This is a genomic window from Pseudomonas sp. LD120 (assembly GCF_009861525.1).
Classification (GTDB): Bacteria; Pseudomonadota; Gammaproteobacteria; order Pseudomonadales; family Pseudomonadaceae; genus Aquipseudomonas.
Genome location: NZ_WVHL01000001.1, coordinates 339,175 through 396,393, shown reverse-complemented (window position 1 = coordinate 396,393; position 57,219 = coordinate 339,175). Strand labels below are relative to the sequence as shown.

The following is a 57,219-nucleotide window of genomic DNA, read 5'->3' as shown; positions in this document are numbered from 1 at the left end:
CACGATTTATATTTTGCCCTGCGCGCCCTCGTAGCCGGATTGCCGGCGAATGGGCCTTGCGGGCACTTTCGCTGGCAAGCCAGCGCCTACACAAGCTGCTGCGATATGGGCTGGAAGGCGCGGGGGATGAGGCTGCCTATAATTGCTCTTTCATCAAGCAAAGAGGGCTGCGCCATGGACCATCTCGTTCTCACGGTTTTCGCCCCGGACAAGGCCGGACAGGTCGAGCGCATTGCCCAGTGCATCGCCGAGCATGGCGGCAACTGGCTGGAAAGCCGTCTGTCGCGGATGGCCGGGCAGTTCGCCGGCATCTTGCGGGTCGGGGTTGCGGCCGAGTCCTACGATGAGCTGGTGGATGCTTTACACGGTCTGTCGGCCCAGGGCATTCGGGTATTGATCGCCGAAAGCGGCATTGAGCAGTCCTGCACCTGGAAACCCATCGCCATGGAGCTGGTGGGCAATGATCGTCCGGGAATCGTCAGGGATATCACGCGCTTGTTGGCGGAGCAGGGGGTCAACCTTGAACGGCTGGTGACCGAGGTGCGCCCAGCGCCCATGAGCAGTGAGCCGTTGTTTCATGCCGAGGCGATTCTGGCGGTGCCCCTGACTTTGTCCCTGGAGGTCTTGCAGTCGCGCCTGGAAACCCTGGCCGACGATCTGATGGTGGAGTTGGTGCTGCGCAGCGAGGTCTGAACCCCGTCCCGCAGGTTATCCCAGTAATCCGTGCATGCGCCTGTGGATAACCTGTAGAGACCCGTCGCCAGCCCAGTACAGCCGCGGCTTAGCGCGCTCTGATCAAAAAACCAGCAGTTTCAAGGGCTTGTGCACAAATGGCGGGGATCAGGTTGTGGATAACCTTGGGAAGAACCGCTGCAGGCCACGAATGGCCTGGCCTGCAGGGCGTTGCACGTTTATTGATCAGCGACGACCGCGCAGGCTGATCCAGGCATCGACGCTGTACACCGCCAGGCCGGCCCAGATGAACATGAACGCCAGCAGGGTGCTGGAGGACAGGTGTTCGCCAAACAGCAGCACGGCTTGGAGCAGTACCAGGGTTGGCGCCAGGTACTGCAGGAAGCCCAGGGTGGTGTAAGGCAGATCACGGGCGGCGGCGTTGAAACACACCAGGGGAACCAGTGTGACGGGGCCGGCGGCCACCAGCCACCAGGCTTCGGAACTGGTCCAGAAGGCCGCATGGGCACTGCTGGCATCCGGGTGCAGGAGCAGCCAGGCCAAAGCGATCGGTACCAGCATCCAGGTTTCCACCACCAGGCCGGGCAGGGCTTTGACTGGAGCCTGCTTACGGATCAGGCCGTAGAAACCGAAGCTCAGTGCCAGGATCAGCGAGACCCAGGGCAGGCTGCCCACTTGCCACACTTGCTGAGCCACCCCCACCGCTGCGAGGATCACCGCCAGCCATTGCAGCCGCCGCAGGCGTTCGCCAAGCAGCAGCATGCCCAGCAATACGTTGATCAAGGGATTGATGTAGTAGCCCAGGCTGGCTTCGAGCATGCGTCCGTTGTTCACCGCCCAGACATAGGTCAGCCAGTTGGCCGCAATCAGTGTGCCGCTCAGGGCCAGGATGGCCAGGCGCTTGGGGTTGTCGCGCAGCTCGCGCCACCAGCCGGGATGCTTCCACACCATCAGCAGCAGGGCGCCGAACAGCGCTGACCAGAGCACCCGGTGGATGATGATTTCCACAGCGGGCACGCTGGCGATGGCTTTGAAGTAGATCGGAAACAGACCCCAGATGATGTAGGCGGTCAGGCCCAGGATGTAACCGCGGCGCGGGTTGGCGGCTTGCATGCAGAGTCCTTGCTTAGGCAACTAACAAAAGCGCGATTGTAAGGAGAATTGTCTAGACCTGTCCTGACTTTTACGTCGCCCGTTTCTGTGAGGGGGTGCTGGTGGGCGAAGGCGAAGGTAAGGGCCGCTTGGCTGGCAAGCCCGCTCCTGCAAGCTGCTGCCATATCGAGGCGGACTCCGGTAGCAACGGGGTTGCCGGCGAAGGCCAGTGCCTGGCCTCTTCGTCGGTCAGTCGGTACCTGCAGGACGGATTCAGAACAGTTTGAGAGGTTCTTCGTTGAGGGCTGCCAACTGCTCGCGCAGCGCCAGTACCTGGTCGCCCCAGTAGCGCTCGCTGCCAAACCAAGGGAAGCTGCGGGGAAACGCCGGATCGTCCCAGCGCCGCGCGAGCCAGGCGCTGTAGTGCATCAGGCGCAGGGCGCGCAGTGGCTCGATCAGGGCCAGTTCCCGCGGGTCGAAATCATGAAATTCGCTGTAACCGTCCATCAGCTCCGATAACTGGCTCAGGCATTCCTGGCGGTCGCCGGCCAGCATCATCCACAGGTCCTGCACCGCAGGGCCCATGCGGCAGTCATCCAGGTCGACGATATGGAACGTCTCGTCACGGCACATCATGTTGCCGGGGTGGCAGTCGCCGTGCATGCGGATGTTCTGGTGCGGCGTGGCCTGGTAGACCTCTTCCACTCGTTTGAGCAGGTCTCGGGCCACGGACTCATAGGCCGGCAGCAGGCTCTTGGGCACGAAATTGCCTTGCAGCAGGGTCGCCAGGGAGTCGTGGCCGAAGTTCTTCACCCCCAGGGCTTCGCGGTGCTCGAAGGGGCGGGTAGCGCCCACGGCATGCAGGCGACCGAGCAATTGCCCGAGGCGATAGAGTTGATCCAGGTTGCCTGGCTCCGGGGCGCGGCCACCGCGTCGGGGAAACAGGGCGAAGCGAAAGCCTGCGTGTTCGAACAGGCTGGCACCGTCGTGGATGATCGGGGCCACCACCGGCACCTCGCATTCGGCGAGTTCGAAGGTGAACCGGTGTTCTTCCAGGATCGCGTCGTTGGTCCAGCGTTGCGGTCGGTAGAACTTGGCAATCAGCGGTTCGCCTTCGTCGATGCCCACTTGATAGACGCGGTTTTCGTAGCTGTTGAGTGCCAGAACTCGAGCGTCGCTGAGAAAGCCGATGCTTTCAACGGCGTCGAGAACCAGGTCGGGGGTCAGTGTTTCAAACGGGTGCGACATGCTTACTCCTGCGCGCAGCAGGCTGCCGCGTCCGGCCACGCATGGTAGCGCAGACGGCGGGCCAGCGGGGGAGGGTTTGCCAGCGGTTTTTACAGGGCAGCGGGTCCGCCGGCAAGCCGGCTCTACGGGTGCAGGGGCCGGCGTGGCGGGGGAGGGTCAGGCGCCGATGATGCCGCCATCTTCCCGGGTGATGGCCATCACCGAGGAGCGCGGTTTGCCATTGGGCCGGTGCTCGGGGAAGGTTGAGCCGCCATGTTCGCCCGGGTGCTGGATGCCCACGAACAGGGTCTTGTGGTCCGGGGCGAAGGCGATGCCGGTGACTTCGCAGCCCACCGGTCCGACCATGAAGCGGCGGATTTCGCCAGTGCCCGGATCGGCACACAGCATCTGGTTGTTGCCCATGCCGGCGAAGTCTCCGGCGTTGCTGACGTCGCCATCCGTCAGGATCCACAGGCGTCCGGCCTCGTCGAAACCCAGGCCGTCTGGGCTGTTGAACATGTTCTGCGGGGTGATGTTGGACGAGCCGCCCTTGGGCTGGCCGCCATGCACGCCGGGGTTGCCAGCCACCACGAACAGGTCCCAGGAGAAACTCATGGCGCCATGATCGTCGCCAGCGCTGCGCCAGCGCAGGATCTGCCCGTAGACGTTCTTCTCCCGCGGGTTGGGGCCGCCCACCGGCTGGCCGTCGTCACCGCGTTTGGCGTTGTTGGTGAGGGTGCAATAGACCTGGCCGTCCTTGGGGCTGACGACAATCCATTCCGGACGGTCCATGCGCGTGGCCTGGACCACGCTGGCGGCCAGTCGCGCCTGGATCAGCACCTGGGCCTGATCGGCGAAACCACTGCTGGCGTCGATGCCATGCTTGCCATGGCTCAGCTCGATCCACTGGCCCTGGCCCTTGGGTCGGTCCGGGTTGCCGTCGCCGGCGTCGAAACGCGCCACATACAAGGTGCCGTGATCCAGCAAGTCGCGGTTGGCCTTTGGGTTGCGGTGGTCGATCGTGTCGCGACTGATGAATTTGTAGATGAACTCACCGCGTTCATCGTCGCCCATGTAGACCACGGCGCGGCCGTCACGGGTTTCGGCCAGGGCGGCGTTTTCATGCTTGAAGCGGCCCAGCGCGGTGCGCTTGACCGGCGTCGACTGCGGGTCGAACGGGTCGATTTCCACCACCCAGCCATGGCGGTTGAATTCATTGGGGTTCTTCGCCAGCTCAAAGCGCGGGTCGTGAAGGTGCCAGTCGATTTCCTTGCTGGCCACCACGGCGCCGTAGCGTTTTTGCGTGGCATCGAAGGTCTGTGCGGCATCGCTGCTGCCAAAACAGTCGGTGAAGTTTTCTTCGCAGGTCAGGTAGGTGCCCCAAGGCGTCTTGCCGTTGGCGCAATTCTGGAAGGTGCCGAGGACGTCCTTACCCTTGGGGTCGGCGGCGGTTTGCAGCAGGGCGTGGCCGGCGGCGGGGCCGCTCAGGCGGATTGGCGTATTGCCGTGAATGCGCCGGTTGTAGCGCGACCCCTGGACAAACTGCCATTGGCCGTTCTGGTGTTGCACCTCGATCACCGACACACCCTCGCTGGCTTGAGCTTTGCGCACCTCTTCGGCCGATTGCGGCTGGCCACCGTGGGGATAGAGGTAACGGTAGTTGGTGTATTCGTTGTTGATTGCCATCAGCGCCCGCTGCTGGTCGTCCGGGAAGGCGAACAGGCTCATGCCGTCGTTGTTATCGCCGAACTGCACTTCCTGGGCCTGGGCGCTGCCGTTGCCGCTGGGGTCGAAGGCCGGCCCGTTCTTGGCCAGCGCCTGGCCCCAACTGATCAGCACCGAGGACTTGTAGCCCGGTGGCAGGGTGATGGTGTCGCTGGTGGCGGCGGCAATTGCGCTAAAGCCCAGCAATTGGCTATGGCCCGCACTGATACCGGTGGCCAGAGCGCTGCGGCTCAGCAGGCTGCCACCGAGAAACAGCGCCGCGCCACACAGGGCGCCGGCACCGATGAAACCCCGACGGCTGAGGCCGACGATCTGTTCCAGGTCGGTGGGTTGATCTTCTTCTAACAGGCTCATATCAGGCTCCCCGCGGATTTTTGCAGCCACCTTAATGAGCGCTTATGACGAACAGGTTGCAGCCAGAAGTCGTCCGGCCGTGATCAGAGCGGGGTGCCAAGCAGGACGAGAGACGGAGAGAACTGCACCTGGAGCGGTTTGCCGTCTGTCAGCTCAAGCGCCTTGAGCTGTAGGGGCTCGGCCAAGGCACATAAGGTCTGGCCGTTGGGCAGGGTGATTCTGACTTCGCAGGGGCCCTGTTCGGCGTCGAGAATCTGTTCGATCACCCCGTTCAGGCAATTGTATCCAGTTGTTACCGGGGTGTCGGCGGCGTGCAATTCCAACCAGCCGGCCTTGATCAAGGCCACCACTTCAGTACCAGGCCGCAGATCCAGGCGCTGGGTGCTGTCGTGGGTGATCTGCGCCTTGATGATCAGGCCTTCGGCCAGCGCCAGGCTGATCAGGTCGTTACAGCCGTGGGCGTCGATCCTCTGGACCTTGCCATGCAGTTGGTTACGGGCACTGGTGCGCAGCATCAGGCGCCCTAGCAGATCGAGGTCGCTGGTGTCTTCCGCAGCTTCCAGCACTTGGGCTTGCAGCGTTTGCAGGCGTTGATAGAGGCGCAATACGCGTTCGCCCTCGGCGGACAGTTTGGCGCCACCACCGCCCTTGCCGCCGACGCTGCGCTCCACCAGCGGGTTTTGCGCCAGGTTGTTCAGCTCGTCGATGGCGTCCCAGGCCGCCTTGTAGCTCAGGCCGGCGCTTTTCGCGGCACGGGTGATGGAGCCCTGTTCGGCAATGTGCTGCAACAGGGCAATGCGTTGTGGACGGCGGGCGATGTGCTGGGTCAGCAGAGTGGGCAGGGACATGGCTGGGACGCTTTGAACACCGGAGATGGAGGGGAGTTTGCCGCTTGAGCGATGAGAGTCAAGTCAGCCTGGGGTGTCCGCTTTTGCGGTTCTGGCCAGGCAATAGACATCAACCTGACGCGCCCCAGCATCGAGTAACAGGCGCGCCAGGGCCTGGGCGGTGGCGCCAGTGGTCAAGACATCGTCCACTAGGGCCAGATGCCGGCCTGCGACGGGAGCATCGGCGGCGAGGGCAAAGGCCTGGCGCAGGTTGCGCTGACGCGCCTTGGCGTCCAGACCTTGTTGCGCGGGAGTGTCTTGAATGCGCTGGAGCCAGTGAGGTTCCACCTGCAATTGCAGGTGTTCCCCCAGCCACCGGGCAAGCATGACGGCCTGGTTGAAGCCGCGTTGGCGCAGGCGTTGATGTGACAGTGGTACGGGCAGCAGGCCGTCCGGCCGGTCTAGCCCCTCATCGAAGCGAAATTGCAGGAATTGGCCGGTAAGTTCGGCCATCAATCGGCCAAAGGGCCATTGTTCATGGTGTTTGAAACGACTGATCAGGCTGTCCAGCGGAAACTCGTAGCACCAGGGGGCGACCACCCGATGAAACGCCGGAGGGTGTTGTTGGCACTGGCCACAGACCTGTCCGGCGGCAGGCAAGGGCAAGGCGCAGACGCCGCATTGGGTGCCGAGCCAGGGCAGTTCGTCCAGGCAGGGGGCACACAGGGCCAGGGCTGTTTCGCTGGGCTCATCACAAAGCAAACAGTTTTGGTTATTATTTAACCAGATGTAAACCTGGCCTTTGTATTCGGGTTGACAGTGCATGGCGCTTCCTTAAATATGCCGAACATCCGTGTCGCGGCTGTGGGCTTTCCCTGTTCAGCGCCGCTTGCCAAGCATAATCAAGGAATCGCCCATGAGCGCCAGCACCACCGTCAACCTGCGTCATGATTGGACTTTGGCTGAAGTCAAAGCCCTGTTCGTTCAGCCCTTCAACGATTTGCTGTTCCAGGCGCAGACGGTGCACCGCGCGCATTTCGATGCCAATCGGGTCCAGGTTTCCACGCTGCTGTCGATCAAGACCGGTGCCTGCCCGGAAGATTGCAAATATTGTCCGCAGTCCGGCCACTACAACACTGGCCTGGAAAAGGAAAAACTCCTTGAAGTTCAAAAGGTGCTGGAGGAGGCCGCCCGGGCCAAGGCGATCGGTTCCACACGTTTTTGCATGGGCGCCGCCTGGAAGCACCCGTCGGCCAAGGACATGCCTTATGTGTTGGAAATGGTCAAAGGCGTGAAAGCCATGGGCCTGGAAACCTGCATGACCCTGGGGCGTCTTGATCAGGAGCAGACCGAGGCCCTGGCCACCGCGGGCCTGGACTACTACAACCACAACCTCGACACCTCGCCGGAGTTCTACGGCAGCATCATCACCACCCGCACCTACAGCGAGCGCCTGCAGACCCTGGCCTATGTGCGCGACGCGGGGATGAAGATCTGTTCTGGCGGCATTCTTGGCATGGGCGAATCCCTGGATGACCGTGCCGGTTTGCTGATCCAGTTGGCCAACCTGCCGGAGCACCCGGAATCGGTGCCGATCAACATGTTGGTAAAGGTGGCTGGCACGCCGCTGGAAAACGCTGAGGACGTGGACCCGTTCGACTTCATCCGTATGCTCGCCGTGGCACGGATCCTCATGCCCAAATCCCATGTGCGCCTGTCCGCCGGTCGCGAAGCGATGAACGAGCAGATGCAGGCCCTGGCGTTCTTCGCCGGCGCCAACTCGATTTTCTATGGCGATAAACTGCTGACTACCGCCAACCCCCAGGCCGACAAGGACATGCAACTGTTTGCCCGCCTGGGCATCCAGCCCGAAGCCCGTGAAGAGCACGCCGACGAAGTACACCAGGCGGCGATCGAGCAGGCCCTGGTTGAGCAAAAAAGCAGCGAGCAGTTCTACAACGCCGCCGTCTGACCCCTGTAGCCGCTAGCGCGGGCTGCGATCGCCCGGAGGGGGCATGAGGATCTTGCACACGTCGAGGTCCCGCGCAGCCATCACGGCCTCCGGTAGCGGCTACAGATCACTTTCTGATCATCGAGGCCTGCATGTCTTTTGATCTCGCCGCGCGCCTCGCCGCTCGTCGCGCCGAACACCTGTATCGCCAGCGCCCGCTGCTTGAAAGCCCGCAGGGGCCGCAAGTGGTGGTGGACGGTCAACCGTTGCTGGCCTTCTGCAACAACGACTACCTGGGGCTGGCCAATCATCCGCAGGTGATCGAAGCCTGGCGCGCCGGCGCCAGCCGCTGGGGCGTGGGCGGCGGCGCCTCGCATCTGGTGATCGGTCACAGCGCCCCTCATCACGCATTGGAACAAGCCCTGGCCGAATTCACCGGGCGTCCTCGCGCCTTGCTGTTTACCACGGGCTACATGGCCAACCTCGGCGCGGTCACGGCCCTGGTCGGACAGGGCGACACGGTGCTGGAGGACCGTCTCAACCACGCTTCCCTACTGGATGCCGGGCTGCTCAGCGGTGCGCGCTTCAATCGCTATCTGCACAACGATGCTGTGAGCCTGGTCAAGCGCCTGGAAAAGGCCACCGGCAATACCCTGGTGGTCACCGATGGGGTGTTCAGCATGGACGGTGACGTTGCCGACTTGCCGGCCCTGGCCCGGGAAACCAAAGCCCGGGGCGCCTGGTTGATGGTGGACGACGCCCATGGTTTCGGGCCGCTGGGGGCCAATGGGGCGGGGCTGGTGGAACACTTTGGCCTGGGTCTGGATGACGTGCCGGTGCTGGTGGGCACGCTGGGCAAGGCGTTCGGTACCGCCGGGGCTTTTGTCGCCGGCAGCGAGGACCTGATCGAAAGCCTGATCCAGTTCGCCCGGCCATACATCTACACCACCAGCCAGCCGCCGGCCCTGGCCTGCGCCACGCTCAAGAGCCTGGAGCTGCTGCGCCACGAGCACTGGCGGCGTGAACACTTGGCGGCCTTGATCCGGCAATTCCGCCAAGGCGCCGAGCAGATCGGCCTGGAGCTGATGGACAGCTTCACGCCGATCCAGCCGATCATGGTCGGCGACAGCGCCAGGGCCGTGCGTCTTTCGCAGGGGTTGCGCGCGCGCGGGATCATGGTCACGGCGATCCGTCCGCCGACTGTGCCGGCGGGGAGTGCCCGCCTGCGAGTGACCTTGTCCGCCGCCCACAGTGAGGCCCAGGTCCAGCTATTGTTAAGCGCGCTGGCCGATTGTTTCAGCGAACTGCAAGTGGAGTCGAGCCATGCGTGATCGATTGATTTTGTTGCCGGGCTGGGGCTTGGGCGTGTCGCCGCTGGAGCCTCTGGCGGCGGCGTTGCAGGGATTGGACGAGCATCTACGGGTGCAGATCGAGCCTTTGCCGCCGCTCACGTCCAGTGATCCGGGGGTGTGGCTGGATGAACTCGACGATGCCCTTCCAGACAACGCCTGGTTGGGCGGCTGGTCCTTGGGCGGGATGCTCGCCTCGGAGCTGGCGGCGCGGCGTGGTGAGCGTTGCTGCGGCCTACTGACCTTGGCCAGCAATCCCAGTTTTGTGGCCCATGAGCAATGGTCCAGTGCCATGGCCGGAGAAACCTTCGACAGCTTCCTGGCCGGTTGCGCCGCCGATCCGCGAGCCACCCTCAAGCGTTTCTCGCTGCTCTGTGCCCAGGGCGCTGGCGACTCGCGCGGCTTGTCGCGGCTGCTGCAACGTGGCGCGCCGACGACGTCGGCGACGGTGCTGATGGCGGGCTTGGAGCTGCTGGCGCAGATGGACACACGCGAGGCCTTGCAAGGTTTCGCCGGGCCGCAGCTGCACTTGTTTGCCGGGCTGGATGGCCTGGTGCCCGCCGAAGCGGCGGCTGAGTTGCTGGCCTTGCTACCGGATGTAGAGGTTGGCGTGATTGAACAGGCCAGCCACGGCTTTCTTCTGGAGGACCCCCACGGAGTGGCCGGGGCGATTCAGGCTTTTTTGCATGAGTCCGGTGATGACTGATCTGTCTGTTCCTGTCCTGCCTGGGGGCTTGCCTGACAAGCGCCAGGTGGCTGCTTCGTTCTCCCGCGCCGCCGCCAGCTACGACAGTGTCGCCGAGTTGCAGCGCGCGGTTGGTCAACAGTTGCTCAAGTGTTTGCCCGAGGGCTGGACGCCGGCTCGCTGGCTGGATCTGGGCTGTGGCACCGGGCATTTCAGTCGAGTGTTGGGGGCGCGTTTTTCCAGCAGCCAGGGGCTGGCCCTGGATATTGCCGAGGGCATGCTCACGCACGCGCGGCCTTTGGGTGGCGCCGAGTATTTCATGGCTGGTGATGCTGAACGCCTGCCGCTGCAACCTGACAGTTGCGAGCTGATTTTCTCCAGCCTGGCGGTGCAATGGTGCGCCGATTTGGCCGCGGTGCTCAGCGAAGCCCGGCGGGTGCTTAAACCGGGCGGAGTGCTGGCGTTTGCCAGTCTGTGTGTCGGCACTTTGCAGGAGCTGCGTGAAAGCTGGGGGCGTGTCGATGGACAGGTTCATGTCAATCGCTTCCGTGAGTTTGAGCACTATCGACAGTTATGTGAGGCCAGCGGTTTGCAGGTGCGCAGTCTGGAGCAACGGCCCCATGTCTTGCATTACCCGGACGTGCGCAGCCTGACCCATGAACTGAAATCTCTGGGCGCGCATAATCTGAATCCCGGTCGTCCGGGAGGGCTGACCGGGCGCGCGCGGATTGCCGGGCTGATCGAAGCCTATGAAGGGTTTCGTCAGGTCAAAGGGCTGCCAGCGACGTACCAGGTGGTCTATGCCGTGTTGGAGAAACCGCTATGAGTCCTGCTTATTTCATCACCGGCACCGACACCGATGTGGGTAAAACCACTGTTGCTACAGGGTTGCTGCAGGCGGCGCGTTTGGCCGGCTTGAGTACCGCCGCGGGCAAACCGGTGGCTTCCGGTTGTGAGCCCAGCGCGCAAGGCTTGCGCAACGCCGATGCATTGGCATTGTTGGCGCAGTCGTCGTTGCCATTGAGCTATGCCGAGGTCAATCCGTTCGCCTTCGAGCCGGCCATCGCCCCCCATCTGGCCGCGCGGGAAGCCGGGGTGGCCCTGACGGTGCAATCGCTGTTGATGCCCATGCGCCATCTTTTGGCCAAGGGGGCGGACTTCACCTTGATCGAAGGGGCGGGCGGCTGGCGCGTGCCGCTGGCGGGGCAGGACAATCTGTCGGACTTGGCGATGGCGCTGGGGCTGCCGGTCATTTTGGTGGTGGGTGTGCGCCTGGGCTGCATCAATCATGCATTGCTCACGGCCGAGGCCATTGCGCAGGACGGCCTGCAACTGGCTGGTTGGGTGGCCAATATTATCGACCCGAAGACCTCTCGTCTGGAGGAAAACCTGGCGACGCTGGCCGAGCGACTACCGGCTCCGTGCCTGGGTCGGGTGCCGCGACTCAAGCCGGCCAGCGCCGAGACGGTGGCCGAGTACTTGCAGCTGGATCTGCTGGACTAGATTTTGCCTATGGCAGGGCATATTGCCATTAGTGTTTTTGACGGGTGTTTTTTTGACGGGTCTGTTTCAATGGCCCCCGTCAGTCATTTTCAAGGTCGAGTCCTCCCATGGAAATCTCCGGGAATACCGCTCTCTACGCCGGAATGAACGCAATTCAGACCGGTCAGAATCGAGTCGATCAAGCCGCAGGCCAAATCGCCAGTAGCGCGGTTGAGCGCTCCGCCAGTAGCCAGTCGTCGGAGGCTCAGGTCAATCGCCTGCGTGGCGTTGATCGCAGCCAGGAGTCGGATCTGGCCGCCAGCATGGTCGAAATGTCCATGGGCAAGATCCAGGCAGAACTCGGGGTCAAGGTCGCCAAGGCTTCTGATGCCGTTCTGGGCACGCTGATCGATACCTACGCTTGATAGTGCACTGCTAAAGCCCGGTCTCCTGCGCGGAGGCCGGCTTTCTCTTACGCTTTTCCTTCCTCTAGTTCCTGTTCTGCTTCAGTCCTTTTCATAGCGGATCGCCGGCCATTCGGCGTCTACCCTTTCATGGTCAATGCTGTGGGCGCTCGCCTGCGCGTGCATTTGTGCGGTTGACGAAAGGTGTTTGCGCGGCGCTTGACAAGGTTTGGGCCTAAACGTATGTTTCAAACACCTGTTTGACCGCTATAAAAATCAACGCGGTTGTTCATTCCCGGTTACATCAGCAGAGGTTTATCGCTATGCCTGACTACAAGGCCCCCTTGCGTGATATTCGCTTCGTTCGTGACGAACTGCTCGGCTATGAGGCGCACTATCAGAGCCTCCCGGCTTGCCAGGACGCCACTGCGGACATGGTTGACGCCATTCTTGAGGAAGGTGCGAAGTTTTGTGAGCAGGTGCTGGCGCCGCTGAACCGTGTGGGCGACCAGGAAGGTTGCACCTGGAGTGAGTCCGGCGTTAAAACCCCGACCGGCTTTAAAGAGGCCTACAAGCAATTCGTTGAAGGCGGCTGGCCAAGCCTGGCTCACGATGTTGAGCACGGCGGTCAGGGCCTGCCTGAATCCCTGGGTCTTGCGGTCAGCGAAATGGTCGGTGAAGCCAACTGGTCGTGGGGTATGTACCCAGGGCTGTCCCATGGCGCGATGAATACCATTTCCGAACACGGTACACCTGAGCAGCAAGAGGCTTACCTGACCAAGCTGGTGTCTGGCGAGTGGACCGGCACCATGTGCCTCACCGAACCGCACTGCGGCACTGATCTGGGCATGCTGCGCACCAAGGCCGAACCTCAGGCTGATGGTTCCTACAAAGTCACCGGCACCAAGATCTTCATCTCCGCCGGTGAACACGACATGGCCGACAACATCGTCCACATCGTGCTGGCTCGCCTGCCAGACGCACCGGCCGGCACCAAAGGCATTTCGCTGTTCATCGTGCCCAAGTTCCTGCCTAACGCTGACGGCAGTGCTGGCCAGCGCAACGCCGTACGCTGCGGTTCCCTGGAACACAAGATGGGGATCCATGGCAACGCTACCTGTGTAATGAACTTCGACGCGGCCACCGGCTTCCTCATCGGCCCGGCGAACAAAGGCCTGAACTGCATGTTCACCTTCATGAACACCGCGCGTCTGGGTACCGCGTTGCAGGGCCTGGCCCACGCTGAGATCGGCTTCCAGGGCGGCCTGAAATACGCTCGTGATCGTCTGCAAATGCGCTCCCTGACTGGCCCGAAAGCGCCGGACAAGGCCGCCGACCCGATCATCGTGCACCCTGACGTGCGTCGCATGCTGCTGACCATGAAAGCCTTCGCCGAAGGCAACCGAGCGATGGTGTACTTCACCGCCAAGCAGGTGGACATCGTCAAGTACGGCGTGGATGAAGAAGAGAAGAAGAAAGCTGACGCGCTGCTGGCCTTCATGACTCCGATTGCCAAGGCGTTTATGACCGAAGTCGGTTTCGAGTCCGCCAACCACGGTGTGCAGATCTACGGTGGCCACGGCTTCATCGCTGAGTGGGGCATGGAGCAGAACGTTCGCGACAGCCGCATTTCGATGCTGTACGAAGGCACCACCGGCATCCAGGCGCTGGACCTGCTGGGCCGTAAAGTGCTGATGACTCAAGGCGAGGCTCTCAAAGGCTTCACCAAGATCGTCCACAAGTTCTGCCAGAACAACGAAGGCAACGAGGCCGTGAAGGAGTTCGTTGCACCGCTGGCGGCTCTGAACAAGGAGTGGGGCGAGCTGACCATGAAAGTGGGCATGGCCGCGATGAAGGACCGTGAAGAAGTCGGAGCTGCGTCGGTGGATTACCTGATGTACTCCGGTTATGCCTGCCTGGCGTACTTCTGGGCCGACATGGCGCGTTTGGCGGCTGAAAAGCTGGCTGCGGGCACCAGCGAAGAAGCGTTCTACACTGCCAAGTTGCAGACCGCGCGCTTCTACTTCCAGCGCATCCTGCCGCGTACCCGCACTCACGTGGCAACCATGCTGTCGGGCGCCAACAACCTGATGGACATGAAAGAAGAGGACTTCGGCCTGGCTTACTAAGCTCGACCGGAGTGTCTAGTCCTGAAATAGGTTGACACTTGTTTCACTCAAAACGCCCGATGCACCGCATCGGGCGTTTTGTATTTGAGCGCTAGATGGGGTCGCTCAGCGTTATAAATTGATACCGACTCACTCACCATCTTCCTTGCATGCGCCAAGTTCTCTGGTCGATGAAACAGAAACTCTGTCTTCAAGATCCCATTCACCCGCTCCGCCAAAGCATTCTGGTAGCAGTCATAACCGTCCGTCATCGAACAACGGATTCCGTGTTTGGCATGCAGCGCCTGATAAAGCGCAGAACAGTATTGGCTACCCCGATCCGAGTGATGCACCAACGGTAATTCGATTTGACGCTGCTTCACGGCACTGCGCAGCGCTCGTATTACCGACTCGGTCCGTAAGTTTTCATGGACGTGATAACCCACAATCTTGCGCGAGTAAGCGTCGGTCACAAGACTCAGATACGCCACACCTTCGCGAGTGGGTAGATAGGTGATGTCGGCCACCCAGACCTGCTCCGGACCATTTGGCACCACTTGATCAGGGCCGGATTTAAGCAGGTTTGGATGGCGCCGGAAGCGATGATGACTGTCGGTAGTCTTATGGTAAGCACGCTTGCGAGCCACCAGCAGGCGATGTTCGCGCAAGATTGCAAACAGCCGATCACGGCCTACTTGAAGTTCAAGCAGGGGCTGGCAATGCAGCAGATGGTGCAGCTTGCGGGTGCCCAAGCGGGGCTGGTGCAAGCGCTTGTATTGGACGAAATCCATCACTCTCTGGTCGAGGGTCAAGCGCGCGTCCTGAGCTTGGTTGCGCTTGTAGTAGGCCTGTCGGCTAATCCCCATGAACTGGCAAGCCCTACTGATACTCAGGTCCTGGATTTGCTTTTGCGTGAGGACTTGCCGGGACGCTTTTTTACGACGCTGATCCCGTAATCGTTCTTTAGAACATTGACTACCGCCTCAAGGAACTGGGCTTTCTGATTCGACAGCGCGAGCTGCGCTTCCAGCTCCTTGATACGTTGTTCCGGGGTTAACGGCAGGGCGGGCTCATTCACGGAAATGGTCCTCGAAGAGCGAATTGAAGCGCCTTGGCTCCAGTCCTGGAGGCCATGCTTGCGCAACCAGACCAGAACAGTTGATCGACCTTGGATACCGTAGCGCTGTTGAGCCTCTTTATAACTCAACTCGCCTTTTTCGACCTGATCCACCACGGCCAGTTTAAAAGCCAGCGTGTAATCACTCTGCGTGCGCTTGATCTCAGTGCTCATCACCCTCTCCTTGAATAAGGTCAGAAGGTGTCAACCTTATTCAGGACGGGACAGAGGCCATTCAGAAGCCGCTCGCCCCATGGGGCGAGCGGCTTTTTTGTGTCTGCTGGAGCAGCATGAAAATTCCCGACTAAATCGCTAAGCAGAAGTGAAGTCCTGCCGTTAAAGAGATGGCAATGTGATGCCTGTCACACAGGTTGTGCTTAATCTTCGCAAATGAAGGCACAATGCCATCTATTGATCAGCCGGGTCGGAGTTTTACCCTTGCCGCGTTCTTCCGCTGTACGTTTAAGTCATTTTTTACCGTCTTTAGTGCTGTTGCTTGCGGGACTGGCGGCCGCTTACGTCAAGGACCTCAACGTTTTCTTCACTTCGCTGTTCAATGTGCTGCCGACTCTGGTGCTGTTGCTCGGTGGGGCTTATTGCGCGGTGTACCGTCGTCAGCGCGAGTTGTTCCTGATGGTCACGGTATACATCGCCTACTTTCTGCTGGATACCCAGACCGATTTTTACCGTGATAACGGTCGGGTTCGCGAAGACGCCGCGGTGGTGTTTCATCTGTGTTGCCTGTTGCTGCCCTTACTGTTCGGTCTGTTTGCCGCTTGGCAGGAGCGAACGCATTTGTTTCAGGACATGGTGGCGCGCTTCGCGGTGTTGCTGGCGTTCGGCGGCGTGGCCTTGGGCCTGGAACAGAGTTATCCACAAGCCTTGCTGAACTGGCTGGCGGAGATCCGCTGGCCGGCGTTGCACGGCAGCTGGATGAGCTTGATCCAGCTGTCGTATCCGGTGTTCTTGGCCGCATTCCTACTGCTGGCGGTCCAGTACTGGCGCAGCCCGCGACCGCTGCATGCGGCGCAATTGGTGGGGTTGCTGGGACTGTTCTGGATGTTACCCAAGACCTTCATCCTGCCATTCACCCTGAACATCATGTGCAGCCAGGTGATGTTGATGATCGCTGCGGCGGTGGCTCATGAGGCTTACCAGATGGCTTTCCGTGACGAGTTGACCGGCTTGCCGGGACGCCGCGCGCTCAATGAGCGCATGCAGCGCCTGGGACGCAATTATGTACTGGCCATGACTGACGTCGATCATTTCAAGAAATTCAACGACACCCACGGTCATGATGTGGGGGATCAGGTGCTGCGTCTGGTGGCCAGCAAGCTGTCGAAAGTCACCGGCGGCGGGCGAGCTTATCGTTATGGCGGAGAAGAGTTCGCGGTGGTGTTTGCCGGCAAGACCCTGGACGAATGCATGCCGCATCTGGAGATGATTCGCGAGGTCATTGCCACCTACAACATTCAACTGCGCAACCAGGACAGTCGCCCTCAGGACGATCAGCAAGGACGTCAGCGCCGTGGTGCGGCGGCGGCTTCCAGTGTTTCGGTGACCATCAGCATTGGTGTCGCGGAGCGCTTGATGGAGCACCGGACTCCTGAAGAAGTGCTCAAGGCCGCCGACCAGGCGCTTTACAGTGCCAAGGGGGCGGGGCGTAACTGCGTCATGGCCTTCGGTCAGAATCGTCGCGGCGCGGTGCGCATGGAGACGGCGGCGGGTTGAATGATGACGGCGCATTCAGCGCCTGCACAATCATTGCCAGGCCAATGCCGACCATCCGCCACTCAAGGCGTTTGTCGCACAGTTGACCGGCTTGAACCACCAGTGGGGCGAGTGGGCCCGCAAGGTTGGAGTGACAGCCATGAAAAACCCCGATGAACCGCGAACGCGAACCCGGCCGCTCCTCGCCGGTTGGTGCGCGCTCGATCACGTGGACTTGGCTTGTGACTAAAAATAACAAAAAGGTCACTACTTGACCCTATGTGTCGAAAAAGTTGTTCGGTTACACTCGGCTTTTCGTCATTGGGCCTGTTTCGGTCCGTTTGTTTAGATCTTGCGAGGTTTGCCATGGCTGACTACAAAGCGCCCCTGCGCGATATGCGCTTCGTCCTCAATGAAGTCTTCGATGTCGCCAAGCTTTGGGCCCAGTTGCCGGCGCTGGCTGAGACGGTGGATGCCGAAACCGTTGAGGCGATTTTGGAAGAAGCGGGCAAAGTCACCGCCAGAAGCATTGCTCCCCTCAGCCGTGGTGCTGACGAGGAAGGCTGTCACTGGAACGACACCGTGGTGACGACGCCGGAAGGTTTTACCCAGGCCTATCAGACTTACGCTGAGGGTGGCTGGGTTGGCGTCGGTGGTGATCCTGAGTTCGGTGGCATGGGCATGCCCAAGGCAGTGTCGGCGCAGGTCGAGGAAATGGTCAACTCCGCGAGCCTGGCGTTCGGTCTGTATCCGATGCTCACGGCCGGTGCCTGCTTGTCGATCAATGCTCACGCCAGTGAAGAACTCAAGGCCACTTATCTGCCGAACATGTACGCCGGTGTTTGGGCCGGCTCCATGTGCCTGACCGAGCCCCATGCCGGTACTGACTTGGGAATCATCCGCACCAAGGCCGAGCCTCAGGCCGATGGCTCTTACGCTATCAGCGGGACCAAGATCTTCATCACCGGCGGTGAGCATGATCTGACGGAGAACATCATTCACCTGGTGCTGGCCAAGCTGCCGGATGCGCCGGCCGGCCCCAAGGGGATCTCTCTGTTTCTGGTGCCCAAGTTCATGGTCAACGCCGATGGCAGTCTCGGCGGGCGTAACCCGCTGAGCTGCGGGTCGATTGAACACAAGATGGGTATCCAGGCTTCGGCCACCTGCGTAATGAACTTCGATCAGGCCATCGGGTACCTGGTGGGTGAGCCGAACAAAGGCTTGGCGGCGATGTTCACTATGATGAACTACGAGCGCCTGGGGGTTGGCATCCAGGGGCTGGCCACGGGGGAGCGGTCTTATCAGAACGCGGTGGAGTACGCCCGTGACCGTTTGCAGAGCCGATCGCCCACCGGTCCGCAGGCCAAAGACAAGGTTGCTGATCCGATCATCGTGCACCCGGATGTGCGGCGCATGCTGCTGACCATGAAGGCCTCCAACGAAGGTGGCCGGGCATTCTCTACCTATGTGGCGATGCAACTCGATACTGCGAAATTCAGCGAAGACGCCGACACCCGCAAGCGCGCGGACAGTCTGGTGGCCTTGCTGACCCCGGTGGCCAAGGCGTTTCTGACGGACCTGGGCCTGGAAACCACGGTGCATGGTCAGCAGATCTTCGGTGGTCACGGCTACATCCGCGAATGGGGTCAGGAACAACTGGTGCGCGACGTGCGTATCACCCAGATCTACGAAGGCACCAACGGTATCCAAGCGCTGGATCTGGTGGGGCGCAAGATCGTCGGCAGCGGCGGTGCGTTCTATAAGCTGTTCGCCGACGAGATTCGTCATTTCACCGCTACCGCTGATGCGCAGTTGCTGGAGTTCACCCGTCCTTTGAACGCGGCGCTGGATAACCTGGACGAGTTGACTGCCTGGTTGTTGGACAAGGCCGTCAGCAATCCCAACGAAATCGGCGCGGCCTCGGTGGAGTACCTGCAGGTGTTTGGCTACACGGCCTATGCCTACATGTGGGCGCTGATGGCCAAGGCGGCGCTGGGCAAAGAGCAGGAGGACGACTTCTATGCCAGCAAATTGGGGACTGCGCGCTTCTACTTTGCCCGTCTGCTGCCGCGTATCCACTCCCTGACCGCCTCGGTCAAGGCGGGTAGCGAATCGCTGTTCTTGCTGCAGGCCGAGCAGTTTTAACCAAGGCGGTGTTTGTAGGATATTTCTTACATAACGTGCTGCTGATCGTCCATATCGGTAGATGACCGCGAAGGCTAATCTACTTCACATGGACGTCGCGCAGGAAGCGCAAAGTAACAACACGGACACGTAGGATTCTGCCAGGATGGCGGAGTGAAAAGGATGTCAGGGAAACAGTCTGCAAAGCCCCGCTTCGGCGGGGTTTTCTTTTGTCTGGATTTTTTGTTTTCGCCGCTTCAGCCCAGTGTTTCCGGCAATACCACACCACCCAGGCGTCCGTCCTGAGCATTCATCGCATCCTCCAATAACGTGCGCAGCAGTTCCAGCGTCCCTTGCTGACGCTGCAGATCGCGACAGACCAACCCGACTTTCAACGGCACCCTGGGCTCACTCAGGGGTTTCCAGAGCAATTCCTTATTGCTGTGCTGCTGTTGTGATCGCCCTGGAAGCACGGTGGCCAGTCGTGTATGGGGCAGGCTGTCGAGAATGCCGGCCATATTGTTCAACTCTGCCTGTACTTGAGGGCGCCGTCCCAGATTGGCCAGTTGTGCTTGCCAGATCTGGCGGATCTGGAACTCCTCTCCTAGCAGTAGCATTGGCAACTCCGCTGCCTGGCTCATGGACACCTTCTTGAATTCGCGCAGCGGATGTTGTTCGGGGATGACCAGTGTCAGCTCATCTTCGTACAGTGGTACGCCGTGCAGCCCCGGCTGGCGAGGGGGCAAGTAGCTGATACCGATATCCAGTGAACCATTGAGCAGGCGCCGTTCGATCTCCAGCCCGGTCAGCTCGTAGATCTGTACCACCAAGTGCGGCTGGGCCTTGCGGACTCGTTCGAGCATCTGTGGCACCAGGCTGGAGTGCACGGTTTGCAGCACGCCAATGGCCAGAGTGCGCAGGGCCTGGCCCTTGAAGTTGCGCAGGGCTTCGCGGGCCTGTTGCAGTCCGTCGAGCAGGGGCAGGGCGTGGTTGTAAAGGGTGTGGGCGGCAAGGGTCGGTAACAGGCGCTTGCTACTGCGCTCGAACAGGCTGACATCGAGGTTCTGTTCCAACTGGCGAATCTGCTGAGAGAGCGCCGGTTGTGAGATCGAAAGACGCTCTGCGGCGCGGCCTACGTGGCCCTCTTCATACACCGCGACGAAATAACGCAGTTGCTTAAAATCCATAAGTAATTCTTATCGAAAAAGCTTAAAAAACGAAATGGCCGGAAGCCCGCGAGGCGCCTAGTCTAGCGCCTATTCACAAGGCTTACAGGGCCGGAAAGGGCGATGAATACCGTTCATGTCGATGGTGTTTACATAGGCAAGGCAAAAAATCTAGGTCGGGGTCTGGTCAGTGATACCGACAAACACCTGGTTGCAAATCGCTTGTGGTTGTGGCCGCAGGGCCTGGGCAGTGATGAGCAGGGTGATCCGCGCTTTCACTCCGGGCCTGAACGGGCTCTGCATCACTATCCCGCCGAACACTACGCGCACTGGCGTAAACGTTATCCACAGATTGATTGGTGTGCGCCTGCTTTTGGCGAGCACCTCTCGACTCATGGCCTGACCGAAGATCAGGTGTGTCTGGGCGACCTGTTCCGCTGGGGCGGTGCGCTGCTGCAGATCAGTCAACCGCGTTCGCCTTGTTATCGGCTGAGCCACCGCTGGGGCCTGGTCAATCTGCCCCAGCAGGCTCAGGACAATGGCCGCTGCGGCTGGTTCTACCGAGTGCTCAAACCTGGCTTCGTCCAGGTGGACGAGCCCTTTGAGTTGCTGCAGCGCAGTTACCCTGGCCTGACCGTGGCCTGGGCCTTGCGCTGTTTTTTCCTCGAGCCTCTGGAACACGCTGGCCTGAAGACCCTGATTGATTGCCCGGCGCTGTCCTCGCGCTGGCGCGATATCGCCATCAAGCGCCTGCGTACTGGTCGAGTCGAGGACTGGTCCGCGCGCCTGTTGGGTCTGCCCCTGGAGGGCCTGCGGGCATGAACCTGTTCAGTTTGCGCCGTGCCACACCGAGCCTGGATGATCTGCTCATCGAACCTTGTGCCGCCACACCGTGCGCGCCCTTTTCCAGTGAGTGCCTGATGCCCTGCGTGCAGCGGCCCCAGCCGGTATTTGTCCGTGGTCAGGGCTCTTGGCTGTGGGACAGCGATGACCGCACCTATCTGGACTTCACTCAGGCCGGAGCGGCCAACAGTCTTGGCCACAGTCCCAGCGTGCTGGTCAATGCCATCGCTGCCCAAGCGCAGTCAATGATCAACCCCGGTTCAGGGTTCTATAACCGTGGCATGCTCAAGCTCGCCGATCGGTTGTGCCGCAGCACCGGTAGCGATCAGGCCTGCCTGTTGGGCAGCGGCACTGAAGCCTGTGAGGCAGCGATCACCCTGGCGCGCAAGTGGGGCCGGCTGTATCGGGGCGGCGCGGCGGGGATCATTACCGCCCGGCACAGTTGTCATGGTCGTGGATTTGCCGCCTTGGCAGCCACTGGCAAACCTGTTTCAGGCAACGGTTTCGAGCCTCGGGCGCCGGGTTTCAGCCAAGTGCCATTCAATGACCTGCCGGCCTTGCACGCAGCGGTGGACGCACAAACGGTGGCGATCATGCTTGAGCCGGTCCAGGGCGAAGCCGGGGTCGTGCCGGCCACTGAGCACTACCTCAAAGGCGTCGAGCGCCTGTGCCGTGAACTGGGCATCCTGCTGATTCTCGATGAGGTCCAGACGGGCGTCGGCCGTTGCGGCACCCTGCTGGCCGAGCAGTTGTATGGCGTGCGCGCCGACATCATCGCATTGGGCAAGGGACTTGGCGGCGGCGTGCCGTTGGCGGCATTGCTGGCACGGGGCAAAGCCTGCTGTTTCGAGCATGGCGAACTGGACGGTACTCATCATGGCAATGCGCTGACGGCGGCGGCCGGTCTGGCGGTGCTAGACAGTGTGCAAGAACACGGGTTCTTGCCGCAGGTTCGCGTCAATGGTCAATACCTGGGCCAGGAACTGAATCGCCTGGCGAGCCGTTATGCCCAGGGTGAGGTGCGCGGCCACGGGTTGTTTTGGGGCCTGAGCCTGGCGGACGACTCGGCACAGGCGCTGGTCAATGCCGCTTTGCATGAAGGGTTGCTGCTCAGCGCCCCGCAGCCGGACTGTTTGCGTTTTACCCCGGCGTTGACTGTCAGCAAAGGCAATATCGACGAGATGCTCCTGCGTCTGGCCCGGGCTTTCTCCCGGGTACAGAGCGCGCAACTGCAATGTCGTAAGGGAGTGGCCGTCTGATACTGACCCAGCAACCTGGGTCCATTGTCGGGTCGGCTCACGCCTGCTCTTGCATTGAATGAATTCCTGAACCGTCTCGCGGTATACCGCATCGCCCCGTGCCCGATTTTTCGCACGGGGCGTTTTTTTGTCCAAGTCCTTTGCAGATCCGTTTCTCGGCCTTGAACGCGGCGCCGGGCGGTCCGTCAGGAATGGGGAAGCGATTGCTCTGAACCCTAGCGCGCAGCCAGGGTCGATTGCACGTGAGGCTCATTCGAGCCGACTTCTTATGAGGAGCTGCCCTATGGACTTGATCCGCATCATCTTCGCCATTCTCTTGCCGCCCTTGGGAGTGTTTCTGCAAGTGGGCTTGGGCGGCGCTTTCTGGCTGAACATCCTGCTGACCCTGTGCGGATACATCCCCGGTATCGTGCACGCGGTGTACATCATCGCCAAACGCTGATTATCCAAGCTGCCCGTTCCAGCTGAGCGGGCAGCACCCGCTCAGCATTGGGCTTGCAGCACCTTCTGATAAAACCGCCATTCCTGTTCCAGCGCGTGAGCCTGATTGTCCGCCTTGCGAAAGCCGTGGCGTTCATCCGGGTAATAGTGGGCCTCGGCAGCAATGCCCTGATCCTGGAGCGCTTTGAGCATGTCGCGGGTCTGCTGGGGCACCACCACGGCGTCCAACTCACCCTGGAAAAACACCACGGGCACGCTGATGTTGCTGGCGTACCGCAGCGGCGTGCGCGCCAGATAGCGCTCGTTGTCCTGCTCTGGATCGCCGATCAGCCAGTCCAGATAGTCGCCCTCGAACTTGTGCGTGGAACGGGTGAGGGCAATGGGGTCGCTGACCCCGTACAGGCTGGCGCCGGCACAGAACGTCTTGGCGAAAGCCAGGGCACAGAGGGTGGTGTAGCCCCCCGCGCTGCCGCCACGGATGAACGCCTGTTGTGGATCGATCAACCCTTGCTGGTCCAGGTAGGACACCACCGCGCAGGCATCTTCCACATCCACTTCGCCCCAGCGCAGGTGCAGGGCTTGGCGATAGGCCCGGCCATAGCCGCTGCTGCCACGGTAGTTCAGATCGGCCACGGCGAAGCCGCGCTGGGTCCAGAACTGGATGCGCGGATCGAGGATCGGATAGCAGGCCGAGGTGGGGCCTCCATGGATAAACACCACCAGAGGCGCTCGGTTGACCCCGTTCATGGCCGGATAGAAGAAACCGTGGGCCAGGCCGTCACCGCTGGGGTAGCACAGGGTTTGCGGACGGCTGATGCATTCCGCCGGCAGCGGCGCCACGCCGCCGGCCAGTACCTGTACCTGCTGGGTTTCGCGCTCGATGGTGATCACCGCCGAGGGGCTGACGGGGGAGGCGGCGATGCAATACAGGTAGCGCTGATCCAGCGCCAGGCCGCGAAAGCGACTGTAGTCGCCACTGAAGTCCTGTTGCGCACCGTCGGCGTGGTGCACACCGAGACGGCCGAAGCCATTCTCGGTCCAGCTGCCGAACCAGGCGTCACCGCCCAGGGGCATCCAGGTCCTGCAGCCCAGCTGCCAGGGTGCTGGAGCGTGATCGGCCGCGGTACAGGGCAGCGGGCGCAAGCCGCTGCCGGACTCGCCCCAGGGTTGCCAGAAGCCCTGGCGATCGGTCAGGCAGTAGAGTTGCTGGTCCTGGTCGAAGCGTGGCTGCTGCAGGGATTCCTGCTCGCCGTCTCCGGCCACGCAGCGCGGCTCACCCCAGGTGCCGTCGCCGTGGCGTTCGGCGAGCATCAGGCGAGTGCAGGTCCAGGGCTGATGAGGGCGATCCCATTCGATCCAGGCCAGGCGTTGGCCGTTGGCGCTCAAGGTCGGAGCGGCATAGAAGTCGGCCCCGGCGGCGAGCAACTGCCGACGCCCGTCGTGGAGGTCGATGGCCACCAGCCGGTGCTCGTTGGCGCACTCTTCCACGGCCAGGACCTGATCGGCGTGAGCCTGCAGATCTCCGTAGCGGCAAACGCCCTGGGTCAGGGCTTCTGGCGCGCCGCCCGCTAGGGGCTGGCGATACAGCTGCTGGTCCGCGTCATTGACGAACACCAGGTGTGCGCCGCTGATGCAGAAGGCGCCGCCACCATATTCATAGACGCGGCTGCGGGCGCTGAAACCCGCCGGGGTCAGGCAGCGGGCCTGGCCTTGCTGCCAATGCCAGATCCGGCAACTGGCGTCTGCGGGACGGTATTCATTCCAGAACAGGCCGTGGGGCGTCAGTTGCAGCTCGGCAAAATCGGTTCCGGCGGCGGTGGCCTGGTTGGCGCTGAAGGGCTCAACCCTTGGCGATGAGGCGTGAGTTTCGTTCATTGCGAAAGGCCAGTTGCTCAATGGTTTGGGTGGCGGTTTCGGCTTCTTCGCGGGCCTTGAGAATCATCCCGTGGTGTTCCGATTTGCTGCACACAGGATCGGCGTTGCCGGCATCCCCGGTGAGCATGAAGGCCTGGCAGCGACAGCCACCGAAGTCCTTTTCCTTCTCGTCGCAGGAGCGGCACGGCTCCGGCATCCAGTCGTAGCCGCGGTAGCGATTGAAACCGAAAGAGTCATACCAGATGTGCTGCATGCTGTGATCGCGCACATTGGGGAACTGCACCGGCATTTGCCGCGCGCCGTGGCAGGGCAGGGCGGTGCCGTCCGGGGTCACGGTGAGGAAGAGGCTGCCCCAGCCGTTCATGCACGCCTTGGGGCGCTCTTCATAGTAGTCCGGGGTGACGAAAATCAGCTTGCAGGGATGCCCTTGGGCTTCCAGCTTGGTGCGGTATTGGTTGGTGATGCGTTCGGCGCGCACCAGTTGCTCTTTGGTGGGCAACAGACCAACACGGTTGAGCTGGGCCCAACCATAGAACTGGCAGGTAGCGAGTTCGACAAAGTCGGCTTCCAGGGCAATGCACAGCTCGATGATGCGGTCGATTCTATCGATATTGTGCCGATGGGTGACGAAGTTCAGCACCATCGGATAGCCGTGGGCCTTGACCGCGCGGGCCATCTCCAGCTTCTGGGCGAAGGCTTTCTTTGAGCCGGCCAGCAGGTTGTTCACCTGCTCGTCGCTGGCCTGGAAGCTGATCTGGATATGGTCCAGGCCGGCTTTCTTGAAGTCGCTGATCTTCTGTTCGGTGAGGCCGATGCCGGAGGTGATCAGGTTGGTATAGAAGCCCAGCTTGCGCGCCTCGCCGATCAACTCGGCGAGATCCTGGCGCACCAGCGGTTCGCCACCGGAGAAGCCCAACTGCGCAGCGCCCATCTCCCGCGCTTCACGGAATACCTTGATCCATTGTTCGGTGCTCAGCTCCTTGCCCTGCTCGGCAAAGTCCAGCGGATTGGAACAGTAGGGGCATTGCAGTGGGCAGCGATAAGTCAGCTCGGCCAGCAGCCACAGTGGCAGGCCGACTTCCGGTTTGTCGGGCAGCGACACCGACTCAGCCGAGTTCGATCCAGTGCTGGGCACGGGCGACCTCCATGAACTGCTCGATATCGTCACCGAGCTCGGCCACTCCGGGGAACTGCACTTCCAACGCCTGGATGATCGCTGCCACGTCACGCTCGCCGTCGATCAGGCCGCCTATCAGCGCGGCGCTGTCATTGAGCTTGATCATGCCTTCCGGGTAGAGCAATACATGGCCTTTTTGTGCCGGCTCATACTGGAAGCGGTAGCCGGGACGCCAGCGTGGGGTTTTGCTGCGGTCGAAACTCATAGGGGGATCCCTTTATGCCAGACCCGCTGATCGGTGACGCTGTGATAGGGCGGGCGGTTTAACTCATAGGCCATGCTCATGGCATCGAGCATGCTCCAAAGGATGTCCAGTTTGAACTGGAGAATTTCCAGCATGCGTTCCTGGCCGGCACGGGTGGTGTAGTGCTGCAGGGTGATGGCCAGACCGTGTTCCACATCGCGCCGGGCCTGGCCCAGGCGGGTGCGGAAGTACTCGTAGCCGGTCGGGTCGATCCAGGGATAGTGCTGGGGCCAGCTGTCCAGGCGCGATTGGTGGATCTGCGGGGCGAACAGTTCGGTCAGCGAGCTGCTGGCCGCCTCCTGCCAACTGGCGCGACGGGCGAAGTTGACGTACGCGTCGACGGCAAAGCGTACCCCGGGCAGGACTAATTCCTGGGAACGCAGTTGGTCCGGGTCCAGGCCCACGGCTTGCCCCAGGCGCAACCAGGCCTCGATGCCGCCGTCTTCGCCGGGGGCGCCGTCGTGGTCCAGCAGGCGCTGAATCCACTCGCGGCGAACTTCCCGGTCCGGGCAGTTGGCGAGGATCGCCGCGTCCTTCATGGGGATGTTCACCTGGTAGTAGAAGCGGTTGGCAACCCAGCCCTGGATCTGCTCGCGGGTCGCCCGGCCTTCATACATCGCCACGTGATAGGGGTGATGGATATGGTAGTAGGCGCCTTTGGCGCGCAGTGCCTGTTCGAATTCGGCGGCGGACAGCGGGGTGTCGGTCATGTGTGTTCTCCGGAGGGTGCCCTTTCGCGGGCAAGCCCGCTCATAAGCAAAGGGGCCAGGGCGCTTGGGTCGAGCTTGTGGGCGATTCGCCCTACAGCTCAATACTCATTCCGTCGTAAGCCACTTCCACCTTTCGGCGTACCAGTTCGGCACGTTCGGCGGAGTCTTCGTCGAGGATCGGGTTGGTGTTGTTGATGTGGATCAGCACCTTGCGCTGGCGGGGCAGCTGTTCCAGCACTTCGAGCATGCCGCCCGGGCCGTTCTGGGCCAGGTGGCCCATTTCCCGGCCGGTGCGGGTACCGACGCCCCGGCGCTGCATTTCATCGTCTTCCCACAGGGTGCCGTCCAGCAGCAGGCAGTCGCTGGCGGACATGATCTCCAGCAGCGGCGCGTCCACCTTGCCCAGGCCCGGCGCGTAGAAGAGCTTACCGCCGCTGCGCAGGTCTTCGACGATCAGGCCGATGTTGTCGCCTGGGTGCGGATCGAAACGATGGGGCGAATAGGGCGGTGCAGCACTGCGCAAAGGCAGTGGGGTGAAGCGCAGGTTGGGGCAGGCCGGAACCGTGAAGCTCTGGTCGAGCTCGATGCGGTTCCAGCTCAGGCCGCCGTTCCAGTGGCTGAGCATTTTGAACAGAGGGAAACCGGTGCTCAGGTCTTCGTGGACCATGTCGGTGCACCAGACCTGATGCGGGCAGCCTTCGCGCAGGCTGAGCAGACCGGTGGTGTGATCGATCTGGCTGTCCATGAGGATGATGGCGCTGATCCCGCTGTCGCGCAGTGCACGGCCCGGTTGCATGGGGGCAAAACCCTGCAGTTGGGCGCGGATGTCCGGGGAGGCATTGCACAGTACCCAGTTCACCCCGTCATCGGAAATCGCGATGGACGATTGGGTGCGAGCCTGGGCCCGCAGGCTGCCGTCGCGAAACCCTGCGCAGTTCACGCAGTTGCAGTTCCACTGCGGAAAACCACCGCCGGCGGCGGAACCTAGAATCTGGACAAACATGGACGCTCCCAGGGAAAAAAGACGTAGAACTGAAAATAAAAACGCCCCGGACGGACCGAGGCGTTGCGCTGCGTTTTCTGGCCAGAGGCAGAAATCAGCGGCTGGCGAAGTACATGGTGACTTCGAAGCCGATACGCAGGTCGGTGTAAGCAGGTTTGGACCAAGTCATAAAAATGCTCCTTTGAGGTGGGTGGGACGAGTATTGCCTATACATATAGTCCACCTCCGGCGGGAGATGTTCAGATGCTTAGGAGGCTATGTTACTAAATTCCCGTAGAAGGTTGCCCGCAATTCTGAAGAAAGCTCATTGCAGCGCCGGTAATGATCATACGGTCTCTTGCCAGGGTGATCCGGGACCAGGGCCGGTGGCCAGAACTTGCCAGCCACCGGCAGCGGCCATCAGGGACTCGGCGGCCTGGGTCACCGCGGCGGGGCAGAGGGCGTTGATATGAACCTGTAGCTGCTGCAGGTAATCCGACGGGTGGCCGGCCAGTTTCGCTTGCCAGAGCAAGTCCGCCGCTTGATCCACAGGCAGGAACTCGGATTGGAACTGGCAGGCTAGGGCCCGTTGTTGATCAGTCCAGGTGTGTTCGGCGAGCGCCTGCAACTGCTCGGGTAGGCGCTGGAGAAACGTCTCAAGGTGCTGGAGTATTTGCGTGGGCGTCGCGCTGGGGGACTGCACACCGAACAGCAGGCCGGTTTGGCCGTTGCGCTGGCGCAGGGTGCTGAACACCGCGTAACCCAATTGCAGTTCGACGCGTAGGCGCTGGTAGAACGGCGTCTGACAGAGTTGACCCAGCAGGCGCCAGGCCGCTTCATCCTCAAGGTGGGCAGTCGGCGTCGGGCAGAACAGCAGCAAGGCATGTTCACTGGCATCTGCGGGTAGCCGTTGCCAGTGGTAGCTCACCCTGGGCGAGGCCGGCTGGCAGAGGCTGGCGTCCGCCGTGCCCGGGACGGCATGCAGTGCCCGGCTAACCGCGTCCTGAACCGTGCTCGGCAGGGCCAGCGCCAGACCGTCCCAGCGGGCCCCGGCCCACAGCGCTTGCCGTGTCTCTGGTGCTGGCGATGGTGCGCCGCCGGGGCACGGTTGCTCGGTGAAGTCCCTGAGCAATTGACGAATCGGCATCAGCGGTGCCTCGTCGTGAGGCCTTTCGCTTCCTGGGGCGCAGGTTTCGTGGGGCCGGGTCAGGACGCTCAAGGCTTGATGCAGCACCGCCGGCAGGGGCTGATGCAGGCCGCTCAGTTTCAGCAGCAGGTCTTGGCCACAGGTCGAAAAACTCAGTTCCACGCCTGCCTGGCGGGCATCGCTGCGCAGCGGGGCCAGGTCGCGAAGCAACCGGGCATGCAGGCCGGCGGCGGCTGGTGCCGCCAAACGCCAGCGCAGCATCAGTGCCCCTTCGTCGCCGTTTACGGGCAGCGCCTGACTGATGTTCAGCGCCGAGCTTTCTCTGCGGCCACGGGAGCGATCCTGGGCAAAGGTACGTAAGCCTCGGTGAGCGCTGGTTTGGCCACGTATCAGCCCTGCTCGCGGGGCCTCGGCCATGCTGCGCAGGAACGGATTGGCGGCGGGCAGTTGCCAGTCGTTGCCGAAGTGTTCCACCGCCTGCGGCTGTAGCTGCTTGAGCACATGCTTGAGGGCGTCGAGGGCCTGCTCATCCAGCTCGTCGGCGGCTTGTCGACTGTCCCGGCGTGCCAGTTCCAGAGCGCCGACGATCCGGTGCTGGCGTTGTTGCAGCAAGGCATACTCCGCGCGCAGTCCTGGCCAGTCGGCCTGAGCGCTGAAGAACCCCAGCCATTCTTTCAACAGTTCGCGGATCTGTGTCGGTGCCGTTGGCGCCTCGCTGCTCAGGTCCAGCTCTAGGTGCAGCAACGCCTGCCCGGCAAACTGATACGGTGTGGCCGCCTTCAGGCTGTGGGCCAGCCGGCGTTGCTGGAGTTCGGCGAGCAACCCCCCAGGCTTGGCCGATTGCAACCAGGTGCTGAGAAAGTCCAGTGCCGACGCGGCCCCTTCGGGCAATCGCTCCAGGGGCAACAGCAGATCCAGGCGTTGTGCCTTGAGGTATTGATAGCTCTGGGCTCCATTGCACATCAGCGCCGGTGGCGAGCCTTGCTCAAGGCGCTGGCCTTTCGGCAAGTCGGCACTGAAACGCTCGGCCAGTTCACGCAGTCGCACCAGCGGCTGCGGGCCCGCCAGGCTCAGGGTCATTTGTGCGCTTTGGTAGACATCGCGATGGAACTGGCGCAGCGCTTGCTGAAAGGCCGGGTTGGCCAGGTTCAGGCTGTAGCGGTTACCGGCATGAAAGGCCCGCAGTGGGTGTGTGGCACAGAGGCCGTCAAACAGTGCGAACTGGCGTTGCGCGGCCGCATCCCGGGACCAGGCGATGAATTCCGCATGCAGCACTTCTCGCTCGCGACGCTGGTCCTCAAGTGTCAGGCGCGGTCGGGCGAGCATGTCGCCCAGGCGCTCCAGGCCGCCGGCAAAGGTGCTCAGCGGCAGTTCGAAAAAGAATTCGGTGCTGCGTTCACAGGTTTTGGCGTTCAACTGTCCGCCCTGAGCGCGCACGTAGGCCATCAACCCTTGTTCGGCAGGAAAGCGTTCGGTGCCCAGAAACAGCAGGTGCTCAAGAAAGTGTGCAAGGCCCGGCCAGGCCAAAGGAACATCATGGCTGCCAGCCGCCACTCGCAGCACCGCGGCGCAGCGTTTCAGGTGGGGTGCATGACGCAGGGAAACCCGCAAGCCGTTGGCCAGGGTTTCAAGGTGGTGCGAAGGGTGGTTCAGCGCGGGCATGGGCACTTCCAGAACAGAGAAGCGCTCATGCTAGCGGAATTTTCTGACTCAGCGCTTACTCAAGTCGGCGTAGAGCTCGGGGCGGCGATCAGCCAGATAGTGGTTGAGCGCCCGGGACTCATTCATTAGCTGACGCTCCAGAGTGCCCATGATCAACGCCTCGTCTAGTCCGGCTCGGGCGACTCGGTGGCCGTCGGGGGCGGCGATGCTGCTCTGACCGCAATAGCGAATCTGATCTTCCCGTCCACAGTAGTTAGCGTATGCCACGTAGCACTGGTTCTCGAAGGCCCGGGTACGAATCGTCACGTCGGCGACGAAGTCGTAGGGAATCATGTTCGCTGTCGGCACCAGGATCAGTTCGGCCCCGGCCAGGGCTAGACGCCGGGCGTTTTCCGGGAACTCGATGTCGTAGCAGATCAGGAAACCCAACTTCCAGCCGTTGAGCTCCACCAGGCGGAAGTCGTCGTCGCCAGCGCTGAACATCGAGTGGTCCAGGTCACCGAACAGATGGGTCTTGCGGTAATTGCACAGGCGCTGGCCGTTGGCATCGATCAGTTGCACGGCGTTGTAGATCTGGCCATCACTGCCGCGTTCCGGGTAGCCATAGAGGATCGCCGTGCCGGCGGCTTGAGCGATAGCCGCGATGCGCTGGGCCGATGGGCCGTCCTGGGCTTCAGCCAGCGCAGCCACCGCTTCGAGTCCGATGTTGTAGCCGCTCAGGAACATCTCCGGCAGCACCAGCAGATCAGCATCAGTGGCTTCCATGGCCACCCGGCGCAGGCGTTGCAGGTTAGCAGCCACATCCAGCGGCATGGGGGGGCACTGGTACAAGGCGACACGCATGGTCTTCACTCCTCTGACAGGCTGACCGGCCACTGTAGCGGCTGTCGCAGATTGCGATAAGCCCCATAAAGGGCTTCCAGCGTACAGTGCCCGGTTGTTTAATCCGCCAGGGCAATCGGTCCGATCTCATGGAACACATCACCTGGTCCTGGGTTCTCCGGATGGGTGGCGCCGCCGAAGTGTTTCATGATTCCCCACACGGCGTTGAGCGAGGTCTGCACTGCGCCTTCGACCCAGGCCGGGGTCCAGGACACATCGTCGCCGGCAATGAAAATACCCCGTTGTTCGGCCGGCATGTCGTCCTGCATGAAGTGCGCGTACATCCGCTGGTTGTAGCGGTAGTGGCCTGGCAGCGCGCCCTTGAAGGCGCCAAGGAAATGCGGATCGGCCTCCCAGGACACGGTGATCGGGTCGCCGATGATGCGGCTGGCGATATCCACTTTCGGGTAGATCTTCTTCAGTGCGTCCAGGGCCAATTTCACGCGTTTTTCCACGGGCTGCGGCAGCATCTTCAGAGCATCGCTCATCCACGAGTAGGACAGGCAGATCACCCCTGGCTTGTCGTCGCCGTTGTCGAACAGATAGGTGCCGCGGGTCAGGCGATCGGTGAGGGTCATGCTCATCAGGTCGCGGCCGGTCTCCGGGTCCTTGTCCTTCCAGAAGGGGCGATCGACCATGACGAAGGTCTTCGACGACTGCATGTAGCGCGTACGGTCCAGGGCCATCCACATCTTTTGCGAGAACAGCGATTCCTCGCATTCGATCTGGGTGGTCAGCAGCCAGCTCTGACAGGTGGTCAACACCGCCGCGTACTCCCGAGTGTCGCCCCAGTTGTCGGTGATGCTGAAGCTCCCGCCGGCGGCCCGAGCAATGCGCTTGACCCCAGTGCGTGGCGCGCCGTTGTGCAGCGAACTGAGAGTGGTCCCGGCCGGCCAGTGGGCGCAGCGTTCGGGGGCGTGACGCCAGATGCCCAGGGGCACCTGCTCGACACCGCCGACCACCAGGTGCTGGTGGTCGTCGCAGTTGGTCATCACCACGCGGAAGATTTCCAGCATCGAGTTGGGGAAGTCCGAGTCCCAGCCACCGGTGCCGAAGCCCACCTGGCCGAACACCTCACGGTGGTGGAACGACAGCTTGGCGAAGGCCTTGGAGGTGGCGACAAAGTCATAAAAGGTGCGGTCGTCCCACAGCGGCACCAGGGTGTTCCACAGCTCCTTGAGGCGTGGCACGTCGCGATCGCGGATGGCTTGCTGGATCTCGCTGAAGCGCGAACCGTCCTCCAGGGCGTCGGCCCAGGCGTCGGCGACTTCCTGGAACAGCGCCGGCAGGTCGGCGAGTTTTTGTGCGTAGTGGGTCTGGCCTTCGAGGTCGATGACGGTGCTGCCCGACGCCGGAGTCAGTGGGTTGGGGAAAGGTTTGGTTTCTAGGCCGAGTTTGTCGACGTAGTGATAGAAGGCCGTGGACGACACCGGGAAGCGCATGCCCCCCAGCTCGGCGATGATGCCTTGCGCGCCTTCAAAGGCCTGGGAACGTAGCCGTCCGCCCATCTTCGAGGCCTCGTAGACGACCGGCTTGAGGCCCAGCTTCATCAGCTCATAGGCCGCCACCAACCCGGCGATGCCGGCACCGACAATGGCCACCTCGGTGCCGTGCTGGGCTTCGGGGATACTGCCCAGGCCAGCGGGGTGCTCGATCCAGTCGTCGAAGGCGAAAGGGAAATCCGGGCCGAAAATGGTGATCGGTTTTTTACCGTCTGCAGGATGGCGATTGTTCTTGTTCATGGCTGACCTTCGCGGGCGGCTCAGCAAGGTGCTGAGTATAGGAAAAGATGGCAGCCATTTTAGAGAGGGTGGAACACGTAAATAAGACGCAATCTGTCGTCGTTATGTACTGTTAATTGTCAATATGACGAAGTTCTGCATCATATAGACGAGTGGCCTACATGATAGCGGGCGTGCTAGAGCGCATGCCCGCGGTCGATTTTGCTGCTGAGGATGATCGAGGTGGTGGTTTTTTCCACGCCATCGACGCTGCCGATCTGGTCCAGCAACTGGTCCAGTTGCTCCGGCGAGTCCGTGCGCAGCCAGGCTACGTAGTCGAACTCGCCGCTGACCGCACACAACTGCTGGACCTGGGCCATGCCGCTCAGGCGACGCAAGACTTCCTTGCCGGACCTTGGCTGAACCTTGATTCCCACATACGCCTGCAAACCGCCATCGACCACTCGTTGACCTAACCGTACCCCGTAACCGGTAATGACCCCGGTCTTCTCCAGCCGGGCCAGACGTGAGGTCACAGTGGTACGGGCAATGCCCAACTGCCGGGCCAGCATAGCCACGCTTTCGCGAGCGTTGATCTGCAAGGCTGCGATCAACTGCCGGTCGACTTCATCAAGAACGGGTGGGCGGCTATCGGACAAGATGGGCTCCAGCACGGTGATCGAGGGAGCGAGCATGTTACATGCCTCGGGCAAAGCCTGGCTGCCGCCGGCAGAAAATGCGCTGTGGTGAAAAGGGTACAAGGCTTCTCGGCATTGGGTGGCCCTAGAGAGGCTCCGATCAATTTGGGGCGCGGCAGCCGCAAGTCGAAAATGCTCCCGGCGCTCGCCGAGCGCCCATTACTCCGTGACCTTGAGCCTGTAAACGCGGCTTGCTCTAAGCCCCGCACACTGGGTGCCATAAGTACCGGCGGATACGCGCACTTCATACGTGCCCGCTTTAAGTGGCGTACCAGTGATGCGTCCCTGTACATCGTGGTCTTGCTGCTCAACCCAAAGCCCTTCAGGCAGGGCGTAGGTATCACTCACATAAATGCCACGAACGGGCGTCGAGGTATTGATCACTTCAAGTCGTACGTTGTAAGGCACACCGACTGTGGCGGCTGGCAGGTTATCAGGGAGCAATACCGGCTCAGGTCGAATCGCGCAGCTCACTATCAGGTTCCCGAACATGATCGCTTCACAGCCAGCCAGCGGCACCGTCAAACAGAAGAGGATGAGTGCGTTTCGCAAAATCTAAGGTTTCTTTCTTGTTGGCGCAGAATAACCCTGAAGATCGTTTGCGCACATGGATCGGGCCAACCAATGTGGCATGACACATTTCCGACTGCACCTGGCCTGCGTTACAGCCGCCACCCATCATTTAGCAGTGATTTTGACGGCATCTAACCTACGTTAGAAGTTACCAGTATGTTCAAAGGCCCCCCCAATCCGCCTGCAAGGTCCAACGCTAAGATTATCGATCAACGCGCTGTTGATCGACGGTTGTCCCATATGATTTTGGGTCAGAGTCGGCACCGAGAAATCGTGCAAGGGCTTCAGTCCCTCTCCGTGAATCGCCGCCGCGTCAGGAAAAGCACTACGCCCAGCGGCACGGCCAGCAACGCTAGCAGCTCCAGGTCAAAGCCCAGCACCTGCTGCTCACCAACCTTGAAGATGCTGACCAAGCCCGTTGCCAGCAGCGCCAAACCCAGCCACTTGCGCAGCGGGTATGGTTTCAGAAACTGAACGAGGATCGCGCCCAGCACCAGAAGGACGACAGTTTGCATGATGTAGGGCATGTGCAGTTCCTCAGACCTTGATGACCAGCGTCACGACAGAGCGTTGTGGGCCAATCCCGCCATGGACCTCCCCCTCGATGCTGACCAGCACGTCACCTGCATGAAGGTTCGGCAGGGTCCCTTTGAGGTACCAGTTGATACCTGTCGTCACGACTGCACCTGAAGCCCAGCCAATGAGTGGCCCGCCCAACGCACCTACCCTCCCGGCAACGCCACCTGAGGCCGCAGCAATTCCCTTGGCGACGTTGCCGCGCATAGTAGTGATAGCGTCGGCCTGCTGCCGGGTCAGGGGATTGGAAATGCAGACTGTCAGCAGGCATGGCAGGTTTCGAGCCTGCATTCGGTCGTACATATCGACGACCATGCTGTTGACCTGGTAATGGGCGCGTTTCGCTTCGCCAAAGTGCAGCTCGCGCAGGCGACCTCGGTCGCTTTCCATGAGGGTGATTTGAGACAGATTGAAGACGATCCCTTCCTCGGACCTGTACTGCGTGGTCTTCTCGAACCTCATGCGCGTATCCATTCGTGCAAAAAGACGATGATTTTCTACAAGCGGTGACTAAGATGCAAACGGTCTTTGATGTGAGACCCCGGGGGAATTTGACGTCTGCACGGGTCTCATCGCCAGCAAGCCAACTCCCCGGTAACAACACATCGAGCGCGTCGGTTTTGCAGACGTTAGGCCGAGGCGCCTCCGCACGAAACACGGCTGGGATATGCTGTGACCGTGTAAAGCTCCGTCGACAACTTCTGCATTGCGCTGGGGTTAAGGGCGTGCAATCAAACTGCAATCGCGGAATCCCGCTGCACCTCTCTCACGAGCTTGAAGGCGGCTGATGATAATCGGGATGCCCCTCGGTGCGCTCACCACGTGCAGAAGCCCAGAAGTATTTCGCGTGATGCTTGTAGACGTCGGTGACTTCCGATAGGTCTGAGCCCAGACCTTGAACCAAACTCAACAAACAGTAGGCGCATGATTTCGAGATTGTCTTGATAGAACGTTGACTGTAGCTGTGATGGCCCCGCCAGAAACACGAAAGCCGCGCAATGCGCGGCTTTCAAAGTGGTGGGCCCACACGGACTTGAACCGTGGACCAAAGGATTATGAGTCCTCTGCTCTAACCAACTGAGCTATAGGCCCTCAGTAGGCGGCGGATTATAACGATGGTTTCTCGGCTGTGCTATCCGAAAAATCGGAAACCCGGATCTGTAGGAAGGTTGTGCAAAACTCCAGGGGCTCCAGGGGCAAGCTGACGATGTAGCCTTGGATCTGCTCGCAGCCTTCAAGGGCCAGGAAGGTTTGCTGCTCTTGGTTTTCCACGCCTTCGGCAATCACTGTGAACTGCATGCTCCTGCCCAGGGCGATGATGGCGCGGACGATCGCTACATCGTGCGGGTCGTCCGGCAGGCCGCGGACAAACGACTGGTCAATCTTGAGGAAGTCCAGGGGCAGGCGCTTGAGGTAGCTCAGGGACGAGTAGCCGGTGCCGAAGTCGTCGATGGCCAGCTGCACCCCCAGGCTCTTGAGTTGATGCAGTACTTCCAGGGCTTCTTCGGCCTGGCTCATGATGAAGTTTTCGGTGATTTCCAACTGCAGTACCCCGGGTTGCAACTGATAGTCGCGCAGCAGTTGTTCAATGCGGCCCAACAGATTGGGCTGGCGCAGTTGGGCGCCGGCCAGGTTCACCGAAAGCGGGCCGAAGCTTTCATAGTCCTGGCTCCAGGCAGCGAGTTGCTGACAGGCCCTTTCGAGCACCCAGTCGCCGATCAGTAGGATCATGCCGTTTTCTTCGGCCAGGGGAATGAAATGCTCGGGAGGTACTTCGCCGAAAGTGGGGTGGTGCCAACGGATCAGCGCTTCGGCGCCTACCAGCTCCTGGTTGCTGAGGCTGATCTTGGGCTGAAAGGACAGCGACAGCTCGTTACGCTCGATGGCCCTGCGCAGTTCATGTTCCAGGGCGATGCGTTCGCTGGCCTGGGCCGTCAAGTCGCGGGTGTAGTGCTCGACTCGGTTACGACCTTTGGCCTTGGAGCGGTACATGGCGGCGTCGGCGTTCTTGATCAGGGTAGCAACGTCGCAGCCGTCCTCGGGGTAGAGGCTAGTGCCGATGCTGGCGCTGATGAAAAACTCGTGCTCACCGGCCTGAAATGGCGCGGTAAAGCAGTTCAGAAGCTTGCCGGCGATATAGTCCGCGTCGCTGGCCTGGTGCAAGCCCGGGAGCAGGATGATGAACTCGTCTCCACCCAGCCGGGCCACGGTGTCGATGTCCCGCAACTGTTCCTTGAGGCGCACGGCAATGCCTTTGAGCAGCAGGTCGCCCACTGGATGGCCGAGGCTGTCGTTGATGTGTTTGAAGCGGTCCAGGTCAAGGAATAGCACCGCGCCTTGTCCGCCGCTGTCTTGTTGGCTGTTAAGCGCCGTCAGTAACCGGCTTTCGAATAAGGTGCGATTTGGCAGTCCGGTCAGCGGATCGTGATGAGCCTGGTAGTCCAGTCGCGCCTGGGCGTGCTTGAGGCTGGAAATGTCGGCAAACACCGCGACGAAATGGGTGATCCCCCTGTCGTTATTACGTACCGCGTTGATGGTCAGCCAGTTGGGATACAGTTCGCCGCTCTTGCGGCGATTGGTGATCTCGCCCTGCCAGTGGCCTTCGAGGGTCAATTGGTGCCACATGGCGGCGTAGAACGCGCTGTCATGCAGGCCTGAAGCCAGTAAGCGCGGTGTATGGCCAAGGGCTTCGCTTTCGCTGTAGCCGGTGATTTCGCTGAAGGCGCGATTGACCGCACTGATGCGCTGCTGAGTATCAGTGATCAACACGCCCTCGGCGGTACTTTCGAACACCGTGGCGGCCTGCTGCAGCTTTTCCTGCATTAATTGGCGGTCGGTGATGTCTCGGGCAATGGTCAGCATGCAGTCATCATCGCCAATGGGCAGCGGTCGACTGGACACTTCGCACAGGCGGATTTGCCCATCGCTGCGACGGATATGGCAGATAAAGTCTCGAACGAATCCGTCGCGCTGCAGCAGTTCGAGCATCGTTTTACGTTCGTTGAGATTGACCCAGATCCCCAGGTCCAGGGTCGAGCGGTCCAGTGACATGGCGCTGTTGAAACCGGTGATGCGGCTGAAGCCTTCGTTGATCTCGATCAGCAGGCCATCTCGCTGCCGGGTCAGCAGCAGTCCGTCCGGTGAAGCGTGGAAGGCCTTGGCGAATTTTTCCTCGGATGTCTGGAGTTGCTGCTGGGTTTCTTTGAGCTGGCTGATGTCGCGTACCACCACTACCAATGCGGGGGTGGTATCGAGGTCGAAGGGCTCCGCGGAGATCAGGCCAGTGAACGTCTGGCCGTTGTGACGTTGGAACGGCATCTCCAAATTGCGGATGCTACCGGCCTGCAAACGCTGCAACAGGCTCGGACCGATGCCCTGGACTCCCCATATATTCAGATCGGTGGCGGTCTTGCCGATCACGCTTTCAGCAGGTAGACCAATCTGTTCTTCGAACGCTTTGTTGACCTCCAGCAGGCAGCCGTCGGACAGACGCGCGATGACCAGAATGTCCGGGCATTGCTGGAACACCGAGGCAAACTTCTGCTCGGACAGGCGCTGCGCCTCTTCGGTGTGCTTGGTTTCGCTGATATCGATCATCAGGCCACGCATCACCGGTTCTTGGCCATGCTCGATCAGGCTGACAATGTCACGTACCCAAAGGCAGCGGCCGTCGGCGGTGATGACCCGATAGTCGAGGCTGTGGTCGCGCCCGGCTTGAACTTCGTGGTCGCAGAATGCTTGCGCACGGGTCAGGTCGGCAGGGTGGATGATGTTGCGCCAGAACCCAGGGACCAGCCAGTGGGAACGGGGATAGCCCAGCAATGCCTCGGCGTGGGGCGAGACGTAGCTGTAGGTAAAATCGCTGATGTTGGCTTCCCAGGCGATCGCCGAGAGGCTCTCGACCAAGCCACGGTAATGGTATTCGCTGCTGCGTAGCTCTTGTTCCAGCGCCACTCTGCGAGAGATCTCCGAGCTCAAGCGGCGATTGATACGGATCACCACTGCCAGCACGCTGACCAGCAGCAACAGGCCGGGCAGGCCATACAGCAGAACATCTGACCAGAAGGTTCGATGGTCGAGCACATTGCCCACCCAGCGTTGCTGAATCTCATTGACTTCATCGGGGCTGATATCGGCCAGCACCTTGTCGAGAATGCCCACCAGTATCTTGTTGTCCCGTGGTACGCCCATCGCCAGTTGATAGCGATATGGGGTTTCGCCGCTGACGTAGAGGCCGTCGAGCTTGAGTTGGCGCAGGCTCCAGACGCTGGAGGCCAGGTCGCCAACCACCGCGTCTACCTCGTCGGTGGCCAGGGCCTGGAGGGCTGAGCTGACATTGGGCAAGGCCACCAGGTTCAGGTCCGGGTGATTGCTGCGCAGTAACTCGTGGGGAGCGTAGTTCTTCACCACGGCGACCTTGAGTCCGTACAGGTCCTGGAGTTTTCGGGGTTGCGCGCCGCCTTCGTGAGCAAGGATGACGATGGGAAAGTCGAGATAGGGGCGGGTGAAGGCAATGTAGTTCTGGCGTTCCGGGGTCGACATGATGCCGGGTAGCAAGTCCAGCTTGCCTTGCTTGATGTCCTCAAGCACCGCAGTCCAGCTGGCAGGCTCGACGGGTTTGAGGGCTACCAACAGGCGTTCCTGGATCAGTTCGATATAGTCGGCTGCCAGGCCCTGATAGCGGCCTTGTTCATCTCGATACTCGAAGGGCGGCCAAGACGCATCCACACCCAGACGCAACTCCGGGTGAGTTTTGAGCCAGCTACGTTCTTCTTCTGTGAGAGTCAGTGCACCAGCCATTGTGCTCCAAGTGAGCAGCGCCAGCAGGAGCATGGCCGACAGTCTGGGCATAACCATCTCTTTATGGCACGTGGAATGTTTCGAGTGTAGACGGCCTGGACAGCGAGGGTCGCGAGGAGAGACAAAAAGCAAAACCCCCAGCAGGGCTGGGGGTTCTGGGCTTACTCGTCGAGGAAGGAGCGTAGATGCTCGCTTCGCGTCGGGTGGCGCAACTTGCGTAGCGCCTTGGCCTCGATCTGACGAATTCGCTCACGAGTGACATCGAACTGCTTACCTACCTCCTCAAGGGTGTGGTCGGTATTCATGTCGATGCCGAAGCGCATCCGCAGGACCTTGGCTTCACGTGCAGTGAGGCCGGACAGTACGTCGCGAGTTGCTTCTTTAAGGCTCTCAACCGTGGCGACATCGATTGGCGACTGCATGGTCGAGTCTTCGATGAAATCGCCCAGATGGGAATCTTCGTCATCACCGATCGGCGTCTCCATGGAGATCGGCTCTTTAGCGATCTTCAATACCTTACGGATTTTGTCCTCAGGCATTTCCATGCGTTCGCCCAGCTCTTCCGGGGTCGGTTCGCGGCCCATTTCCTGCAACATCTGCCGGGAAATACGGTTGAGCTTGTTGATCGTCTCGATCATGTGCACCGGAATACGGATGGTGCGTGCCTGGTCGGCGATCGAGCGAGTGATCGCCTGACGAATCCACCAGGTGGCATAAGTCGAGAACTTGTAGCCGCGGCGGTATTCAAACTTGTCCACAGCTTTCATCAGACCGATATTGCCTTCCTGGATCAGATCGAGGAATTGCAGGCCACGGTTGGTGTACTTCTTGGCGATGGAAATCACCAGACGCAAGTTCGCTTCAACCATCTCTTTCTTCGCGCGGCGGGCCTTGGCCTCACCGATCGACATGCGACGGTTGATGTCCTTGATCTCGGCGATCTTCAAGCCGGTTTCGGCTTCAAGAGCGCTCAGTTTCTGTTGGCAACGGATGATGTCCGGCTGCAGGCGAGCGATGGCTTCGGCGTACTTGCTCTTGCCTTTGGCCAGGGCTTCGGTCCAGCTTTCATCGACTTCGTTGCCTGGGAACTGGCGCAGGAAGTCAGTGCGCGGCATGCGGGCATCACGCACGCAAAGTTGCATGATGGCGCGTTCTTGCTGACGCAGACGATCCAGGGCGCTGCGAACACGTTCAACCAGGCCTTCGAATTGCTTCGGTACCAGTTTGATCGGCATGAACAGCTCAGCCAGGGCCAGCATCTCGGCAATGGCTTGCTTGTTCTCGCGGCCGTGCTTTTTCAGCACCTTGCGGGTGATCTCCATCTGATCGGAGACAGCGCCAAAGCGCTGTGCGGCGACGACAGGATCCGGACCGCTTTCGGTTTCTTCTTCGTCTTCGGTTGCTTCAGCTTCTTCGTCGTCACTGTCGTCATCCGCTTTCGCGGTTTTGGTGTCGACAGGCGGCGGTATTTCGGCGGCAGGCGGCGTAATGCCGTCGTCCGGGTCGATGTAACCGCTGAGAACGTCAGACAGGCGGCCACCTTCGGTGGTGACGCGAGTGTATTCGGAGAGGATGTGGTCAACCGTGCCTGGGAAGTGCGCGATTGCGCCCATCACTTCACGGATGCCCTCTTCGATACGCTTGGCGATTTCGATTTCGCCTTCACGTGTGAGCAGCTCTACCGTGCCCATTTCGCGCATGTACATGCGCACTGGGTCGGTAGTGCGACCGATGTCGGTTTCCACAGCCGCCAACGCTGCGGCGGCTTCTTCAGCTGCTGCTTCGTCGGTGTCGGCTTCGGCCAACAAAAGGGCATCCGCATCCGGAGCACTCTCGAATACGTTGATCCCCATGTCGTTGATCATGCGGATGATGTCTTCCACCTGTTCCGGATCTGAAATATCCTCCGGCAGGTGGTCGTTGACCTCCGCGTAAGTCAGGTAACCCTGCTCACGTCCACGGCTGATCAACTCTTTGAGGCGAGACTGCTGTTGCGCTTTTCCGGACATAACACCCTATCCACTGAAGGTCTTGGCGGGCAAAAAACAAGCCGAGGATTATACCCGAGCTATGACCTCACGCGCCAGTTGAGGTCGGGTTAGATGCGGGAACATTGCGTTTTAGAAGCTCAACCAGCTGTTTTTTCTCTTCGCTGCTGAGCTCGCTTTGACGCGATTTCCTGAGAAGTTGCTCTAAAACGCGCTCGCGTTGGCGAGCGGACAAGCTATTAATGGTGTCGAAAAATTGTTGTTCAAGGTTGTCTCCGTCGATCAGCCACTCTTTTTCCGCCAGTGCGGTGAGCAGATGCCCTTGCTGGGTGCCGTGCCAGCGCGCCATCAATTGATGAATAGAGCGTAGCTTAGGATTTTTCTGCACTGCTTCGATCAGGGCCACCAACAGTTGAGTATTGGTGTTGTCGTCATCGGCAAAATGTCCGGCATCTTCAACTTTTTCTGCTAGTTGCGGGTGGTGCAGTAAGGTGCGCAGGGCTGCCAGGGTAGGCGGCTCTACTGCTGCGGGGATGCGTGGGCCGCGGGGTTGGTCGCGATCTCCTTGGCGCTTGCCCTTGCCATTCTTGTCCCAGGGCTTGTTTTCCCACTTTTTACCGGCGCCGCTTTTCTTTGTTGTCCATTCTTGCTGAGGAACATAAGCCTCCTGGTGGGGCTCATGGTAGTCGGTGTAATCCGGCATGGCGTCGTAATCGATGCCAGCGTCGTAGATCGGCGGCGCTTCCGAGTGAGTATTGTGCGCCAACTGGGTGACCGTTTCGTTGGTCAGGCCGGTGATTTCGGTCAGGCGCTGGCGCATCAGGGTTCGCAGGTTGGCGCCAGGGATTTTTTCGATCAGTGGCGCTGCCAGCGTGGCCAGATGGGCCTTGCCTTCTAGGGAGCGCGGGTCTGCTTCATCGATCAGTTGCTGGAAAAAGTAATCCGCCAGCGGCTGCGCGTGCTGATTGATCCGGGCGCGGAAAGCGTCGGTGCCTTCGGAACGGACCAGAGTGTCCGGATCTTCCCCTTCGGGAAGAAACAGGAAGCGTGCGCGGCGTCCGTCCTGCAGGCAGCTCAGGGTGGCTTCCAGGGCGCGCCAGGCGGCCTTGCGTCCGGCTTGGTCGCCGTCAAAGCAGAACAGCACGTTGGGTACAATGCGGAACAGGCGCTTGAGGTGTTCCTCGCTGGTGGCGGTGCCCAGAGTGGCCACGGCGTTGCGCAGCCCCTGTTGGGCCAGGGCAATCACGTCCATGTAGCCTTCGACGACGATGATTTCATCGAGGTTGCGGTTATTCTTGCGGGCCTCGAACAGGCCGTAAAGTTCCTGGCCTTTGTGGAATACCGGGGTTTCCGGGGAGTTCAGGTACTTGGGCTTGTCGTCCCCCAGAACGCGGCCACCGAAAGCGATGATGCGGCCGCGCGTATCGCGAATCGGGAACATTACGCGGTCGCGAAAACGGTCATAGCGCTTGCCCGTTTCGGCGTTCTCGATCAGCAGTCCGGCATCGATCATGGCTTTCTGCTGCAGGGTATCGCTGCTCAGGTGCTTGAACAGGTTGTCCCAGCCGGGCGGAGCAAAGCCCAGGCCAAAGTCCCGAGCAATTTCGCCGGTCAGGCCGCGACCTTTCAGGTAGTCGATCGCAGCCTTGCGCGCAGGATGGCTTTTCAGCGCCTGGCGATAGTAGTCGGCGGCGGCGTTGAGCAGTGGGTACAGCGGCGAGTCCGTGGGTTGCCGCGGTTTGCGTTGGCTGCGCCCGCTTTCCTCGCGAGGGATCTCCATGCCGGCGGCTTTCGCCAGTTCCTCGACGGCCTGGGGGAAGTCCAGGTTGTCGTGGTCCATGATGAAGCCGAGGGCGTTGCCGCCCGCGCCGCAACCGAAGCAATAGTAGAACTGCTTGTCGGGGCTGACGCTGAAGGAAGGGGTCTTTTCTTTGTGAAAGGGGCAGCAAGCCGTGTAGTTCTTGCCGGCTTTTTTGATCTGCAGGCGCGAGCTGACAACATCGACGATGTCGGTGCGGTTCAGAAGGTCGTCAATAAAGCTCTGGGGAATGAGCCCGGCCATGGCGTTCTCGTCATCACTGCGCGGAAAAATAGCCCTGGCGATGCTGTCGAAAAAAACCGGGACGACGAAGCGTAGGCATTACGCGGCTCGAAGCAGGTTTTCGGCGTGATCGCAGTCGGGAAGTGTATCTGCCGAACATCCACTGACGTTAGTTCTCATCAGTATTCGACTGGTGAAGGTGGTGCGCTGAATCCGACAGTGGCGGTTGGGAGGCCTCGGATAGCTCATTAAGCGGGCGCTGGAGAAGGGCGCCTTGGGCTGATCGTCTGTAGGAGTCAGTAAGGGTGTGCTCGTCAGTAGCCTTGGAAGGCTCGTCAGAAAAGACGTGCACCGCTGGCTAAAAGCCAGGTCTGACGTGGTGAAGCAGTTCGTCTGGGTCGCATGGGCGGCCTGGACGGTGAAGCATCAAGCGTATTCCGCAAATGCCATTAGCCCGGCTGAGGGCCGGGCTTGGCAGAAGCTTGCAGCGAACGTCTGTGTATTAGTACAGGCGTACGGCGCGGCGCTGTTCGCGCTGAACTTTCTTGGCGTGACGCTTAACAGCAGCAGCTGCTTTGCGCTTACGCTCAGAAGTCGGCTTCTCGTAAAATTCGCGGCTACGAACTTCAGCCAGAACACCGGCTTTTTCGCAGGAGCGCTTGAAACGACGCAGAGCTACGTCGAAGGGTTCGTTCTCTTTAACTTTGACGGCTGGCATCCAGAGCTACCTTCATTCATTACCGGGGTCAACGTTCTCGTCGCAAAATCGCGGCTGAGGTCGTCGGTTTTTAAGGGTTGCGGATGTTAACCCCTCAACGCTCGGAATGCAAAGCCTCTGATCGAAAACCGCTGGTCGGGCGCGGGAGTGGCGACTATTATGCGCGCCTTCGAATTCAGCCTCTACAAGGCGCAAACCCATGCTAGTACTGGGATTAGAAACGTCCTGCGACGAAACCGGCGTCGCGCTTTACGACAGTGAGCGCGGCCTGCTGGCCGACGCGCTGTTCAGTCAGATCGACTTGCATCGCGTCTACGGTGGTGTGGTGCCGGAGCTGGCCTCCCGTGATCACGTCAAGCGCATGCTGCCGCTGATCCGCCAGGTGCTGGCGGAGGCGGACTGCGTGGCCACCGAGATCGATGCTATAGCCTACACTGCCGGTCCCGGCTTGGTAGGTGCCTTGCTGGTCGGTGCTTCTTGTGCCCAGGCGCTGGCCTTTGCTTGGGGGATTCCAGCCCTGGGCGTGCATCACATGGAAGGCCACTTGCTGGCGCCTATGCTAGAAGAGCAGCCGCCGGAGTTTCCGTTCGTCGCTTTGTTGGTTTCCGGCGGTCACACCCAGTTGGTTCGGGTCGATGGCATCGGCCAATACGAGCTGTTGGGCGAGACTCTGGATGACGCTGCCGGCGAGGCATTCGACAAGACAGCGAAGATGATTGGCCTGAATTATCCTGGCGGTCCCGAGATCGCGCGTCTGGCGACTCAAGGTCTGGCGGGGCGCTTTGTGTTTCCCCGGCCTATGACTGACCGCCCTGGTTTGGATTTCAGCTTCAGTGGTTTGAAAACCTTTGCGTTAAACACTTGGCAGCAGTGCGTCAGCGCTGGAGACGACGGTGAGCAAACCCGTTGCGACATCTCTCTCGCGTTCCAGCAGGCGGTGGTGGAAACTCTGACCATCAAATGCAAACGGGCCTTGAAGCAGACCGGTCTCAAGCGTCTGGTGATTGCCGGAGGCGTGAGCGCCAACAAGGCGTTACGGGCTTCTCTGGAAAAAATGCTCGCTGAAATGAAGGGCAATGTGTTTTATGCCCGTCCTGAGTTTTGTACCGATAACGGCGCGATGATTGCTTTTGCTGGCTGTCAGCGTTTGCAGGCCGGGCAGCAGGAAAGCCTGGCGATTAGTGTGCAGGCGCGCTGGCCGATGGAGCAGTTGTCAGCGCTTTGATCAGTGTGCAGGCGCCCGTCAAGTTGAAAAAGTCTCATTTGCGGGATTCAAAAATGCCGTTCGCGCCCGGCAAACAGGTCGCGTAAATTGCCGCGATGGCGCCAGACGATCAGCAACGTGAGCACGCTCATCGGCAGCAGCGCCTCAGGCTTTTGCCAGGCCAGCAGTGGCAGGGTCAGGGGCGTCGCAATCAAGGCCGCCAGCGAGCTGGTGCGAGTGAGGTAGAAGGTCAGCGCCCAGGCGGTGACGGCTAGCAATGCGGCTGGGGGATAGAGTCCCAGCAGCATGCCGGCGGCGGTGGCGACACCTTTGCCACCACGGAAGCGAAAGTACAGTGGAAACAGGTGACCGAGTACGGCATAGAGCCCGATCCAGGCCTGTTGGTGCGGTGAAAGTCCTGCGAGGTTGGCGATCAGCACGGGTAGCAAGCCCTTGCACAGGTCTCCCAGCAAGGTCAGGACAGCGAGTTTTCTGCCGGCCAGGCGCAGCATGTTGGTGGCGCCGGCATTACCCGAACCACTCATTCGCGGGTCGGGATTACCCGTGAGGCGGCTGAGCAAAATGGCGAAGGACAGAGAGCCGAGCAGGTAGGCGAGAATCGCCAGTAACCAAAACATGCTAACTATTCCGGGCGAGGACGCCCTGATTCTAACGGCGCATTGCGCCCTTGTCGTGCTGCGGAGAAGAGTGCTTGGACAGAGTGTTTATCGAAGGACTGGAAGTGGACACTGTGATTGGTGCCTATGACTGGGAGCGAGGCATCCGACAGTGCCTGCGTCTTGATCTGAGCTTTGCCTGGGACAATCGTCCGGCCGCGGCAGGGGACGATCTGACGCTGGCGTTGGATTATGCCAGCGTCTCTGCCCGCATTCAGGCGTTCGCCGAGCAGGCTCAGTACCAGTTGGTGGAGACCTTTGCCGAGCGTCTTGCCGAAGTGTTGATGAGTGAATTTCACATCCCTTGGTTGCGCTTGAAGCTGACCAAGCCAGGTGCCGTTCCGGCTGCCACGGGTGTGGGTGTGGAGATCGAGCGCGGATGTCGCTGACTCAGGTGTTTCTGGGGCTGGGTAGCAATATCGAGCGTGAGGTTCACCTGTGTGCCGGGCTCGATGCCCTGGCTGGCTTTTTGGTGGATATACGCTGCTCGCCAGTGTTCGAAAGCCAGCCTGTAGGGATCAAGAGTGGTCCGTTCTTCAACTTGGTGGTGACCGCCTTTACCGATTTGTCGCTGGCTGATCTCGATCGTCGATTAAAGCTCATCGAGGCGGACAACGGCCGTTACGCCCCAGACCGTAAAGGTTTGCCATTGGACATCGATGTGCTGCTGTACGGTGACCTGACTGGCAATTTCGACGGTCTGATTCTGCCTCGAGCGGAAATTTTGAAGAACGCCTTTGTGCTTTGGCCGCTATCGCTGATGGCGCCCGACCGGGTTCATCCGTTGGCGGGCCAGTGTTTCAGCGTGCTGTGGGGGGAGGCGCAGATCGATCAGGTGCTGGCGCCGGTGGCCTTTGAATGGCGTGGTCGGCAACTTACGCCTGCGGCTTTATAGCTTCTGTCATTGCGATGGGCGGGCAGGGCTTGAGCCTACCCGCCCTATGTTCAAGGCGCGTGCTGTTCCTTGTAAGCCTTGATTGCCTTAAGGCGTTCCAGTCTCAGTGCCTCCCCCAATTGTGGACCTTTGAAACCCTGTTCCAGCAGCGGTTGAACGGCTACCGCGCGAGCCGCGCTGGCGGCTGCGCGTAGATATGCCGCTTGGGGGTACGCTCGCGACTCCAGGCCGAGGCGTCCGCGAGCATCCATTTCGCAGGCCGCCACGAACTCTTCAAAACGCTGCGGTCGGCGGAACACATCGAAGCTTTGCAGCAGCTCAAGCAGCGTCGAAGCCTTCAGTTCCTGAGCCTTGTGGGCATGAGTGTGATATTGCCCCACCAGCAGCGCCAGTTCCTGGCACTCACGAGGTGCCTTGAATCGCTCGTTGACTGCCTTGATCAACTCAAGCCCTCTGTGTTCGTGGCCAATATGCCGTGGCCATTCTGCTTGAGGGGTCAAGCCTTTGCCGAGGTCATGCAGCAGGCAGGCCCAGCGTACATTGAGCGGTTGCTGATGCTGGGCCGCTTGCTGCAAAACGCTGAGGGTGTGCAACCCGGTGTCTATTTCTGGGTGGTGGGCTGCTGGCTGCGGAACCCCAAACAAGGCATCCACCTCTGGCATCAGTACCGCTAGGGCACCGCAGTCACGTAATACCTGGATAAACACCTGGGGCTGTTCTTCCATGAGGGCGCGAGAGATTTCCTTCCAACTGCGTTCCGCCGTCAGCGCTTGAAGCTCGCCTGATTCGCTGAGTTGACGCATCAGTTCAAGGGTTTGCGGCGCGACGCTGAAACCCAGGTCGGCATAGCGTGCAGCAAAGCGTGCAACCCGTAATACGCGCAGTGGATCTTCGGCGAAAGCCGGGGAAACGTGGCGTAAAATTCGGTTTTCCAGATCCTTCTGACCGTTATAGGGGTCGCTGAGCACTCCCTGAGCATCCTCGGCCATGGCGTTGATCGTCAGGTCGCGGCGAATCAGGTCTTCTTCCAGGGTGACTTCCGGGCTGGCGTGAAAGGTGAAACCGCCATAACCCCGTCCGCTCTTGCGCTCGGTCCGGGCCAGGGCATATTCCTCGCCGCTCTTGGGGTGTAAAAATACCGGGAAGTCGGTACCGACTGGCCGAAAACCCTTGGCGAGCATTTCATCGGCGCTGGCGCCGACCACCACCCAGTCGATATCGGTGACAGGCCTGCCCAGCAGGCGGTCTCGCACGGCGCCGCCGACTTTGTAAATCCGCATAAAAAAACCTCCGTTAGCGCGACAGGATAACCCTTGCGTCACGCTTGCGGAGGCTTGTTTCTGGGGTCAGAGGTGGATGACCGCCAGGTCCAGTCGGCCGTAGTCATTTTCGTTGTGGTCGGATCTGGGGGGCACGTGGTGGGTTTTCATCACCTGATCGCCCTGCAGGGTTTCCAGGTGAATGTCGAAGCCCCAGAGGCGGTGCAGGTGCTTGAGTACTTCATCGGTGGAGTCTCCCAAGGGTTTTCGATCATGTTGCTGATGGCGCAAAGTCAGCGAGCGGTCGCCGCGGCGGTCGATGCTCCAGATCTGCACGTTGGGTTCACGGTTACCCAGATTGTATTGCGCGGCCAGGGTTTCACGAATGATCCGATAACCGCTTTCGTCATGGATCGCCGGAACCAGCAGGTCGTCTCGCTGATCGTCGTCCATGATGCTGAACAGTTTGAGGTCACGGATCACCTTGGGCGAAAGGTACTGCAGGATGAAGCTCTCATCCTTGAAACTGCTCATGGCGAATTTGAGGCTCGACAGCCAATCGGTACCCGCCAGTTCCGGGAACCAGCGGCGGTCCTCTTCGGTCGGTTCCTCACACATGCGCCGGATATCGCGGTACATGGCGAAACCCAGGGCATAAGGGTTGATGCCGTTGTAGTAGGGGCTGTCGAAGCCCGGTTGATACACCACGCTGGTGTGGGAGGAGAGGAACTCCATCATGAACCCGTCAGTGACCAGGCCCTCGTCATACAGGTCGTTCATCAGGGTGTAGTGCCAGAATGTAGCCCAGCCCTCGTTCATTACCTGGGTTTGACGCTGTGGGTAGAAGTACTGGGCGATCTTGCGCACGATGCGCACGATCTCCCGCTGCCAGGGCTCCAGCAATGGTGCGTGTTTCTCTATGAAATACAGAATGTTTTCCTGAGGTTCGGAGGGAAAGCGTGCATTGTCTTTGTCGCTGTTCTTGTCCGCGCCTTTAGGGATCGTGCGCCACAGGTCGTTGATCTGTTTCTGCAGGTGCTCTTCACGGTCTTTCTGCCGGCGCCGTTCTTCTTCGGCGGAAATAGGATAGGGCCGTTTGTAGCGGTCGACGCCGTAGTTCATCAGCGCATGGCAGGAGTCCAGCAGGTCTTCCACGGCATCGATGCCATGGCGTTCCTCGCATTGCATGATGTACTGCTTGGCGAACACCAGGTAATCAATGATCGAACTGGCGTCGGTCCAAGAGCGAAACAGGTAGTTGCCTTTGAAGAAACTGTTGTGGCCATAACAGGCGTGGGCCACCACCAGGGCCTGCATGCAGATGGTGTTCTCCTCCATCAGATAAGCAATGCAGGGATCGGAGTTGATGACAATTTCGTAGGCAAGCCCCATTTGGCCGCGACTGTAGGACTTTTCCGTGCTGAGAAAGTGTTTGCCGTAGGACCAGTGGTGATAACCCAAAGGCATGCCCACCGAAGCATAGGCATCCATCATTTGCTCGGCGGTGATCACTTCGATCTGGTTGGGGTAGGTGTCCAGGGCATAGCGGGCCGCAATACGGCTGATTTCGCGGTCGTAGGCCTGGATCAGCTCGAACGTCCATTCCGAGCCGGTGGAGATGGGTTGGCGTTTCTGCTCTCTGGCGGTCATGTCACTAACCTGCGCTGGAAGAGTTCACGGAAGACCGGATAGATATCGCCGGCCGAAACCAGTTGTTGCTGGGCGAACGTCTCGGAGAAGGCTTCGGCGATACGCTCGTACTCGAACCACAGGGCCTGATGCTCCCTTGGGGTGATCTCTACATAGGTGTAGTACTGCACGAACGGCATGATCTGGTTGATCAGGATATCGCGGCAGATAGGAGAGTCGTCGTTCCAGTTGTCGCCGTCGGAAGCCTGGGCGGCGTAGATGTTCCACTCATTGCTCGGGTAGCGCTCGGCCATGATCTCCTGCATCAGCTTCAGGGCGCTGGATACGATAGTGCCGCCGGTTTCCCGTGAATAGAAGAACTCTTCTTCGTCTACTTCCCGGGCGCTGGTGTGATGACGGATGAACACTACATCGATCTTGTCGTAGTTGCGTTTGAGGAACAGGTACAAAAGGATGAAGAAGCGCTTGGCGATGTCCTTGGTCGCCTGGGTCATAGAGCCGGAAACGTCCATCAGGCAGAACATTACGGCCTTGGAACTGGGATTGGGCTGCTTCACCAGCAGGTTGTACTTGAGGTCGAAGGTGTCGAGGAACGGCACCCGATGAATCCGCGCGCTGAGACGCTCGATTTCTGCCTCGACTTCCTGGATATCGCCGAAGTTGTCCGGCTCTTCCCGTTTCAGGCGTGCCAGTTCCTCCTTGGCTTCCCTCAGTTTGGCGCGGCTGCTGCCGGACAGCGCAATGCGTCGGGCGTGGGCGGAGCGCAAGGTGCGGATGATGTTGATGCGTGATGGGTTGCCTTCGTTGCTGATCCCTGCGCGTACGGTCTTGAAGGTGTCGGTGCCGGTCAGGTTGCGTTTGACCAGGTTGGGCAGTTCCAGGTCTTCGAACATAAACTCGAGGAACTCTTCCTGAGTGATCTGGAAGACGAACTCATCCATGCCCTCGCCGGAGTTCCCGGCCTTGCCGCGCCCTCCGCCCCCTCCGCCCCCTTGAGGCCGGGCGATGTGCTCACCGGCGGTGAACTCTTTGTTGCCGGGGTGAACCACGGTCTGCTTGCCACCTCGGCCATGGTGCAGCACCGGTTCGTCGATGTCGCGCCCCGGAATGCTGATTTGTTCGCCATGCTCCATATCGGTAATGGAGCGGCGGCTGACGGCCTCTTCGACCGCTTTTTTAATGTGGTCACGGTAACGCCGCAGGAACCGCTGACGGTTCACCGTGCTCTTGTTCTTGCCATTGAGACGTCGGTCGATCACATAGCTCATGGGGAGCCCTCCGGGCAGCTTCAAGACCTCAGCGTCAAGCTGCAAGCCACAAGCGCAATGACGACGGGCGTTCTTGGCGCTTCCAGCTTGCCGCTTATCGCTGCTTCACTGCCTTACTGCGATTTTCTGACCCGCAGATACCATTCGGACAGCAGTCGTACCTGTTTGTCGGTGTAACCGCGCTCGACCATGCGTGTGACGAAGTCGTTGTGTTTTTGCTGGTCCTCCTTGCTGGCCTTGGCATTGAAGCTGATGACCGGCAACAGGTCTTCGGTGTTGGAGAACATTTTCTTTTCGATGACCACCCGCAGTTTCTCGTAGCTGAGCCAGGTGGGGTTCTTGCCATTGTTGTTGGCCCGGGCGCGCAGTACGAAGTTGACGATCTCGTTGCGGAAATCTTTTGGGTTGCTGATGCCAGCTGGTTTTTCGATCTTCTCCAGCTCCTCGTTGAGGGCTACGCGGTTGAGGATTTCGCCGGTTTCCGGATCGCGGTACTCCTGATCCTGAATCCAGAAGTCGGCATAGAGTACGTAACGGTCGAAGATGTTCTGGCCGTACTCGCTGTAGGACTCGAGGTACGCGGTCTGGATTTCCTTGCCGATGAACTCGATGTAGCGCGGCGCCAAGTATTCCTTGAGAAATCGCAGGTAGCGCTCGCGGGTTTCGGCCTGGAATTGTTCCTGCTCGATCTGCTGTTCCAGTACATACAGTAGGTGCACCGGGTTGGCGGCGACTTCATGGGGGTCGAAGTTGAAGACTTTCGACAGAATTTTGAAGGCGAAGCGTGTCGACAGGCCGTTCATGCCCTCGTCGACACCCGCACTGTCACGGTATTCCTGGATCGACTTGGCCTTGGGGTCGGTGTCTTTGAGGTTTTCGCCGTCGTAGACCCGCATCTTCGAATAGATGTTCGAGTTTTCCGGTTCTTTGAGGCGCGAGAGCACAGTAAATTGCGCCAGCATCTTCAGGGTGTCGGGGGCGCAGTGGGCCTTGGCCAGCGAGCTGTTGAACAGCAACTTGTCGTAAATCTTCACCTCATCGCTGACCCGCAGGCAGTAAGGCACCTTGACGATATAGATCCGGTCGATGAAGGCTTCGTTGTTCTTGTTGTTACGGAAGGTGTGCCACTCCGATTCGTTGGAGTGGGCCAGCAAGATGCCGGTGAACGGAATCGCCCCCAGGCCTTCGGTGCTGTTGTAATTGCCTTCTTGAGTGGCGGTCAGCAATGGATGCAGCACCTTGATCGGTGCCTTGAACATTTCGACGAATTCCATCAAGCCCTGGTTGGCCCGGCACAGTGCCCCGGAGTAGCTGTAAGCGTCGGCATCGTTTTGAGGGAATTCTTCCAGCTTGCGGATATCCACCTTGCCCACCAGGGCCGAGATATCTTGGTTGTTCTCATCACCTGGCTCGGTCTTGGCCACCGCGATCTGGTTGAGGATCGACGGATACAGCTTCACTACCCGGAACTGACTGATGTCGCCGCCGAACTCCGACAGACGCTTGGTCGCCCAGGGCGACATGATTGTGTTGAGGTAGCGACGGGGAATGCCGAAGTCCTCTTCGAGAATCGCGCCATCTTCCGTGGCGTTGAACAGGCCCAGTGGCGACTCAAAGACCGGGGAGCCCTTGATGGCGTAAAAAGGCACTTTCTCGATCAGTTGTTTGAGTTTTTCGGCCAGGGAGGATTTACCACCCCCGACCGGACCCAGCAGGTAAAGAATCTGTTTCTTCTCTTCCAGGCCCTGAGCGGCGTGGCGGAAGTAGGAGACGATCTGGTCGATGCACTCTTCCATGCCATGGAAGTCTTCAAAGGCCGGATAGCGCCGAATGACCTTGTTGGAAAAAATTCGCGACAGTCTCGAGTTGGTCGAGGTGTCCAGCAGCTCGGGCTCGCCGATGGCCATTAGCAGCCGTTCGGCGGCTGAGGCATAGGCGCTTCGGTCGCTTTTGCAAAGCTCCAGGTATTCCTGCAGTGAAAACTCTTCCTGGCGTGTAGATTCGAAACGCTGTTGGAAGTGGCTAAAAATGCTCATGACGTCACCTCGCTCGATACGTGGAGCCGGCGTCGGATCAGTCAGTCAAGTGCTGGCATGCAACTGAAAAGCCCAGTTGCTGTTTACCCCCCAGAACACTTTCAAAGCTATCTACCTTGAAAGCTAGTACCGATGACCCGCCCGCCGGTGTACCGGCTCTCCCCTGTTTTGGATGGCCTGAGGCTAAGGATAGTTCGGAATCCGAGAGGTCAAGGAGAGATGGGGAATAAGTTGCGCGCTACCGTTCGTCTGGTGCCGCGTGAGCCCACGTAGTACGCGGGCTAGAGCTGCAGAAAAAATTATTCGGCGGTGCCTTGGGCGATTTCCGTCGGATAAGTGTTGCGCCACAGTTCGAAGCCGCCATCAAGGCTATACACATCAGAAAAGCCCTGGCTGACCAGATACGCCGCTGCGCTCTGGCTGGAGTTGCCGTGATAGCAGACCACGACCAGCGGGGCATCGAGGTCGGCGCTGCGGATGAAGTCGGAGATGGAGTGGTTGTCCAGGTGGCGGGAACCGCTGATGTGGTTCAGTGCATAGGTTTGCGGGTCGCGGATATCCACTACGACCGCGCCTTGCTCGCGCAGTGCCTGGGCCTGTTCTGGGGGGATGCGTTTGAATTCGCTCATGGCGGGCTCCTGAGGCTTGTTGGTCTGCGCTGTCTAGCGCGTTGTCGGGGCGGGCAAGGGGGCGGGGAACAGAGGCGCTGTATGGCCTTGGGCGTTGCAGTTACAGGTCAGGCGCACGCCAGTGTCGACGTTCAGCAGGGTCATTGCGCCTCCCCAGACACAACCGCTGTCCAGGGCAAAGATGCCTGGCTCGTTGCAGTGGCCTTCCAGGGCTGCCCAGTGACCGAAGATGATCTTCAGCTCGCGGGTCTTGCGTTCTTTGTGGTTGAACCAGGGCGCGTAGCCGGGGGGCGCGGTGTCCAATCCTTCCTTGCTTTTGAGGTCGAGTTTGCCGTCGCTGGTGCAAAAACGCATGCGGGTGAAGTAGTTGGTGATGACTCGCAGGCGGGTGACGCCTTTGAGCTCACTGTCCCATTTCGCCGGGTCGTTGCCGTACATGCCATCCAGAAAAGGTTCGAAGAGGCTGTCGTCTTGCAGCGCTGTTTCGACCTCGGCGGCGCACTTCAGGGCCTTCTTCAGGGACCACTGTGGCGCGATGCCGGCGTGTACCAGGGCGATATTGCGGGTTTCGTCGTAGTGCATCAGCTTTTGCTGGCGTAGCCACTGCAACAATTCTTCGCAATCCGCTGCTGAAAGGATCTCCTTCAGGGTGTCGGATTTTTTCAGGCGTTCAATGTTGCGCCAGGCTGCGAGCAAGTGCAGGTCGTGATTGCCCAGTACGCAAACCAGCGAGTCGCGGATCGAGTACAGGTAGCGCAGGGTTTCCAGGGATTGCGGGCCACGATTGACCAAGTCGCCCACCAGCCACAGGCGATCCTTGGCGGGGTCGAAGGCGACTTGTTCAAGCAGGCACTGCAGTGGCTCCAGGCAGCCCTGCAGATCGCCAACGGCGTAGGTCGCCATCAGTGCAGGGCTCCGGGGACCGCGAGGCGGAAGGGCGCGATGATGGCGTCGAACTGTTTGCCGTCCTCGGCCAGCATCTGATAACTGCCCTGCATATTGCCGACCCGGGTGGTCATGACGGTGCCGCTGCTGTAGGTGTGGCTTTTGCCTGGGGCGATCAGTGGCTGTTGGCCAACCACCCCGGCACCTCTGACCTCTTCGACATGCCCGTCACCGTCGGTGATCACCCAGTGCCGGGACAGCAGCTTGGCGGGAAGCGAGCCGTTGTTCTGTACGGTGATGGTGTAGGCAAAAGCGAAGCGGTTCTGCTCGGGTTGCGATTGGTCTGCCAGAAAGCGAGTGACGACGCTGACATCGACCTGATAACGAGGATCGGACATGCAAGAGGCCTTTAAAGCAAAGCGGGACGAAGCTGATGAAGGTCAGTCTAGGTCAAGTGTCGGGTAGTAAACCAGACATCCCGCCTGGCGTCCTACCCGGTCTCGGGCAAGGACGTTTCTCAGTCGGTGGCAGGCTTGGGCTGGACGGCCAACTGGTCGGCCAGGCGCACGAAGGCGGCCAGGTCCAGTTGCTCGGGGCGCAGGCTGCCATCGACACCGGCGGCTTCGATCTCAGCGCTGCTGAGGAGTGCCTTGAGGGTGTTGCGTAGGGTCTTGCGGCGCTGGTTGAAGGCTTCGCGGACGATGCGTTCCAGCAGGCGATGATCCTTGGCTGGATGTGGCAGCACCGCGTGGGGCACCAGGCGCACGATGGCCGAATCGACTTTCGGTGGTGGGTTGAAGGCGCCGGGGCCGACGTTGAACAGGTGTTCCACGCGGCAGTGATATTGAACCATGATCGACAGGCGACCCCAGTCACCACCGCCGGGGCCTGCGGCCAAGCGTTCCACCACTTCCTTTTGCAGCATGAAGTGCATGTCGCGGATCAGCCCAGCGTTCTGCAGCAAGTGGAAGATCAGCGGTGTGGAGATGTTGTAAGGCAGGTTGCCCACCACCCGCAGGCTGTTGGGTGCGGCCCCCAGGGTGTTGAAGTCGAACTTCAGTGCATCACCTTGGTGCAAGTTGAAGTTGCTCTTGCCAGCGAACTGCTGATTGAGGATTGGGATCAGGTCCTTGTCCAGCTCCACCACATCCAGCTGCGCGCCGCTGCCCAGCAGGCCTTCGGTCAGGGCGCCCTGGCCCGGGCCGATTTCCAGCATGCGGTCTTCGGGTTTGGCGTGGATGGCCCGCAGGATGCGGTCGATGACGCCGGCGTCGTGCAGGAAGTTCTGGCCGAAGCGCTTGCGCGCCCGGTGTTGGTATTGCTCGCTCATAAACGGTTCTCGGCCATCTGGTAGGCGGTTTCCAAGGCGACCTGCAGGCTGCCGGTGTCGATCTTGCCGCTGCCGGCCAGGTCCAGGGCGGTGCCGTGGTCGACGGAGGTGCGGATGATCGGCAGGCCGAGCGTCACATTGACGGCCGCGCCGAAGCCTTTGTATTTCAGCACGGGCAAGCCTTGGTCGTGGTACATCGCCAGCACTGCGTCGCAGTGCTCCAGATATTTGGGGGTAAACAGAGTGTCGGCGGGCAGCGGACCGCGCAGGTCCATGCCTTCGTCGCGCAGACGCTCCAGGGTAGGTTCGATGATGTCGATTTCTTCATGGCCCAGGTGCCCGCCTTCGCCGGCATGGGGGTTGAGCCCACACACCAGGATGCGTGGTTGGGCAATCCCGAACTTGTGCCGCAGGTCGGCATGCAGGATACGCGTGACCCGCTCCAGGCGTTCGGCGGTGATGGCGTCTGCCACCTCCCGCAAGGGCAGGTGCGTGGTCACCAAGGCGACGCGCAGGCCGCGTGTGGCCAGCATCATCACCACTTGTTCGGTGTGGCTCAGGTCAGCGAGAAATTCGGTATGGCCGGAAAAGGCGATTCCGGAATCGTTGATCACGCCCTTGTGCACGGGGGCGGTGATCATGCCGGCGAAGTGCCCGTCCAGGCAGCCTTGGCCAGCCCGCGTCAGGGTTTCCAAAACGAAGGCGGCATTGGCCTGGTTCAGCTGACCGCTGACCACTGGCTTGGCCAGGGGCGTGTCCCACACATACAGGCTGTTGGCTGGAGCCGCTTCAGTCGGCAGTCGGTCCAGGGTCACTGGCCGCAGATCGACCGCCACACCCAGCTGCGTGGCCCGCTCAAGGAGCAGGTCACGGCTGGTAATGGCAATCAGGGGATATGGCTGGGGTTGCGAGGCAAGCAGCAGGCACAGGTCTGGACCTATACCTGCCGGCTCGCCGGGTGTTAGCGCGAAACGTCTGGGTTTCACTGCGCCGCCTGTTCAGCGCCAGGCAGTTTGATTTCGACGTAGGCCTCAT

General features: G+C 60.5%; 51 protein-coding genes and 1 tRNA gene (1 of these 52 only partly in view). 16 read left to right on the top strand and 36 right to left on the bottom strand.

From position 1 onward, the window contains the following. Positions 1-174 precede the first annotated feature (174 nt). Entirely contained in the window at positions 175-693 is a 519-nt protein-coding gene (locus PLD_RS01935) for a glycine cleavage system protein R (RefSeq protein WP_159889293.1), read from the top strand. A 225-nt stretch (positions 694-918) separates the two neighbouring features. Here PLD_RS01935 and rarD read toward each other — a convergent pair whose 3' ends face one another. From rarD to PLD_RS01910, 5 genes are all read right to left on the bottom strand, one after another. Beyond that, the gene (gene rarD, locus PLD_RS01930; RefSeq protein WP_159889291.1) at positions 919-1,806 is read right to left on the bottom strand and encodes an EamA family transporter RarD; all 888 of its coding nucleotides are present in this window, start codon (positions 1,804-1,806) and stop codon (positions 919-921) included. Between the two features lie 252 nt (positions 1,807-2,058). Continuing rightward, positions 2,059-3,033, bottom strand: a complete 975-nt coding sequence (locus PLD_RS01925) for a serine/threonine protein kinase (RefSeq protein WP_159889289.1) — start codon at positions 3,031-3,033, stop codon at positions 2,059-2,061. Between the two features lie 156 nt (positions 3,034-3,189). Then, a complete protein-coding gene (locus PLD_RS01920) occupies positions 3,190-5,091 on the bottom strand; it encodes a PhoX family phosphatase (RefSeq protein WP_159889287.1) in 1,902 nt (633 codons plus the stop codon). A gap of 83 nt (positions 5,092-5,174) precedes the next feature. Next, complete coding sequence (locus PLD_RS01915) at positions 5,175-5,939, bottom strand: TOBE domain-containing protein (RefSeq protein WP_159889285.1); 765 nt, start codon at positions 5,937-5,939, stop codon at positions 5,175-5,177. 63 nt (positions 5,940-6,002) lie between these two features. Next, the gene (locus tag PLD_RS01910; RefSeq protein WP_159889283.1) at positions 6,003-6,743 is read right to left on the bottom strand and encodes a ComF family protein; all 741 of its coding nucleotides are present in this window, start codon (positions 6,741-6,743) and stop codon (positions 6,003-6,005) included. Positions 6,744-6,834: 91 nt separating this feature from the next. On the opposite strand from PLD_RS01910, the gene bioB reads away from it, so the two are divergent. From bioB to PLD_RS01875, 7 genes are all read left to right on the top strand, one after another. Then, a complete protein-coding gene (gene bioB, locus PLD_RS01905) occupies positions 6,835-7,890 on the top strand; it encodes a biotin synthase BioB (RefSeq protein WP_159889281.1) in 1,056 nt (351 codons plus the stop codon). Positions 7,891-8,021: 131 nt separating this feature from the next. Beyond that, complete coding sequence (gene bioF, locus PLD_RS01900; protein ID WP_159889279.1) at positions 8,022-9,200, top strand: 8-amino-7-oxononanoate synthase; 1,179 nt, start codon at positions 8,022-8,024, stop codon at positions 9,198-9,200. Further along, positions 9,193-9,924: an alpha/beta fold hydrolase gene (locus tag PLD_RS01895; RefSeq protein WP_159889277.1), complete on the top strand. Its 732-nt coding sequence runs from the start codon at positions 9,193-9,195 to the stop codon at positions 9,922-9,924. Before bioF ends, PLD_RS01895 begins: the two co-directional genes overlap by 8 nt. Next, positions 9,917-10,729 carry a malonyl-ACP O-methyltransferase BioC gene (gene bioC / locus PLD_RS01890; RefSeq protein ID WP_159889275.1) on the top strand — a complete coding sequence of 271 codons (813 nt, stop codon included), beginning with the start codon at positions 9,917-9,919 and terminating at the stop codon, positions 10,727-10,729. Before PLD_RS01895 ends, bioC begins: the two co-directional genes overlap by 8 nt. Further along, the gene (bioD, locus tag PLD_RS01885; RefSeq protein ID WP_159889273.1) at positions 10,726-11,406 is read left to right on the top strand and encodes a dethiobiotin synthase; all 681 of its coding nucleotides are present in this window, start codon (positions 10,726-10,728) and stop codon (positions 11,404-11,406) included. Before bioC ends, bioD begins: the two co-directional genes overlap by 4 nt. A gap of 107 nt (positions 11,407-11,513) precedes the next feature. After that, the gene (locus PLD_RS01880) at positions 11,514-11,810 is read left to right on the top strand and encodes a pyrroloquinoline quinone biosynthesis protein PqqE (RefSeq protein ID WP_159889271.1); all 297 of its coding nucleotides are present in this window, start codon (positions 11,514-11,516) and stop codon (positions 11,808-11,810) included. A gap of 302 nt (positions 11,811-12,112) precedes the next feature. After that, entirely contained in the window at positions 12,113-13,918 is a 1,806-nt protein-coding gene (locus PLD_RS01875; RefSeq protein ID WP_159889269.1) for a phenylacyl-CoA dehydrogenase, read from the top strand. A 47-nt stretch (positions 13,919-13,965) separates the two neighbouring features. Here the strand turns inward: PLD_RS01875 and PLD_RS01870 are convergent. Then, positions 13,966-15,188, bottom strand: a protein-coding gene (locus tag PLD_RS01870; RefSeq protein ID WP_159889267.1) for an IS3 family transposase whose coding sequence is annotated in 2 segments (ribosomal slippage) — positions 13,966-14,825 and positions 14,825-15,188 — 1,224 coding nt in all. Because the reading frame shifts where the segments join, the coding sequence is not laid out codon by codon here. A 264-nt stretch (positions 15,189-15,452) separates the two neighbouring features. Here PLD_RS01870 and PLD_RS01865 point away from each other — a divergent pair. Further along, positions 15,453-16,745: a GGDEF domain-containing protein gene (locus PLD_RS01865; protein WP_159889265.1), complete on the top strand. Its 1,293-nt coding sequence runs from the start codon at positions 15,453-15,455 to the stop codon at positions 16,743-16,745. 345 nt (positions 16,746-17,090) lie between these two features. Further along, complete coding sequence (locus tag PLD_RS01860) at positions 17,091-18,869, top strand: acyl-CoA dehydrogenase C-terminal domain-containing protein (protein ID WP_159889263.1); 1,779 nt, start codon at positions 17,091-17,093, stop codon at positions 18,867-18,869. A gap of 236 nt (positions 18,870-19,105) precedes the next feature. On the opposite strand, the gene PLD_RS01855 is transcribed toward PLD_RS01860, so the two are convergent. Then, positions 19,106-20,035, bottom strand: a complete 930-nt coding sequence (locus tag PLD_RS01855) for a LysR family transcriptional regulator (RefSeq protein WP_159889261.1) — start codon at positions 20,033-20,035, stop codon at positions 19,106-19,108. 102 nt (positions 20,036-20,137) lie between these two features. Between PLD_RS01855 and PLD_RS01850 the strand changes: the two genes are divergently transcribed. The 3 genes from PLD_RS01850 (at position 20,138) to PLD_RS01840 (ending at position 22,558) form a co-directional block, all read left to right on the top strand. Beyond that, positions 20,138-20,836: an MOSC domain-containing protein gene (locus tag PLD_RS01850; RefSeq protein WP_159889259.1), complete on the top strand. Its 699-nt coding sequence runs from the start codon at positions 20,138-20,140 to the stop codon at positions 20,834-20,836. Then, positions 20,833-22,116, top strand: coding sequence for an aspartate aminotransferase family protein (locus PLD_RS01845; protein WP_159889257.1), 1,284 nt, complete (start codon positions 20,833-20,835; stop codon positions 22,114-22,116). Before PLD_RS01850 ends, PLD_RS01845 begins: the two co-directional genes overlap by 4 nt. Positions 22,117-22,399: 283 nt before the next feature. After that, positions 22,400-22,558: a YqaE/Pmp3 family membrane protein gene (locus PLD_RS01840; RefSeq protein ID WP_159889255.1), complete on the top strand. Its 159-nt coding sequence runs from the start codon at positions 22,400-22,402 to the stop codon at positions 22,556-22,558. Between the two features lie 41 nt (positions 22,559-22,599). Here PLD_RS01840 and PLD_RS01835 read toward each other — a convergent pair whose 3' ends face one another. The 18 genes from PLD_RS01835 to rpsU form a co-directional block, all read right to left on the bottom strand. Continuing rightward, positions 22,600-24,432, bottom strand: coding sequence for a S9 family peptidase (locus PLD_RS01835; RefSeq protein WP_159889253.1), 1,833 nt, complete (start codon positions 24,430-24,432; stop codon positions 22,600-22,602). Next, entirely contained in the window at positions 24,398-25,567 is a 1,170-nt protein-coding gene (gene pqqE / locus PLD_RS01830) for a pyrroloquinoline quinone biosynthesis protein PqqE (RefSeq protein WP_159889251.1), read from the bottom strand. The genes PLD_RS01835 and pqqE overlap by 35 nt, the downstream gene beginning before the upstream one ends. After that, the gene (gene pqqD / locus PLD_RS01825; protein WP_102861941.1) at positions 25,539-25,814 is read right to left on the bottom strand and encodes a pyrroloquinoline quinone biosynthesis peptide chaperone PqqD; all 276 of its coding nucleotides are present in this window, start codon (positions 25,812-25,814) and stop codon (positions 25,539-25,541) included. The genes pqqE and pqqD overlap by 29 nt, the downstream gene beginning before the upstream one ends. After that, complete coding sequence (gene pqqC / locus PLD_RS01820) at positions 25,811-26,563, bottom strand: pyrroloquinoline-quinone synthase PqqC (RefSeq protein WP_159889249.1); 753 nt, start codon at positions 26,561-26,563, stop codon at positions 25,811-25,813. Before pqqC ends, pqqD begins: the two co-directional genes overlap by 4 nt. A gap of 91 nt (positions 26,564-26,654) precedes the next feature. Further along, positions 26,655-27,566: a pyrroloquinoline quinone biosynthesis protein PqqB gene (gene pqqB / locus PLD_RS01815; protein ID WP_159889247.1), complete on the bottom strand. Its 912-nt coding sequence runs from the start codon at positions 27,564-27,566 to the stop codon at positions 26,655-26,657. 94 nt (positions 27,567-27,660) lie between these two features. Continuing rightward, on the bottom strand, positions 27,661-27,735 hold the full coding sequence (gene pqqA / locus PLD_RS01810) for a pyrroloquinoline quinone precursor peptide PqqA (protein WP_003194766.1): 75 nt from the start codon (positions 27,733-27,735) through the stop codon (positions 27,661-27,663). Positions 27,736-27,891: 156 nt separating this feature from the next. After that, positions 27,892-30,354: a pyrroloquinoline quinone biosynthesis protein PqqF gene (gene pqqF / locus PLD_RS01805; RefSeq protein ID WP_159889245.1), complete on the bottom strand. Its 2,463-nt coding sequence runs from the start codon at positions 30,352-30,354 to the stop codon at positions 27,892-27,894. A gap of 48 nt (positions 30,355-30,402) precedes the next feature. After that, on the bottom strand, positions 30,403-31,197 hold the full coding sequence (locus tag PLD_RS01800) for a carbon-nitrogen hydrolase family protein (protein ID WP_159889243.1): 795 nt from the start codon (positions 31,195-31,197) through the stop codon (positions 30,403-30,405). 98 nt (positions 31,198-31,295) lie between these two features. Next, complete coding sequence (locus PLD_RS01795) at positions 31,296-32,978, bottom strand: NAD(P)/FAD-dependent oxidoreductase (protein WP_159889241.1); 1,683 nt, start codon at positions 32,976-32,978, stop codon at positions 31,296-31,298. A 176-nt stretch (positions 32,979-33,154) separates the two neighbouring features. After that, positions 33,155-33,616: an Lrp/AsnC family transcriptional regulator gene (locus tag PLD_RS01790; RefSeq protein ID WP_159889738.1), complete on the bottom strand. Its 462-nt coding sequence runs from the start codon at positions 33,614-33,616 to the stop codon at positions 33,155-33,157. 198 nt (positions 33,617-33,814) lie between these two features. Beyond that, on the bottom strand, positions 33,815-34,207 hold the full coding sequence (locus tag PLD_RS01785) for a putative Ig domain-containing protein (RefSeq protein ID WP_159889239.1): 393 nt from the start codon (positions 34,205-34,207) through the stop codon (positions 33,815-33,817). Between the two features lie 305 nt (positions 34,208-34,512). Then, positions 34,513-34,755, bottom strand: coding sequence for a hypothetical protein (locus tag PLD_RS01780; protein WP_095185049.1), 243 nt, complete (start codon positions 34,753-34,755; stop codon positions 34,513-34,515). 10 nt (positions 34,756-34,765) lie between these two features. Next, positions 34,766-35,266, bottom strand: coding sequence for a hypothetical protein (locus tag PLD_RS01775; protein ID WP_178116100.1), 501 nt, complete (start codon positions 35,264-35,266; stop codon positions 34,766-34,768). 553 nt (positions 35,267-35,819) lie between these two features. After that, a tRNA-Ile gene (locus PLD_RS01770) sits at positions 35,820-35,896 on the bottom strand. Between the two features lie 15 nt (positions 35,897-35,911). After that, on the bottom strand, positions 35,912-39,655 hold the full coding sequence (locus tag PLD_RS01765) for a bifunctional diguanylate cyclase/phosphodiesterase (RefSeq protein ID WP_159889237.1): 3,744 nt from the start codon (positions 39,653-39,655) through the stop codon (positions 35,912-35,914). Positions 39,656-39,765: 110 nt separating this feature from the next. Beyond that, a complete protein-coding gene (gene rpoD, locus PLD_RS01760) occupies positions 39,766-41,613 on the bottom strand; it encodes an RNA polymerase sigma factor RpoD (RefSeq protein ID WP_159889235.1) in 1,848 nt (615 codons plus the stop codon). A 67-nt stretch (positions 41,614-41,680) separates the two neighbouring features. Further along, entirely contained in the window at positions 41,681-43,654 is a 1,974-nt protein-coding gene (gene dnaG / locus PLD_RS01755; RefSeq protein WP_159889233.1) for a DNA primase, read from the bottom strand. Between the two features lie 481 nt (positions 43,655-44,135). Then, positions 44,136-44,351 (bottom strand): 30S ribosomal protein S21, encoded by a 216-nt coding sequence (gene rpsU, locus PLD_RS01750; protein ID WP_002551877.1) that lies wholly within the window; start codon positions 44,349-44,351, stop codon positions 44,136-44,138. Positions 44,352-44,550: 199 nt separating this feature from the next. Here rpsU and tsaD point away from each other — a divergent pair, with 199 nt between their 5' ends. Beyond that, positions 44,551-45,576 carry a tRNA (adenosine(37)-N6)-threonylcarbamoyltransferase complex transferase subunit TsaD gene (tsaD, locus tag PLD_RS01745; RefSeq protein ID WP_159889231.1) on the top strand — a complete coding sequence of 342 codons (1,026 nt, stop codon included), beginning with the start codon at positions 44,551-44,553 and terminating at the stop codon, positions 45,574-45,576. A gap of 47 nt (positions 45,577-45,623) precedes the next feature. Here tsaD and plsY read toward each other — a convergent pair whose 3' ends face one another. After that, the gene (gene plsY / locus PLD_RS01740) at positions 45,624-46,193 is read right to left on the bottom strand and encodes a glycerol-3-phosphate 1-O-acyltransferase PlsY (RefSeq protein WP_159889229.1); all 570 of its coding nucleotides are present in this window, start codon (positions 46,191-46,193) and stop codon (positions 45,624-45,626) included. 74 nt (positions 46,194-46,267) lie between these two features. On the opposite strand from plsY, the gene folB reads away from it, so the two are divergent. Then, on the top strand, positions 46,268-46,621 hold the full coding sequence (gene folB, locus PLD_RS01735; protein ID WP_159889227.1) for a dihydroneopterin aldolase: 354 nt from the start codon (positions 46,268-46,270) through the stop codon (positions 46,619-46,621). Next, a complete protein-coding gene (gene folK / locus PLD_RS01730) occupies positions 46,612-47,127 on the top strand; it encodes a 2-amino-4-hydroxy-6-hydroxymethyldihydropteridine diphosphokinase (protein ID WP_159889225.1) in 516 nt (171 codons plus the stop codon). Before folB ends, folK begins: the two co-directional genes overlap by 10 nt. 50 nt (positions 47,128-47,177) lie before the next feature. Here folK and PLD_RS01725 read toward each other — a convergent pair whose 3' ends face one another. From PLD_RS01725 to surA, 10 genes are all read right to left on the bottom strand, one after another. Continuing rightward, a complete protein-coding gene (locus tag PLD_RS01725) occupies positions 47,178-48,407 on the bottom strand; it encodes a multifunctional CCA addition/repair protein (RefSeq protein WP_159889223.1) in 1,230 nt (409 codons plus the stop codon). Positions 48,408-48,473: 66 nt separating this feature from the next. After that, positions 48,474-50,036, bottom strand: coding sequence for a SpoVR family protein (locus PLD_RS01720; protein WP_159889221.1), 1,563 nt, complete (start codon positions 50,034-50,036; stop codon positions 48,474-48,476). Further along, positions 50,033-51,304: a YeaH/YhbH family protein gene (locus tag PLD_RS01715; RefSeq protein ID WP_159889219.1), complete on the bottom strand. Its 1,272-nt coding sequence runs from the start codon at positions 51,302-51,304 to the stop codon at positions 50,033-50,035. Before PLD_RS01715 ends, PLD_RS01720 begins: the two co-directional genes overlap by 4 nt. A gap of 113 nt (positions 51,305-51,417) precedes the next feature. Then, positions 51,418-53,340: a PrkA family serine protein kinase gene (locus PLD_RS01710; RefSeq protein WP_159889218.1), complete on the bottom strand. Its 1,923-nt coding sequence runs from the start codon at positions 53,338-53,340 to the stop codon at positions 51,418-51,420. 299 nt (positions 53,341-53,639) lie between these two features. Beyond that, positions 53,640-53,969, bottom strand: coding sequence for a thiosulfate sulfurtransferase GlpE (gene glpE, locus PLD_RS01705; RefSeq protein WP_159889216.1), 330 nt, complete (start codon positions 53,967-53,969; stop codon positions 53,640-53,642). 33 nt (positions 53,970-54,002) lie between these two features. Further along, positions 54,003-54,872: a symmetrical bis(5'-nucleosyl)-tetraphosphatase gene (locus PLD_RS01700; RefSeq protein ID WP_159889214.1), complete on the bottom strand. Its 870-nt coding sequence runs from the start codon at positions 54,870-54,872 to the stop codon at positions 54,003-54,005. Further along, on the bottom strand, positions 54,872-55,252 hold the full coding sequence (apaG, locus tag PLD_RS01695) for a Co2+/Mg2+ efflux protein ApaG (RefSeq protein ID WP_159889212.1): 381 nt from the start codon (positions 55,250-55,252) through the stop codon (positions 54,872-54,874). Before apaG ends, PLD_RS01700 begins: the two co-directional genes overlap by 1 nt. A gap of 119 nt (positions 55,253-55,371) precedes the next feature. Then, positions 55,372-56,184: a 16S rRNA (adenine(1518)-N(6)/adenine(1519)-N(6))-dimethyltransferase RsmA gene (rsmA, locus tag PLD_RS01690; RefSeq protein ID WP_159889210.1), complete on the bottom strand. Its 813-nt coding sequence runs from the start codon at positions 56,182-56,184 to the stop codon at positions 55,372-55,374. Continuing rightward, a complete protein-coding gene (pdxA, locus tag PLD_RS01685; RefSeq protein WP_159889208.1) occupies positions 56,181-57,170 on the bottom strand; it encodes a 4-hydroxythreonine-4-phosphate dehydrogenase PdxA in 990 nt (329 codons plus the stop codon). Before pdxA ends, rsmA begins: the two co-directional genes overlap by 4 nt. Beyond that, on the bottom strand, positions 57,167-57,219 hold the 3' end of the coding sequence (gene surA / locus PLD_RS01680) for a peptidylprolyl isomerase SurA (RefSeq protein ID WP_159889206.1). Its footprint extends 1,264 nt past the window's final position; only the last 53 of its 1,317 coding nucleotides appear in the window; its start codon lies off the right edge, out of view; the stop codon is at positions 57,167-57,169. The genes pdxA and surA overlap by 4 nt, the downstream gene beginning before the upstream one ends.

Bases quoted from the DNA above. Each gene is read 5' to 3' on its own strand.
- PLD_RS01935 (WP_159889293.1), top strand. From the start codon at position 175: ATGGACCATCTCGTTCTCACGGTTTTCGCCCCGGACAAGGCCGGACAG.
- rarD (WP_159889291.1), bottom strand. From the start codon at position 1,806: ATGCAAGCCGCCAACCCGCGCCGCGGTTACATCCTGGGCCTGACCGCC.
- PLD_RS01925 (WP_159889289.1), bottom strand. From the start codon at position 3,033: ATGTCGCACCCGTTTGAAACACTGACCCCCGACCTGGTTCTCGACGCC.
- PLD_RS01920 (WP_159889287.1), bottom strand. From the start codon at position 5,091: ATGAGCCTGTTAGAAGAAGATCAACCCACCGACCTGGAACAGATCGTC.
- PLD_RS01915 (WP_159889285.1), bottom strand. From the start codon at position 5,939: ATGTCCCTGCCCACTCTGCTGACCCAGCACATCGCCCGCCGTCCACAA.
- PLD_RS01910 (WP_159889283.1), bottom strand. From the start codon at position 6,743: ATGCACTGTCAACCCGAATACAAAGGCCAGGTTTACATCTGGTTAAAT.
- bioB (WP_159889281.1), top strand. From the start codon at position 6,835: ATGAGCGCCAGCACCACCGTCAACCTGCGTCATGATTGGACTTTGGCT.
- bioF (WP_159889279.1), top strand. From the start codon at position 8,022: ATGTCTTTTGATCTCGCCGCGCGCCTCGCCGCTCGTCGCGCCGAACAC.
- PLD_RS01895 (WP_159889277.1), top strand. From the start codon at position 9,193: ATGCGTGATCGATTGATTTTGTTGCCGGGCTGGGGCTTGGGCGTGTCG.
- bioC (WP_159889275.1), top strand. From the start codon at position 9,917: ATGACTGATCTGTCTGTTCCTGTCCTGCCTGGGGGCTTGCCTGACAAG.
- bioD (WP_159889273.1), top strand. From the start codon at position 10,726: ATGAGTCCTGCTTATTTCATCACCGGCACCGACACCGATGTGGGTAAA.
- PLD_RS01880 (WP_159889271.1), top strand. From the start codon at position 11,514: ATGGAAATCTCCGGGAATACCGCTCTCTACGCCGGAATGAACGCAATT.
- PLD_RS01875 (WP_159889269.1), top strand. From the start codon at position 12,113: ATGCCTGACTACAAGGCCCCCTTGCGTGATATTCGCTTCGTTCGTGAC.
- PLD_RS01860 (WP_159889263.1), top strand. From the start codon at position 17,091: ATGGCTGACTACAAAGCGCCCCTGCGCGATATGCGCTTCGTCCTCAAT.
- PLD_RS01855 (WP_159889261.1), bottom strand. From the start codon at position 20,035: ATGGATTTTAAGCAACTGCGTTATTTCGTCGCGGTGTATGAAGAGGGC.
- PLD_RS01850 (WP_159889259.1), top strand. From the start codon at position 20,138: ATGAATACCGTTCATGTCGATGGTGTTTACATAGGCAAGGCAAAAAAT.
- PLD_RS01845 (WP_159889257.1), top strand. From the start codon at position 20,833: ATGAACCTGTTCAGTTTGCGCCGTGCCACACCGAGCCTGGATGATCTG.
- PLD_RS01840 (WP_159889255.1), top strand. From the start codon at position 22,400: ATGGACTTGATCCGCATCATCTTCGCCATTCTCTTGCCGCCCTTGGGA.
- PLD_RS01835 (WP_159889253.1), bottom strand. From the start codon at position 24,432: ATGAACGAAACTCACGCCTCATCGCCAAGGGTTGAGCCCTTCAGCGCC.
- pqqD (WP_102861941.1), bottom strand. From the start codon at position 25,814: ATGAGTTTCGACCGCAGCAAAACCCCACGCTGGCGTCCCGGCTACCGC.
- pqqC (WP_159889249.1), bottom strand. From the start codon at position 26,563: ATGACCGACACCCCGCTGTCCGCCGCCGAATTCGAACAGGCACTGCGC.
- pqqB (WP_159889247.1), bottom strand. From the start codon at position 27,566: ATGTTTGTCCAGATTCTAGGTTCCGCCGCCGGCGGTGGTTTTCCGCAG.
- pqqF (WP_159889245.1), bottom strand. From the start codon at position 30,354: ATGCCCGCGCTGAACCACCCTTCGCACCACCTTGAAACCCTGGCCAAC.
- PLD_RS01800 (WP_159889243.1), bottom strand. From the start codon at position 31,197: ATGCGTGTCGCCTTGTACCAGTGCCCCCCCATGCCGCTGGATGTGGCT.
- PLD_RS01795 (WP_159889241.1), bottom strand. From the start codon at position 32,978: ATGAACAAGAACAATCGCCATCCTGCAGACGGTAAAAAACCGATCACC.
- PLD_RS01780 (WP_095185049.1), bottom strand. From the start codon at position 34,755: ATGCCCTACATCATGCAAACTGTCGTCCTTCTGGTGCTGGGCGCGATC.
- PLD_RS01775 (WP_178116100.1), bottom strand. From the start codon at position 35,266: ATGAGGTTCGAGAAGACCACGCAGTACAGGTCCGAGGAAGGGATCGTC.
- PLD_RS01765 (WP_159889237.1), bottom strand. From the start codon at position 39,655: ATGCCCAGACTGTCGGCCATGCTCCTGCTGGCGCTGCTCACTTGGAGC.
- rpoD (WP_159889235.1), bottom strand. From the start codon at position 41,613: ATGTCCGGAAAAGCGCAACAGCAGTCTCGCCTCAAAGAGTTGATCAGC.
- dnaG (WP_159889233.1), bottom strand. From the start codon at position 43,654: ATGGCCGGGCTCATTCCCCAGAGCTTTATTGACGACCTTCTGAACCGC.
- rpsU (WP_002551877.1), bottom strand. From the start codon at position 44,351: ATGCCAGCCGTCAAAGTTAAAGAGAACGAACCCTTCGACGTAGCTCTG.
- tsaD (WP_159889231.1), top strand. From the start codon at position 44,551: ATGCTAGTACTGGGATTAGAAACGTCCTGCGACGAAACCGGCGTCGCG.
- plsY (WP_159889229.1), bottom strand. From the start codon at position 46,193: ATGTTTTGGTTACTGGCGATTCTCGCCTACCTGCTCGGCTCTCTGTCC.
- folK (WP_159889225.1), top strand. From the start codon at position 46,612: ATGTCGCTGACTCAGGTGTTTCTGGGGCTGGGTAGCAATATCGAGCGT.
- PLD_RS01725 (WP_159889223.1), bottom strand. From the start codon at position 48,407: ATGCGGATTTACAAAGTCGGCGGCGCCGTGCGAGACCGCCTGCTGGGC.
- PLD_RS01720 (WP_159889221.1), bottom strand. From the start codon at position 50,036: ATGACCGCCAGAGAGCAGAAACGCCAACCCATCTCCACCGGCTCGGAA.
- PLD_RS01715 (WP_159889219.1), bottom strand. From the start codon at position 51,304: ATGAGCTATGTGATCGACCGACGTCTCAATGGCAAGAACAAGAGCACG.
- PLD_RS01710 (WP_159889218.1), bottom strand. From the start codon at position 53,340: ATGAGCATTTTTAGCCACTTCCAACAGCGTTTCGAATCTACACGCCAG.
- glpE (WP_159889216.1), bottom strand. From the start codon at position 53,969: ATGAGCGAATTCAAACGCATCCCCCCAGAACAGGCCCAGGCACTGCGC.
- PLD_RS01700 (WP_159889214.1), bottom strand. From the start codon at position 54,872: ATGGCGACCTACGCCGTTGGCGATCTGCAGGGCTGCCTGGAGCCACTG.
- apaG (WP_159889212.1), bottom strand. From the start codon at position 55,252: ATGTCCGATCCTCGTTATCAGGTCGATGTCAGCGTCGTCACTCGCTTT.
- rsmA (WP_159889210.1), bottom strand. From the start codon at position 56,184: ATGAGCGAGCAATACCAACACCGGGCGCGCAAGCGCTTCGGCCAGAAC.